Genomic DNA, 54,887 nt, shown 5'->3' on the forward strand with positions numbered 1-54,887 from the left:
TCGCGATGCCGCCGCCCATGGTGCCGGCGCCGAGGATGGCGACGCGGGCCACGTTGCGGCCCTTGGTGCCCTCGGGAATGCCGGAGATCTTGGCGGCCTCACGCTCGGCGAAGAACGCGTAGCGCTGCGCCTTGGACTGGTCGCCGTTCATCAGCTTGAGGAAACCCTCGCGCTCCTTCTTCAGGCCTTCCTCGAACGGCAGGTCGATCGCGGCGCCGACGGCATCGGCCGCGGCGAACGGCGCCTCGAGGCCGCGCGACTTCTTGGTCAGCGCGGCGACCGCATTGGTGAAGATCGAACGGTCGGCCTTGGCCGCGGCGAGCTTCGAGTCGTCATCGCGCAGCTTGCGCAGCGGACGTTTCTCGGCGACCACCTTGCGCGCAAATGCCTCACCGCCCGAGGCCGGACCTTCGACGATCTCCTCGATCAGGCCGGCCTTCAGCGCGGCATCGGCGCCGATCGGATCGCCGCCGACGATCATCTTGACCGCGAGCTCGGGACCGACCGCGCGCGGCAGGCGCTGGGTACCGCCGGCGCCCGGCAGCAGGCCGAGCTTCACCTCGGGCAGGCCGAGCTTGGCGTCCTTGGTGGCGACGCGATAGTGGCAGGCCAGCGCGACCTCGAGGCCGCCGCCGAGTGCGGTGCCGTGGATCGCAGCGACGATCGGCTTCGGCGAGTTCTCCATCAGGCTCAGCACCTCGGCGAGCCCGGGCGGCTTCGGCGGCTTGCCGAATTCGGTGATGTCGGCGCCGGCGATGAAGGTGCGGCCGGCGCAGGTCAGCACGATGCCCTGGACCTGCGCGTCATCGATCGCGCTCTTGATGCAATCGAAGATGCCGCCGCGCACGGCCGCGCTCAGCGCGTTCACTGGCGGACTGTTAACCGTGACGACGGCAATGTTGTCATGACGTTCGAGCTTGACGACTTCACTCACCGGGACTCTCCCTGGATGCTTGTTCTTGAACTTGCGTTGAGTAGCTGCACGACTTGCGTTGAGCCGCTACGATTAGACCAATTTCGCACTGCGAAATTTAATTCCACATCTTGACACGGAGGGTTATTTTGAAGCACGAGCCTTGTCAACGAGCATGACAAGGGTGGGCAAGGACAGGGATGAAGCGCGCCAGCAAGAAGGTAGCGACCGATCGCAATTTCGTCGTCGCGCTTTCCCGCGGACTGGACGTCCTGCGCGCATTTCAACCCAATGACGGGCTGCTCGGCAATCAGGAGATTGCAGCCCGCACCAAGTTACCGAAGCCAACCATTTCCCGGCTGACCTACACGCTGACCAAGCTGGGATACCTTACACCTGTACCGAAATTCGAAAAGTATCAGCTCGCGCCGTCGGCGATGGCGCTCGGCTATGCCGCGCTCGCCAATCTCGGCGTTCGGCATTTGTCCGAGCCGTATCGAGAAGAAGTAATGCGCGCGACCGGCGGCGCCGTCGCGGTCGGCGGCCGCGATCGTCACAGCATGATCTATTTCGGCCAGAGCCGGAACGGCCTGGCGCTCGGCGTGCAACTCGACGTCGGCTCGAGGGTGCCGATCGCAACCACTGCGATGGGACGTGCCTATATTTGGGCATTGCCACCCGAAGAGCGTGCGGCTTTATTACGCGAGCTGCGGGATCACTATGGCAGCCGCTGGGCCAAGATGCGTGACGGCATCGAACGTTCCGGCGAGACGGTGGCGAAGCACGGCTTCGCCATGTCGGCCGGCGACTGGCAGAACGACGTCGCCGCGGTTGGCGTCGCATTGAGATTGAATGACGGAACCGGTCCGTACGCGTTCAATTGCGGCGCGCCGGCATTCCGTTTCACGGAAGAGAGATTGCTCAACGACATTGGACCTCGCCTTGTGGCGATGGTAAGGAACATCGAGCAGGCGCTCGGTGGAATGGCGCCGCAATCCAAAAAAGAAACAAGCAAAAAGATCAAAGTAGGAGGGAAAGTTGCACGTTTGGCCGAGGGGATCAGATAGCCTCCATCACGTCCGGCGAAGCACATCGCAGGATCGCTCGCACCGCTCGACGACGGCGGGCGAGACGAGATGACGCAGGCACAGCTCGCGCAGGGGAATGATCCCTTGCTCGCGGTTCGCGACGTCAGCGTCGTGTTCGGCGGCATCATCGCGCTCAACGGCGTGTCGTTCGACATGCGCCACGGACAGATCCTCGGCCTGATCGGGCCGAACGGCGCCGGCAAGACCACGCTGTTCAATTGCCTGTCGCGGCTCTACCAGCCGTCGTCCGGCGACATCCTGATGGAAGGCAAGAGCATCCTGTCGCGGCCGCCGCACCGGATCGCCGAGATCGGCATCGGCCGCACCTTCCAGAACGTCGCATTGTTTCCCAACCTGTCCGTGATCGACAACGTCCGCGTCGGCGCGCATGCCCGCACCTCGAGCGACATCGTCAGCGACTCGCTGCGTCTCGCCTGGGTCCGCCGCGGCGAGAACGACATGAACAAGAAGGTGCACGACATCCTCGGCTATCTCGATCTCGAGGACGTCGCCCACACCGTGGTCTCGGGACTTCCGTTCGGCACCCAGAAGCGTGTCGAGCTGGCGCGCGCATTAGCCGCAGACCCGAAGATCCTGCTGCTCGACGAGCCGGCCGGCGGCCTCAATCACGAGGAAGTCTATGTGCTCGGCGATCTGATCCGCAAAATCCGCGACGACCGTAAAATTACGGTGCTGCTGGTCGAGCATCACATGGGTCTCGTGATGTCGATCGCCGACCACGTCGTCGCGCTCAATTTCGGCCGCAAGCTGGCCGAAGGCACGCCGGCCCAGGTCCAGGCCGACCCCGACGTCATCAAGGCTTATCTGGGGAGCAAGGACCAATGACCGCGATGCTCAACGTCAAGGACCTGCGCGCTTATTACGGCCAGGTCCAGGCCCTGCACGGCCTCAGCTTCTCGCTCAACGAGGGCTCGCTGACCACCCTGCTCGGCGCCAACGGCGCCGGCAAGACCACCACGCTGCGGGCGATCTGCAACATGGTGCGCTCGACCGGCGCGATCGAGTTCGAGGGCAAGCCGATCGGCACGCGCTCGACCGAGAACGTGGTCCGCCTCGGCATCGCCCATGTGCCGCAGGGCCGCGGCACCTTCACCAACATGACGGTGGAGGAGAATTTGCAGCTCGGCGCCATCAGCCGCTCCGACACCAAGGCGATCGGCTCCGACATCGAGCGGATGTACGACCATTTCCCGGTGCTGAAGCAGCGCTACACCCAGCAGGCCGGCACGCTGTCCGGCGGCGAGCAGCAGATGCTGGCGGTGGCGCGCGCGCTGATGCTGCGGCCGCGCCTGATGCTGCTCGACGAGCCGTCATTCGGCCTCGCGCCGCTGATCGTGCGCGACCTTTTCCGCATCCTCGGCAAGATCAATCGCGAGGAAAAGGTGACCATCCTGGTGGTCGAGCAGAACGCGCAGCTCGCGCTCGAGCTCGCCGACCAGGCCTATGTGATCGAAACCGGACGGATCGTGATGTCGGGCAATGCCAAGGACATCGCGAACAACGAAGACGTCCGCAAATCCTATCTCGGCTACTGAGGGAGCTGGCACAATGGAGCTTTTTGCCAACCAGGTCCTGGCCGGCATCGCCACCGGCGCGATCTATGCCTGCATGGCGCTCGCCGTGGTGATGATCTACCAGGCCATCGACCATCTGAATTTCGCCCAGGGCGAAATGGCGATGTTCTCGACCTTCGTGTCCTGGCAGCTGATGCAGTGGGGCGTGCCGTATTGGGGCGCCTTCGTGCTCACCGTCGCCTTCTCGTTCGTCGCGGGCATCGTCATCGAGCGGCTGCTGTTCAAGCCGCTCGCCAAGGCTCCGATCCTGACCAACGTCGCCGGCTTCATCGCGCTCTATGCGATCATCAACTCGGTCGCCGGCCTGATCTGGGACTTCACCATCAAGCAGTATCCGACGCCGTTCGGCTCCTCGCCGTTCCTCGGCAGCCAGCTGATCTCGACCCACCAGGCCGGGATGATCGGCATCACGCTGCTGATGCTGCTCCTGCTGTTCTTCTTCTTCCGCTTCACCCGGGTCGGTCTTGCGATGCGCGCCGCCGCCTCGCTGCCGGAATCGGCCCGCCTGGTCGGCATCAACACCTCGTGGATGATCGCGCTGGGCTGGGGCATGGCATCGGCGATCGGCTCGATCGCCGGCATGATGATCGCCCCGGTCGTGTTCCTCGAGCCCAACATGATGCTCGGCGTGCTGATCTACGGATTTGCCGCGGCCGTGCTCGGCGGCCTGTCGAGCCCGTTCGGCGCCGTGATGGGCGGCTTCCTGGTCGGCATATTCGAGAACCTGGTCGGCACCTACATCCCCGGCGTCGGCAATGAGCTGAAACTTCCGATCGCGCTTGCGCTGATCATCGTCGTCCTGGTCGTCAAACCGGCAGGCCTGTTCGGCCGCGCCATCGTGAAGCGAGTTTGATCATGAGCGCCGCTGAAGAAATCGTCACAGAAGCCCCTGCCGTCGAGGCCGTGCCCAAGCGCGCCATGACGCTCGGCTATGGCACCTCGCTCGTCGTGCTTGCCGCGCTGGTCCTGATCCCGCTGTTCGTGAAGAACTTCATCATCTTCCAGATGACGATGCTTCTGATCTACGCGCTGGCGGTGATGGCGCTCAACATCCTGACCGGCGGAAGCGGCCAGTTCTCGCTCGGCCAGAGCGCGTTCTACGCCGTCGGCGCCTATACCTCGGCGATCCTGATGGAGCATGCGGGCATGAACTATGCCCTCACGCTGCCGATCGCCGGCATCGTCTGCTTCGGCTTCGGCTTCCTGTTCGGCCAGCCGGCGCTACGGCTCAGCGGCGTCTATCTGGCGCTCGCGACCTTCGCGCTCGCCACCGCAATGCCGCAGCTGCTCAAGCTCGGCTATTTCGAGCATTGGACCGGCGGCGTGCAGGGCCTCGTCGTCACCAAGCCGGATGCGCCGTTCGGCCTGCCGCTGTCGCAGGATATGTGGCTCTACTACTTCACCCTGGCGGTCTCGATCGCGATCTACATCGCCTCGGTCAACCTGCTGCGCTCGCGTTCAGGGCGCGCCTTCATGGCGATCCGCGACAACGAGATCGCGGCCTCCGCGATGGGCGTCGACGTCGCGCTGTACAAGACGCTGGCGTTCGGCGTCTCGGCCGGCATCACCGGCGTCGCCGGCGGTCTCGGCGCCATCGCGGTGCAGTTCGTGGCACCCGACGGCTACACGATCCAGCTCGCGATCTCGCTGTTCCTCGGCATGGTGGTCGGCGGCGTCGGCTGGCTGCCCGGCTCGATCGTCGGAAGCGCCTTCATCATCTTCGTGCCCAACATCGCGGAAGGCATTTCCAAGGGCCTTTCCGGCGCGGTGTTCGGCGTGCTGCTGTTCCTCGTCATCTTCCTCGTGCCGCACGGCGCCAGGCAGGTTGCGATCGTTGCCCAGCAACTGGCCGCCAAGCTCAAGAAAAACTAAGTGCATGATCCGGAAAAGTGCGAAGCGGTTTTCCGAAAGAGATCATGCTCAAACAGCTAAGAATCTTTAGAACCAAACCAGGAGACACTATGCTTTCTACCGTTCGGATCGCCGCGATGTCCGCGGCGATCGTCGCTGTTGCCGCGACCTCCACTGCCGCATTCGCCCAGAAGAAATACGACACCGGCGCGAGCGATACCGAGATCAAGGTCGGCAACATCATTCCCTATTCGGGACCGGCCTCCGCCTACGGCGTGATTGGCAAGACCGAAGAAGCCTATTTCAAGATGATCAACGACCGCGGCGGCATCAACGGCCGCAAGGTCAATTTCGTCAGCTATGACGACGCCTATTCGCCGCCGAAGGCGGTCGAGCAGGTACGCAAGCTGGTCGAGAGCGACGAGGTGCTGCTGGTGTTCAACCCGCTCGGCACGCCGTCCAACACCGCGATCCAGAAGTACCTGAACTCCAAGAAGATCCCGCAGCTGTTCGTCGCCACCGGCGCGACCAAGTGGAACGATCCGAAGAACTTCCCGTGGACCATGGGCTGGCAGCCGAGCTACCAGAGCGAAGCGCAGATCTATGCCAAATGGCTGATGAAGGAGAAGCCCGACGCCAAGGTCGCGATCCTCTATCAGAACGACGATTTCGGCAAAGACTACCTCAAGGGCACCAAGGACGGCTTCGGCGCCAAGGCGGCCTCCAGCATCATCATGGAGGAGAGCTACGAGATCTCCGAGCCATCGATCGACGGCCATATCGTCAAGATCAAGGCCGCCAATCCGGACGTCCTGCTGATCTACACCACGCCGAAATTCGGCGCCCAGACCATCAAGAAGACCGCCGAACTCGGCTGGAAGCCGCTGCAGATCATCACCAACGTGTCGGCCTCGGTCGGCAGCGTGATGCAGCCGGCCGGCTTCGACAACGCCCAGGGCGTGCTGTCGGCCGCCTATGCCAAGGACGGCGCCGATCCGCAGTGGGCCAACGATCCGAACATGAAGAAGTGGGCCGAGTTTCTCGACAAGTACATGCCGGGCGCCGACAAGACCGACGGCGGCTACGTCTACGGCTATGGCGCCGCGCAGACGCTCGCCAAAGTGCTCGAGATGTGCGGCGACGATCTGACCCGCGCCAACGTCATGAAGCAGGCGGCGAGCTTGAAGGACTTTACGCCCGACACCCTGCTGCCCGGCGTCAAGATCAACACCTCCGCCACCGACTTCGCCCCGATCGCCCAGCTGCAGATGCAGCGCTTCAAGGGGCAGAAGTGGGAACTGTTCGGCGACATCATTTCCGGCGACGTTCCTTCCGAATGAACGTTGCACTGCGGAAATAAACAACGGGCCTCCGCGATAACCCTCGCGGGGGCTTTTTGTTGACGCCCCGTGCCGTTCGTATTGAATACGACCCAACAGAGAACCCGAGGTGGGGAAACATGACTGCCGCACGTCCGTCCCTGACGGCGCTGTTGTCCGCATTCGCTCTGATCCTGACGAGCTGCAATGTCGCGCTGGCGCAGAAGACATACGACACCGGGGCCAGCGACACCGAGATCAAGATCGGTAACACCGTGCCCTACAGCGGCCCCGCCTCGGCTTACGGGGTGATCGGCCGGACCGAGGCAGCCTACTTCAAGATGATCAACGAGGCCGGCGGCATCCACGGCCGCAAGATTACGTTTGTCTCCTATGACGACAGCTACTCGCCGGCCAAGACCGTGGAGCAGACCCGCAAGCTGGTCGAGGACGACGAGGTGCTGCTGGTGTTCGGCTCGGTCGGCACCGCAACCAACGCGTCGATCCGGAAGTACATGAACGAGAAGCAGGTGCCGCAGCTGTTCATCGCCTCCGGCGGCTCCAAGTGGAACGATCCCAAGAACTATCCGTGGACCATGGGCTGGCAGCCGTCCTACCAGGACGAGGCGCGGGTCTACGCAAAATACATCATGAAGCACAAGCCGGACGCCAAGGTTGCCGTGCTCTACCAGAATGACGATTTCGGCAAGGACTACCTCAAGGGCCTGAAGGACGCCTTCGGCGACAAGTCTTCGATGATCGTCGCCGAGGAAGCCTATGAGACCTCCGAGCCCACGATCGACAATCACATCGTCAAGCTGAAGGCCGCCGGCGCCGACACCTTCATCAGCATCACGTCACCGAAATTCGCGGCACAGGCGATCAAGAAGGCGGCAGAGATCGCCTGGACGCCGTTGCAGATCGTCGCCAATGTCTCGGCCTCGGTCGGCGGCGTGATGCAGCCGGCCGGCTTCGAGAATTCGCAGGGCATCCTGTCGGCATCCTATCTCAAGGACGGCGCCGATCCGCAATGGGACAAGGATCCCGGCATGGAGAAATTCCTCGCCTTCCTCAAGAAGGATTATCCCGAGGCCAACAAGCTCGACGGCGCCACCTCTTATGGTTACGCTGCCGCACAGACCATGGTGAAGGTGCTGGAGATGTGCGGGGACGATCTGACCCGCGCCAATGTCATGAAGCAGGCCGCGAGCCTGAAGGACTTTGTCCCCGACACGTTGCTGCCCGGCATCAGCATCAACACCTCGACCACCGACTTCGCACCGATCAAGCAACTGCGCTTGATGCGGTTCAAGGGCGAGAAGTGGGAGCTGTTCGGCGACATCATTTCAAGCAATCTGAGCAACTGATCGCCGCGCTCAACTCAACAGCGTTTCCTGAACGCATCGCAATCTCTGCGGATCGCGCGGCAAGACAATCAGCTCCTGATATTGTCGACTAAAGATGCAGCCCCTGCGGTCGCGCCGCGGGGGCTTTTCATTGAGACGCCCCCGGTAAGATGATAGTTTTCACTGATAACAACGAGCCCTCGAAACAGGGGGCCGCGACACATCATCTGCTATCAGGGAGAGAAACCGCATGTCTGCAACACGACATCTGGCGGCATTTGCCGTTGCGCTCGCGCTCGTCTCCGCATCCGGCAGCGCAGCACTTGCCCAGAAGAAATACGACACCGGCGCCAGCGACACCGAGATCAAGATCGGCAACATCATGCCCTATAGCGGAGCGGCGTCCGCCTATGGCGTGATCGGCAAGACCGAGGAGGCCTATTTCCGCAAGATCAACGCCGAGGGCGGCATCAACGGCCGCAAGATCACCTTCATCAGTTACGACGACGCCTACACGCCGCCGAAGACCGTCGAGCAGGCGCGCAAGCTGGTCGAGAGCGACGAGGTGCTGATGATCTTCAATTCGCTCGGCACGCCGCCGAACTCGGCGATCCAGAAATACATGAACCAGAAGAAGGTGCCGCAACTGTTCGTCGCCACCGGCGCCACCAAGTGGAACGACCCGAAGGAGTTTCCCTGGACGATGGGCTGGCAGCCCAACTACCAGAGCGAGTCCATCATCTATGCGAAGTACATCCTGAAGAACAAGCCGGACGCCAAGATCGCGGTGCTCTACCAGAACGACGATTACGGCAAGGACTATTTGAAGGGATTCAAGGACGGCCTCGGGGCCAAGGCCGCGTCCATGATCGTCGCCGAGGACAGCTACGAGGTGACGGAGCCGACCATCGATTCCCACATCGTCAGGCTCAAGGCTACGGGCGCCGACGTGTTCTTCAACATCACGACGCCGAAATTCGCGGCGCAGGCGATCAAGAAGAACGCCGAGCTCGAGTGGCATCCGCTGCACTTCCTCAACAACGTCTCGTCCTCGATCGGCAGCGTGATCAAGCCGGCGGGCTTCGAGGCCGCCCAGGGCATCATCTCATCGCAGTACCTCAAGGATCCGACCGATCCGCAGTGGAAGACCGACAAGGGAATGATCGCCTGGAACGCATTCCTGGATAAGTACTATCCCGACGCCAACCGCGCCGACGCCTCCGTGATGTACGCCTACACCGTCGCGCAGGGCCTCGAGCACGTGCTGCGGGCATGCGGCGACAATCTGACGCGCGAGAACGTCATGAAGCAGGCTGCCAGCCTGCGCGACCTCGAACTCGGCGGGCTGCTGCCGGGCATCAAGGTCAACACCTCGGCGACCGATTTTGCGCCGCTTTCGCAGCTGCAACTGATGCGATTCAAGGGCGAGACCTGGGACCGCTTTGGTGAAATCTTGAGCGGCGACGTCGGCGGTTGAGCCGGAATTGTCGACTAAAGACGCTGGCCCCTGCGGCGTTGTCGCAGGGGCTTTTCATTGAGGCGTCCCGCCTAAGCTGGTAATTTCACCCGATAACAACAGAGCCACTGAAACAGGCGGCCGCGACACATTCGTCTGACAACAGGGAGAGAGACATCAATGTCCGTTACCACCAGACTTGCGGTCCTCGGGGCCGCGCTCGCGCTCGTCGCGACATCCGGCAGCGCCGCGTTTGCCCAGAAGAAATACGACACCGGCGCCACCGACACCGAGATCAAGATCGGCAACATCATGCCCTACAGCGGCCCCGCCTCCGCCTATGGCATCATCGGCCGCACCGAGGCCGCCTATTTCAAGAAGATCAACGACGCCGGCGGCATCAACGGCCGCAAGATCAACTTCATCTCCTACGATGACGCCTATTCGCCGCCGAAGGCGGTGGAGCAGGCCCGCAAGCTCGTGGAAAGCGATGAAGTGCTGCTGGTCTTCAACTCGCTCGGCACGCCATCGAACTCGGCGATCCAGAAATACATGAACTCCAAGAAGGTGCCGCAGCTATTCGTCGCCACCGGCGCCACCAAGTGGAACGACCCGAAGGACTTTCCCTGGACCATGGGCTGGCAGCCCAACTACCAGAGCGAGACCCAAATCTACGCCAAGTACATCCTGAAGAACATGCCGAACGCCAAGATCGCCGTGCTCTACCAGAACGACGATTACGGCAAGGACTATCTGAAGGGCCTGAAGGACGGCCTCGGCCAGAAGGCCGCCAGCATGATCGTCGCGGAAGAAAGCTTCGAGACCTCCGAGCCGACCATCGACAGCCACATCGTCAAGTTGAAGGCCAGCAACGCCGACGTCTTCATCGACATCGCGACGCCGAAATTTGCGGCCCAGGCGATCAAGAAGGTCGCCGAGGTCGGCTGGAAGCCGACCCACTTCCTCAACAACGTATCGGCCTCGGTCGGCAGCGTGATCAAGCCGGCCGGCTTCGAGAACGCGCAGGACATCATCTCCGCCGCTTATCTGAAGGATGCGTCCGACAAGCAGTGGGACAATGATCCCGGCATGAAGGAATTCTACGCTTTCATGGCCAAGGACTTCCCTGAGGGCGACAAGCTCGACGGCGGCACCGTGGTCGGCTTCGGCGTGGCGCAGACGCTGGTCCAGGTGCTGAAGCAGTGCGGCGACAACCTCACTCGCGAGAACATCATGAAGCAGGCCGCGAACCTCAAGGACTTCCGCACCGAGGTGCTGCTGCCCGGCATCAAGATCAACACCGCTCCGAATGATTTCGCCCCGATCAGCCAGCTGCAGCTGATGAAGTTCAAGGGCGAAAAATGGGAACTGTTCGGCGACGTCATCAGCGCCGACGTCGGCGGTTGACTTTTCGCGAATTGCCGACCGAAAACGGCCCCCTGCGATACCATCGCAGGGGGCTTTTGATTCACCACGGGCCGGCCCGCCCGGGCGAAGCCCGCTTACACTTTGTCCGGCAATGCGCTAGGTAAACCGGCAAGACCCCGACAAAGAACCCGGCGCCCTCGTGCGCCGACAACAACAAGGAGATTTCGGGACATGCCGAAGCCGATCCGTCACCGTGTCGCAACCGCCCTGCTCGGCTTCGCCGTCGCCGCGGCGACGGGCCATGCCGCATGGGCGCAGAAGAAATACGACACCGGCGCGAGCGACACCGAGATCAAGATCGGCAATATCGTGCCCTATAGCGGCCCGGCCTCAGCTTATGGCGTGGTCGGCAAGGCGATGGCCGCGGTGTTCAAGAAGGTCAACGACGAGGGCGGCATCAACGGCCGCAAGATCAACTTCATCTCCTATGACGATGCCTATTCGCCGCCGAAGGCCGTGGAGCAGGCGCGCAAGCTGGTCGAGAGCGACGAGGTGCTGTTCCTGTTCGGCACGCTCGGCACCGCCTCCAACACCGCGATCCAGAAATATCTCAACGCCAAGAAGGTGCCGCAGCTGTTCGTCGCCACCGGCGCGACCAAGTGGAACGACCCCAAGACCTTCCCGTGGACCATGGGCTGGCTGCCGAGCTACCAGAGCGAGTCGCGGATCTACGCGAAATATCTGCTCAAGGAGAAGCCGGCCGCCAAGGTCGCGGTGCTCTATCAGAACGACGACATGGGCAAGGACTATCTGAAGGGCCTCGAAGACGGCTTCGCCAGCGATCCGGCGCGGATCGCCGCCAAGGAAAGCTACGAGGTCGCCGAGCCGACCATCGATTCCCATGTGGTGCGGCTGAAATCCTCCAACCCCGACGTCATCATCTTCTTCACCACGCCGAAATTCGGCGCCCAGGCGATCAAGAAGCTCGGCGAGATGAACTGGAAGCCGGTGACGATCGTCTCCAACGTCTCCGCCTCCACCGCGACCGTGATGCGCCCTGCGGGCCTCGACAATGCGCAGGGCGTGATCTCGGCGGCCTATGCCAAGGACGCCAGCGATCCGCAGTGGAAGGACGATGCCGGCATGAAGGCGTTCGACGAGCTGCTCGCCAAATACATGCCCGACACCAACCGCGTCGATGCCTCGGCGATGACCGGCTACAACATGGCGACCACCATGGTCGAGGTGCTGCGCCGCTGCGGCGACGACCTCACCCGCGCCAATGTGATGAAGCAGGCGGCGAACCTGAAGCAGTTTGCGCAGGGCGGCCTGCTGCCCGGCGTGACGCTGTCGACCGGACCTGCCGACTTCCAACCGATCGAGCAATTGCAGCTGATGCAGTTCAAGGGCGAGCGCTGGCAATTGTTCGGCGACGTCATCAGCGGCGAAATCGCCGGCAATTGACCGCGTAACGAAAGCACAGCCATGACCGACCGACGTCCTTTCCTGCGTTCGATCTTCGATGCTGCGGTGGCGGCTGCGCATCCCGATGTCGTGCTGGCATCGCGGCTGCGGCCGGTGCCGAAGGGCCGCGTGATCTGCCTCGCTGCCGGCAAGGGCGCTGGCGCCATGGCGGCTGCGGCCGAGCGGCACTATCTCGACACGCTCGGCCTCGCACCGTCGCGGCTGGTCGGCATCGCGACCACCCGGCACGGCCATGGCGTGCCGACCCGCCGCATCAAGGTGGTCGAGGCTGGCCACCCCGTGCCCGATGAAGCCGGCCTGCGCGCGGCGGACGATACGCTGCGGCTGGCCGCAGAGGCCACGCCGGACGATCTGCTGCTGGTGCTGTTGACCGGCGGCGGCTCGGCGAACTGGATCGCCCCCGTCGAGGGCGTCAGCTTTACCCAGAAGCAGCAGGTCAACCGCGCGCTGCTGCGCTCCGGCGCGCCGATCGGCGAAATGAACACCGTCCGCAAGCATCTGTCGCGGATCAAGGGCGGACGGCTGGCGCGCGCCGGCCAGCACGCCGCCGAGATCGTGACGTTGGCGATCTCGGACGTGCCGCATGACGATCCCTCGGCGATCGCCTCGGGGCCGACGGTGCCGGATCCGACCACGCTCGCGGATGCCCGCGCGCTGGTCGCCAAATACAACCTCTCGGTCGACGACGCGGTCCGCCGCGCACTCGACGATCCCGGCAACGAAAGCTGCAAGCCCGGCGATCCCGCCTTTGCGCGGGCGACGTTCGAGCTGCTGGCGAAGCCGAAGGCCTCGATCGACGCCGCGGTGAAGGTCGCGCAGGACGCCGGCTATGAGACCATCGCGCTCGGCGCCGATCTCGAAGGCGAGGCGCGCGAGGTCGCGGCCGCGCACGCGCGGCTGGCGCTGAAGGCGCGCAGCGAAGGCAAGCGAGTTGCGATCATCTCCGGCGGCGAGTTGACGGTGACCGTGCGCGGCAACGGCCGCGGCGGCCCCAACCAGGAATACGCGCTGGCGCTGGCCGACCTGCTCAACGACACGCCAGATATCGCCGCGCTCGCCGCCGACACCGACGGCGCCGATGGCGGCGCCGGCAGCGCGACCGACCCTGCCGGCGCCATGATCGACCAGACGACGTTCGCGAAGATGAAATCGCTCGGCCTCGATCCCAGGGCGTATCTGGAGAACAATGATGGCACCGGCTTCTTCGCGCAGACCGGGGATTTGCTGCTGACCGGGCCGACGCTGACCAACGTCAACGATGTCAGGGTGATTTTGGTGGATTAGCCGCGCGCCGCTCTCTCCCCGTCATTGCGAGCGCAGCGAAGCAATCCATCGTGCGGCACGTGCGGAAAGATGGATTGCTTCGTCGCTATCGCTCCTCGCGATGACGCAGAGGGGGTGAGCCCGGAATCCATTCAGCCACCAAGCTCGCGGCGCAATGGATTCCGGGCTCAGCCCTTCGGGCTGCCCCGGAATGACGGAGCCTCAAAACTCCTGCGCGAGCTTTGCCAGCATCTCCAGCAGCGCGGCGTGATTGGCCGGGCCGAGCACCTCGATCAGCCGCGCCTCGTGCTTGTTGGCGACGAGCTTCTTGGCGCGCGCCAGCACGGCGCGGCCCCGGTCGGTCAGCACCAGGATGTGCGAGCGGCGGTCGTTGGTCGAGCGCATCCGCGCGCAAAGGTCGCGGCTCTCCAGCGCATCGAGCATCGCGACGAAATTCGGCCTGAGGATGCCGAGCGTGTTGGCGATCTCGGTCTGGTTGCGGCCGGGATTCTTGTCGAGCAGCAGCAGCACCGAGAACTGCGCCGGCGTCAGCTGCAACGGCGCGACGCAGCGCAGGAAGTCCTCGAAGACCCTGAGCTGCGCACGCTTCAGCGAATAGCCGAGCAATCCGGACAGTTCGCCCAGTTGCAGCATGCTGTCGTCCCCGGCAGGATCGACCGGTTCCCTGCGCTGGTCGCGCGACGAACGGACGGCATCGGAGGCGGTCTTGGAAACAGTCATCGCGCCAGGCTCGCAATCCCGGTACAAAAACCCCGCGGGACGCTCGGGGACCTTGAGATTATATCTAATAATTGTTATTCGCTATATCTAATATCGGCTTCTATCAACAGCCGATATCGGCCGACCCCACCGGCACAGCCGGCTGCGGCGGCCCGACGCTTGAGGGGGAGCGCTCGGCCTTGAACACAACGATCATGCTGTTCCTGCTGCAGGACGGCATCACCAACGGGGCAATCTACGCACTGCTGGGGCTGGCCCTGGTGCTGGTGTTCGCGGTGACGCGGGTGATCCTGATCCCGCAGGGCGAATTCGTCACCTATGGCGCGCTGAGCTACGCCATGCTGGCGACCGGGCAGGTGCCCGGCACCGTGCGGCTTGCGGTCGCGATGGGCCTTGTCGCTTTCGCGCTCGACCTGTTCTTCGCGCGCAAGGCGCTGCATGCCCGGCTGATCATGCGCTCGGTCGCGCTCAACATCGCCTTCCCCTTCGCGCTGCTCGGCCTGGTCTATGCGCTGATCGGCCCCCATACGCCGATCGCCGTCAACATCGCGCTGGCGCTCCTGATCGTGGCGGCGATCGGGCTGTTCCTGTACCGCATCGCCTTCCAGCCGATCGCGCACACCTCGGTGCTGGTGCTGTTGATCGCCTCGGTCGGCTGCCATCTGGCGCTGCAGGGCCTCGGCCTGGTGTTCTTCGGCGCCGAAGGTCTGCGCGGCCCGGCGCTGTCGAGTGCCGCGGTGACCGCCGGTCCGCTGCGCTTCACCGGCCAGAGCCTTGCGGTCTACGGCCTGACGGTCGGCTTCATCGTCGCGCTGTGGCTGTTCTTCGGCTACACCCGGACCGGCAAGGCGCTGCGCGCCACCGCGGTCAATCGGCTCGGCGCCCGCCTGGTCGGCATCCGCACCACGCTGTCGGGCCAGATCGCCTTCCTGCTCGCCTCCGTGATCGGCGCGATCTCCGGCATCCTGATCGTGCCGATCACCACGCTCTATTACGACACCGGCTTCCTGATCGGCCTGAAGGGCTTCATCGCCGCCATCATCGGCGGCCTGGTCAGCTATCCCCTGACGGCGGTCGCCGCCATCCTGGTCGGCATCGTCGAGGCCTTCTCGTCGTTCTACGCCAGCAATTTCAAGGAAGTCATCGTGTTCACGCTGATCCTTCCCGTCCTGGTGCTGCGCTCGCTCGCAGCGCCCCAGGTCGAAGAAGAGAAGGATTGAGCGCGATGACGCAGCGGCTCCCTCTCATCATTTTCGCGCTCGTGATGGCGGTGACCCCGCTCATCCCGGGCATCCCGCCGTTCTGGATCGTGCTGCTCGACAATATCGGCCTCGCCGCGCTGGTCGCGATGGGGCTGGTGTTGCTCACCGGCGTCGGCGGCCTCACCTCGTTCGGACAGGCCGCGTTCTGCGGCTTCGGCGCCTACACCACCGCGGTGCTGACCACCGCCTACGGCGTCTCGCCGTGGCTGACGCTGCCGGCGTCACTCCTGGTCAGCGGCATTGCCGCCGTGCTGCTCGGCCTCGTCACGGTGCGGCTGTCGGGCCACTATCTGCCGCTCGGCACCATCGCCTGGGGCATCGGCCTGTTCTATCTGTTCAGCAAGCTCGAATTCCTCGGCCGCAACGACGGCATCTCGGGAATTCCGCCGCTCTCGATCGGCTCGTTCAAGATGCTGAACCCGGATGCGATCTATTACGCGATCTGGGTCGCGGTGCTGCTCGCGGCGCTCTTGACCATGAACCTGCTGGATTCCCGCACCGGACGCGCGATCCGCGCGCTGCGGCGTGGCCATATCGCGGCCGAAGCATTCGGCGTGCAGACGCCGCGCGCCAAGCTCCTGGTGTTCATCTATGCCGCGGTGCTGGCCGGCCTGTCCGGCTGGCTCTACGCGCATTTCCAGCGCGCCGCCAACCCGACCCCGTTCGGCGCGCAGGCCGGCATCGAATATCTGTTCATCGCCGTCGTCGGTGGCGCCGGTTACGTCTGGGGCGGCGTGCTGGGCGCCGGGATCGTCGTGATCCTGAAGGAAGTGTTGCAGAGCTATTTGCCCTACATCTTCGGCGGGCAGAGCCAGCTCGAGACCATCGTGTTCGGCATCATGCTGGTGCTGCTGTTGCAGCTCGCGCCGCAGGGCGTCTGGCCCTGGCTGATGTCGAAGCTGCCGTTCAAGCCTGCCCGCAAGACCCCGGACACCTCGGTGAAGCTCGAGCACCGCGAGCGCGCGCCGGGAACATCCCCGGTGCTGCTGCACATCGAGAAAGCGCGCAAACAGTTCGGCGGCGTGCTCGCCGTGAACGACGTCTCGTTCGACGTCAACGCCCGCGAGATCGTCGCGCTGATCGGCCCGAACGGGGCCGGCAAGAGCACGACCTTCAACCTGATCACCGGCGTGCTGTCCGCAACCAGCGGCAAGATCGCGGTGCTCGGCAACGAGGTCGCGAACGCGCCGCCGCAGGACGTGGTCAAGCTCGGCGTCAGCAGGACCTTCCAGCACGTCAAGCTGGTGCCCGACATGACCGTGCTGGAGAACGTCGCGATCGGCGCGCATCTGCGCGGCAATTCCGGCGCGATCTCCAGCATGCTGCGGCTCGACCGCGCTGACGAGGCGAAGCTGCTGGCCGAAGCCGCACGGCAGATCGAACGCGTCGGCCTGTCCGACCAGATCGACCAGCTCGCGGGCTCCCTGTCGCTCGGCCAGCAGCGCATCGTCGAGATCGCGCGCGCGCTGTGCGTCGACCCGATGCTGCTGCTGCTCGACGAACCGGCTGCCGGGCTGCGCCACATGGAGAAGCAGCGGCTGGCCGCGCTGCTCCGGCAATTGCGCGACGGCGGCATGTCGGTGCTGTTGGTCGAACACGACATGGGATTCGTGATGGATCTCGCCGACCGCATCGTGGTGCTCGATTTCGGCACCAAGATCGCGGAGGGCACGCCGGCCGCGATCAAGCGCAACCCCGACGTCATCAAGGCCTATCTCGGAGCCGCCGCATGAGCGCGCTATTGACGGTCACCGACGTCCACATCTCCTACGGCAAGGTCGAGGCCGTGCGCGGCGTCTCGCTCGACGTCGGCGAGAACGAGATCGTCACCATCATCGGCGCCAACGGCGCCGGCAAGACCACGCTTCTGAACGCCATCATGGGCGTGCTGCCGCTGAAGGGCCGCACCAGCTTCGCCGGGATCGACTTGGCGCCGCTCGATATCGAGGACCGCGTCGCAACGGGTCTCAGCCTGGTGCCCGAGCATCGCGAATTGTTCGGCACCATGAATGTCGAGGACAATCTCGAGCTCGGTGCGTTCCGGATCGCCAAGGCGGTCGCGGCAACCTCGCTGGAGCGAGTCTACACGCTGTTTCCGCGGCTCAAGGAGCGGCGCAAGCAGCTCGCCGGCACGCTGTCCGGCGGCGAGCAGCAGATGCTGGCGATGGGCCGCGCGCTGATGGGCGCGCCGAAGCTGCTGATGCTCGACGAGCCGAGCCTCGGCCTCGCCCCGATCATCGTCGCCGACATCTTCCGCATCGTCGGCGAGCTCCGCGCCGCCGGCGTCTCGGTGCTGCTGGTCGAACAGAACGCGCAAGCCGCGCTGCAGATCGCCGACCGCGCCTATGTCATGGAGCTCGGCGAATTCGTGCTGTCGGGCCCCGCGAACGAGATCGCCGCCAACAAGGGCGTCGCCGCCAGCTATCTCGGCTTCCAGCACGAAGGCGAGAGCGCGATTTGAGGCGCTGGGAAATGCCCCATCCCAGAGACAACAAAAGAGCCGGTCCGTAGACCGGCTTTTCGTTTCGCAGATCGCGCCCAGCTCACATCGCCGGGACGTATTTGCCGTCCTTGACCGTCAGCAGGATGCGCGAGCGGTCGTCGAGGCCGTAGCGGTCCTTTTCGGTCCAGTTGTAGACGCCCTGAGACGCGACGATCTCCTTTTCGGAGATCAGCGCCTGGCGGATCGCCTCGCGGAATTCCACCGTGCCGGGCTTGGCGGTCTTCAGCGCCACCGGGATGATGCGGTTCAGCACCTGGAACGCGTCGTAGGAGTGGCCGGCGAACTGGCTGCGGCTGTTGGCGCCGTATTTGGCTTCGTAGGCCGCATTCAGCGCGAGGCCCGGTTTCTTGGTCAGCGCGCTGTCGGCCTGGGTTTCCGGCGACATGATCGGGCCGGCCGACATGATGACGCCTTCCGCCGAGGCGCCGGCGATGCGGATGAAGTCCATGGTGGCGGCACCGTGGGTCTGGTAGATCAGGCCCTTGTAGCCACGCTCGCGCAGCGCGGTCTGCGGCAGCGCCGCGGCGGTGCCGGAGGCGCCGACCAGGATGGCGTCGGGATTGGCGGCAACGAGCTTCAGCACCTGGCCGGCGACCGACGTATCCGGACGCGCGAAGCGCTCCTCATCGGTCATGGTCAGGCCCATCGGCACGGCCTGCGCCTTGAAGTCGTTGACCCAGAGATCGCCGTAGGAATCCGAATAGCCGATATAGCCGACGGTCTTGATATTGTGCGCCTTCATGTGCTCGTAGAGCACCTTGCCCATGATCGGAATCGACTGCGGCAGGTCGACCGACCATTTCGCGCGGGCGTCGTTGATCGGGAACGGCGCAAGGCCGAGATGCGGGATGCCGGCCTCGTTGGCAACCGTCGACACCGCGATCGTCGTCGGCGTGATGCAGGAGCCCATGATGATGTCGGCCTTGGACTCGGTGACGAAGCGCCGCGCATTGGTGGTCGCAGCGGTCGGATCGCCGGCGTCGTCGAGCACGATCAGCTTCAGCGGCACGCCGGCGATCTCCTTCGGCACGAAATCAAGCGCGTTGCGCTCGGGGATGCCGAGCGCCGCGGCGGGGCCCGTGGTCGAGAGCGAGATGCCGATGGTGATCTCATTGGTCTGCGCCAGCGCGGGTGCGCCCGGCAGCGCGATGACAGCCGCGAGCACTGCTGCGGCGAGAGTGGCCTTCCTCATTCATTCCTCCCTGCGGATATGTTTTTTGGGTTTAAACCGGTTTTGCGGGCCAATTCAGCCCCTTCTTTAGGTCATGGAGGACGGCAAGTCAGCCCTTCATGAAGCGGTCGATGACCTCCTGCGGAAACGGCGCCGATTTCAGCTTGGTGGGATCGTCCGGGTGACGGCCGACCAGCACCCTGGTCTCAAAGGCCTCGATCGCCAATGCCTCGCCCTTGAACACGCGGTGCACCACCTCGAAGCTCGAGCGCTTGATGCTCTCGATCCGGCTCTCGATGGTGATCCAGTCGCCATGAGTCGATGGGATGTGGAATTTCGCCCGCGTGTCGACCATGGGAATGCCGACCAGGCCGTGTTTGTGAACGAGGTCCTGCTTCGAGCAACCGGCGGCTTCGAACATGATCGAGGTCGAGTCGTCGAACATCGCGAAGTAGCGCGGGTAATACACGATGTTGGCGGGGTCGCAATCGCCCCACTGGATCTGCACGTCGCGCCGATTGACGAACATGGTTTGTCCTCGATTGAGCATGGGCGATCCGGAAGAGCGTTGGTGCTCTTCCGGATCATGCGTCAGCGCGGCGCCATCCGGAGCGCGGCATCGAGCCGCACCACTTCGCCGTTCAGATAGGGATTGTCGATCATGTGCAGCGCCAGCGAGGCAAACTCGTCGGCCTGGCCGAGCCGGCGCGGGAACGGGATCGCGGCGGCGAGCGAATCCTGCGCTTCCTGCGGCAGGCCGGCCAGCAGCGGTGTCATGAACAGGCCGGGCGCGATGGTCAGCACGCGGATGCCGAACTGCGCGAGCTCACGCGCGATCGGCAAGGTCATCGCAACGATGCCGCCCTTGGAGGCCGAATAGGCCGCCTGCCCGATCTGGCCGTCATAGGCCGCGACCGAGGCCGTCGAGATCACGACGCCGCGCTCGCCGGTCGCAAGCGGCTCGAGCTTCGCCATCTCGGCAGTCGCAAGCCGCAGCATGTTGAAGGAGCCGAGCAGATTGACCTTGATCACCTTGTCGAAATCGGCGAGCGCCATCGGCCCCTCGCGGCCGATCACGCGTTTTGCCACCCCGATGCCGGCACAATTCACCAGCACCCGCGCCGGGCCATGCGCCTTGGCGGCGGCAGCGACCGCGGCTTCGGCGGCCGCCGCATCCGCGACGTCGCAGACCACGGCAATGCCGCCGATCTCGGCCGCGACGCTCTCGGCGAGCTTGGCGTTGAGGTCGCAGACCGCGACCTTGGCGCCCTGCGCCGCCAGCCGGCGCGCGGTCGCAGCTCCCAATCCCGATGCGCCGCCGGTGACGATGGCGGCTTGATCATTCAACTGCATGGCTTTCTCCTCTTCGAGAGTCAGATGAGCGTGATCACCGATGCCGGCGGCACCGGCGCGTAGAGCGCTTCGATGATGTCGGTGCGATGCTCCAGCACGGCGCGCTGGTTGATCGAGCCCTTGTCGGTGACCTCGCCGCGATCGATCGACAGCGGCGTGTCGAGCAGGATCGCCCGCGCGATCCGGGTCGACGAGCCGGTGGCGCCGGCAAGGACCCGCGCGAAACGTTCGCGGAAGGCGGCACGCACCAGCGGATCATTGGCCGCGGCCGCGATGTCTCCCGAAGCAAGCCCCGGATTGATCAGGCGGCAGCCATCGAGATCGAGGATCACGATCGCAGCCAGCTCGTCGCGGTTGAGGCCTGCGATCACGACGTCGCGCACCAGCGGCGCGCAGGTCCCGACGAAGCGGGCCCGCAACGGCCCGACGCTGACCCAGGTGCCGCTCGCCAGCTTGAAGTCCTCGGCGATGCGGCCGTCGAAATCGAAGCCGGCATCGAGGTCGCCGGGATTGGCCGGCTTCAGCGCGTCGCCGAACTTGTAGAAGCCCTCCTCGTCGAACGCCTTGGCAGTCAGCTCGGGCTGCCGCCAATAACCCGGCGTCACGTTCGGACCTTTGGCGCGTACCTCGAGCTTGCCGTTGTTCGGCACGAGCTTCGCCTCGTTGCCCGACACCGGCAGCCCGACATGGCCGGACCGGCTGGTGTCGGGCCGCACCGACATGAAGAACGGCGAGGTCTCGGTGGCGCCGAGCCCGGTCAGCATCGGTACGCGATAGCCCTTCTCCTGCACGGCGAGCGCATCGAGGCTGTTCCAGACGAACGGCGACAGCGCGGCGCCGGAGAAGAACATCGCATGCAGCCGGTGGAAAAACCTTCCCCGCAGGGCCGCGTCGTCGCGCAGATAGGGCAGCAGGGATTCATAGCCCTTGGGGACGTTGAAATAGACCGTCGGCGAGATCTCGCGCAGGTTTCGCACGGTCTCCTCGATGCCGCCGGGCATCGGCTTGCCCTCGTCGAGATACATCGAGCCGCCGTTATAGAGCGTCAGCCCGACATTGTGGTTGCCGCCGAAGGTGTGATTCCACGGCAGCCAGTCGACGATCACAGGCGGCTCGTCCTTCAGGAACGCCAGCGTCTCGCGCAGCATCACCTGGTTGGCGCAGATCATGCGCTGGGTATTGATCACGGCCTTGGGATTGCCGGTCGACCCCGAGGTCAGCAGGAACTTCGCAATTGTGTCCGGGCCGATCGCCGCGTTGATCGCATCGAGGCGCGAATCTTCCGGCGTTGCCATCAGGCCGGCCAGCCGCGTGACGTCGCGGCCGGCGACAGCGCCGCGGCTTGCCGCAATCTCGACGTCGGGTCCGACATTGGCGAGCAAGGCGTCGGAAAACTTGTCGGCATCGTCGACGAAGACGAGGCCGGGCGTCAAAAGCTTGATGACAAAGCCGAGCTTGCCGTAGTCGCGCGACACCAGCGAATAGGCCGGCGACACCGGGCAGAACGGAACGCCGGCATAGAGCGCACCGAGCGCGACCAGCGCGTGATCGATCGAATTGCCCGACAGGATCACGATCGGTCGCTCGGCCGACAATCCGCGCGCGATCAGCGCGGAGGCGATGCTCCTGGCGGCCTCAAGCAATTGCGCGTAGGTGATCTGTCGCCAGCCGCCGCCGGCAGCACGCTCGGCCATGAACACGCGGTTCGGCTCAGCCTTCGCCCAGTGGTGCAGGCGATCGGTCAGGCGAACGGGAAAATCGGCGAGCTTGAGTTTTGGGCGAAGATAGATCGTGCCGTCGTCGCGGCGCTCGACGGCGACGTCGGGATTGCCGAACGAGATCGGGCGCAGTGGATGCGCGCTCGCAGTGGACGCAGGCGACGTGGCATTCATGTCGGCTTCACCTTGGCGGTCTTGCGATCCAGAAACGCGCGGATCCGCTGCTTGGCTTCCTTGTCGCTCTGCGCCACCGTCGCCATCAGCGATTCCATCAGGAGGCCGGTCTGCGGATTGGCCTCGGCGATCATCGGCAGCGCCTGCAACACGGCGAAATTGGTCAGCGGCGCGTTGGCGGCGACGCGCTCGGCAAGCTCCAGCGCCTTCGGCAGCGCGCCGCCCGCCTCGGTGAGATATTGCGAGAAGCCGTAGGCGGCGCCCTCGGTCGCCGAATAGACCCGGCCGGTCAGCATCATGTCCGCCATCCGGGGCACGCCGATCAGGCGCGGCAGCCGCACCGATCCGCCGCCGCCGACGAAGATGCCGCGCTGGCCCTCGGGCAGCGCGAAATAGGCCGACGGCTCGGCGACCCGGATATGCGCGGCGCAGGCCAGCTCCAGCCCGCCGCCGATCACCGCGCCCTTCAGCGCCGCGATGACAGGCACGCGGCAATACTGGATGCGGTCGAACACGCGGTGCCACATCTGGGAGTGCACCAGCCCCTCGGTGGCGTCACGCTCGGTCAATTCGGAGAGATCGAGGCCGGACGAGAAATGATCGCCGATGCCATGGATGACGACGGCGCCGATGTCGTCCGATATCGCGGAAAAGCAGTCCCGCAGCGCCAGGATGATGCCGTCGTTCAGCGCATTGCGCTTGGCGGGCCGGTTGAGCCCGACCGTGAGCACCGCCCCTCGCGTCTCGATCCTGAGCAGCGAGGCGTCCCCCGCGTCGGCAGCGTTTCCCATGGCGTTATTGTTTCCTGGTTAGAATAGTTATGTTTTATAACGATTGGCGGGAGAGTCAATACGGGCACGAAGCGGGCCTCGAAGGATGCACGGCCCGGCTGGTGGCCGTCGACCCTTCGAGACGCCGCTTCGCGGCTCCTCAGGGTGACGGTGACAGAGTGGATACGCACGACTCCCTCCACAGGTCGTGCCGGCGAAGGCCGGCACCCATACGCCGCGGCGGATGTTGTGAATGGGACTCGTCGTTCCACCATCGTTCATCAATGAACATTGGTGGTTATGGGTCCCTGCTTTCGCAGGGACGACACTGAGTGAGTTGAGCGGCCTGTGAGTCATACATCCGCATTCTCGCGACATGACTGCCCGAGCTTTGCTGTTCGTTTCGCCGCTCCGAGAGCAGAGGGCGCAGGGAAAGCCGGGTGCCGATCGCACCCATGGGTCCCGCGTAATGAAAACGCGGGCGGTAGGACCACAGGTGTAACCGGAAACATCCCGGCTTTCCCTGCGCGATGGTTTTACGGCTTATACGTGCTCGCCCCGGTGAGACTGGGCTTGTTTGTCACCGTCACTGCGAAACGCTTTGCATCTCGCGGGAGACACCTGCCGCTAGGGCGTCAGGTCTGCACGACTTCGCCGTCCGCTACATTGTGCACGTCGTCAGTGCGCAAGCAGCGTCCACCGCATCCCACCGCGCGTTCGTGACGTGCGCAACGCCCCTCGATCGGGTGAGACGGATATATTGAACATCTGAGTTGGGTGAAACGCGAAGCGGAATTTTGCCCGTCGGGTTAATTTGTCGCACCACCGCTCAAAGCAACTGATGCACGTCGATCACGACGCGGTCGGCGTGGCGGGCGGCGGAGGCGACGAAGATGTGCTGCATCAGCCAGCGGTATCTTTCCGCGCCGGTCTCGAATTTCGGCACGGTGCGGAAGTAGATCAGCTTCGGGTCGACCGGCTCGCCGCGCTTGAGCTTCTGCAACAGTTCGACCGGCCCGAACCGGATGCCCTTGTTCTCGACGTAGACGACGGCGCCGTCGTCGGTCTCGAAGGCATATTTTGCCTCCAGCTCGATCAGCTCGTTGGGCCGGATGATCTGGAAGTCGGCACCGAAGGGCAGCACCTTGCCGTTGATCCCCTCGCCCGTCACCTCGCCGCCGATGATCGGAATGATGCGGCGGATGCCGGTGCCGATGTCGCCGGCGGACGTCACGTCCGCGATCCGGGCTGTGATGGTGAAGACGTATCTGGTCTGAAGCGTCGGTATCATGAATTTAACCTATCATGCGCTGCGGCAGCCAGGTCGCGAGCAGCGGGAACAGGATCAGGATCACCAGCCGGATCAGATCGGTGATCACGAACGGCAGCACGCCGACGAAGATGGTCGACATGTTGACGTCCTTGATCACGCTCTTGATCACGAACACGTTCATGCCGACGGGCGGATGGATCAGGCCGAGTTCGACCGTCATGACGATGATGATGCCGAACCAGATCGGGTCGAAGCCGAGCGCGGTCACCACCGGAAACACGATCGGCACGGTGAGGATCACCATCGCCATCGCGTCCATCAGGCAGCCGAGCACCAGATACATCAGGAGGATCAGCGCCAGCACGCCATAGGGCCCGATGCCGAGCCCGGTGAGGAATTCGGTGACGTGCTGCGGCGTCTGGGTGATGGTGAGGAAATAGCCCAAGCAGAGCGCGCCGATCAGCACGGTGAATACGGCGGCCGCGGTGCGCGTCGCCTGCAGCAGCGATTGCAGGATGCCGTCCTTGCTCAGCTTGCCTCTGATGATGCCGATGATGAAGGCGCCGACCGCGCCGACCGCGCCGGCCTCGGTCGGGACGAAGAAGCCGCCATAGAGCCCGCCGATCACGAACAGGAACAGCAGCAGCGGCGACCAGACGTCGCGCATCGCCATTGCGCGCTCGCCCCACGATGCCTTCTTGCCCGCCGGCAGGAAGCCCGGCCGAGTCACGCCGATGATGCCGATCGTGATCATGTGCATCAGGATCGCGAGCAGGCCCGGCACCACGCCGGCGATGAACAGCTTGCCGATGTCCTGCTGGGTGATGATGCCGTAGACCGCAAGCACGGTGGACGGCGGCAGCATCGCGCCCAGCGTGCCGCCGACCGCGATCACGCCGGTCGAGAAGGATTGCGGATAGCCGAAGCGGCGCATCTCGGGATAGGCCACCGCCGAGAAGGTCGCGGCGGTGGCGACCGAGGAACCCGAGATCGCGGCGAAGCCGCCGCAGGCGGCGATCGTCGCGATGCCGAGCCCGCCCTTCCAGTGGCCGACAAAGGTATTGGCGGCGCGGAACAGCTCGCGGCTGATGCCCGAGACGGACACGAAGGCGCCCATCAGCAGGAACATCGGGATCACGCCGAAGGAATAGTCCGTCACGGTGCGCATCGTGGTCTGGCCGACCAGCTTCAGCGCCGGCGCAAAGCCGGTGAGGTAGCCAAAGCCGGTGATGCCGACGAGGCCCATCGCCATGCCGACGGGGACACGCAGCAGCATCAGCACGAACAGGCTGACGAAGCCGATGACGGCGACGGCCTCGGGACTGAGGTCGAGACTCATGGCCGTCTACTCCGCGGTCTTGATCTTGGCATCGTGGATATCTTCCGGATGGAAGATCAGGCGCCAGGTGCGGATCGCGATCAGCAGCACGGCCGAAACGTCGCCGATCCAAGACACCAGGAAGAAAGGCCACACCGGCACGCCGAGATCCATGGTGACGATGTGGCTGTTTTTGGTGTCGATCACCTTGTCGACCAGCGTGTAGGTCTGCACCGACACGACAAACAGCAGCACCAGCGTCGCGAAGATGTCGATCCAGCGCTGATAACGCGGCGAGGCGTTGGCCCAGACCAGGTCCACCGTGATGTGGGTGCCGCGATAGCTGGTCGCCGCGATGCCCCAGAAGATCAGGATGCCGAGCAGGAACTGGCCGACATTATAGTAGTCGGGGATCGTCACCGCGAAGAACTTGCGCATGAACACCGCGGTGAAGGTGTTGAGCGCGACGACGCCGACGAAGAAGGCCGCCACCCATTCGATCGAATCGATGAAGCGGTCCATGACATTCTTGCGCACCGGTTCGGGAGGCCCGGTGATCGCGCCGTCTTGGGTGACTTCGGAAGATTGCGTCATGCGCGGCTTCGATTGGCTCCCTCGCCCCCGCTCTTGCGGGGAGAGGGTTGGGGTGAGGGGCTGCTTCCACGAATAGTGAATGCGGTGAGATCTGTACCCCTCACCCGGATCGCATCTGGCGATGCGATCCGACCTCTCCCCGCAAGCGGGGAGAGGTGAAGGGGAGCGAGATCAAATTCCCGCCTCGTATTTCTTCAGCGTGGCCTGCAGATCGGCATCGATCTTCTCGGCGTCGCCGCCGGCTTTCTTCACAGCCTCGGCCCAGCTGTCGTGCAGCGGCTTGACCGCCTTCTTCCACTCGGCGAGCTGATCCGCCGTCAGCGGATAGACTTCATGGCCTTGCAGCGCCTTCATCTTGGTGCGGCCGTTGGCTTCGAAATCGGTCCAGGGATCGGTGACCTTGGAGGCCCATTCCGGCGAGCAGTGATCGTCGATCACCTTCTTCTGGGCGTCCGACATCGCATTGTATTTGGCGAGGTTCATGTTGTAGGTGAACACGGTCGTATAGAGCGGCACGTCCATGTGGTACTTCACCACCTTGTCGATGCCGAACAGGAAGATCGAACCCCAGGGGAAGGTGATCTCGTCGGCGACGCCGCGCTCGATCGCGTCGCGCGATTCCGGCGCGGAGGCCTGCACGTTGGTGCCGCCGAACATCTTGACCATCTCGCCGATCGTGCTCTGCGCGGGCCGCACCTTGACGCCGGAGAGGTCGCTCGGCAGCACGATCTTCTTCTTGCCGTGCAGCGCGCCCGGATCGTGGATGAAGGCGAAGCACAGCTTGGTGTCCTTCATCTCGGTCGGCGCATATTTGTGATACCACTCGTTCAGCGCCAGCGTGCCCTTCTTGCCGTCGGAGAAGGTGAACGGAAGCTGGCCGGCGGCGGCGATCGGGAAGCGGCCGGGCTGATAGCCGGGATTGACGTAGGTGACGTCGGCGATGCCGTCGCGCGCCATGTCGTAATGGTCGAACGCCTTGCCGAGCTGCTCGGAGGGAAACACGGTGACCTTGATGGTGCCGCCCGACGCCTTCTCGATGTCGGCGGCCCAGGCCTGCGTTGCCGGCACCAGCGGATGCGCCGGCGGCACCCACAGCGACACTTTGAGATTGACGGTCTTGTCCTGCGCCAAGGCAGGTCCAATGGCAGGGCCCGCGGCCGGCACGATGGCGGCTGCCATCAGCAGCGCCAGCAAACTCTTCCTCATCACGTCTCCTCCTCTCCAGGACCGCGGGCTTCCTGCCCGGTCTCATTACTTAACATGTTATCTAATTCGCGGACGTTTTCAAGACGAAATCCGCGTGGTGGACGCTGCGTCGCACCCGCCCCTGCTCCATCTTGCGCTGCGGCGAAGGACCTTTGCCGCGCAAATCCGCCTTGCCAAAACTGTTATATGATATAGTTGCCTTGGCAAGTTGACGGCGCTCGCCCCTGAGCGGGCGCCCGGATAAAGCCTATCCGATCGGGAGGACGAGGTATTGCGGACAAAAGTAGCAATCATAGGCGCAGGTCCGGCCGGACTGTTGCTTGGGCAACTACTTCATACTTTCGGCGTAGACAACGTCATTCTGGAACGGCAGACCCCGAACTACGTGCTGGGGCGGATTCGTGCCGGGCTGCTCGAGGAAGGCACGGTGTCGCTGCTCGAGAGCGTCGGCGCCGCAGCGCGGCTGCACCAGGAGGGCCTGGTCCATCATGGCCTGGAGCTGGCATTCGGCGGCGCACGGCACCGCATCGACCTGCATGGCTCGACCGGCAAGACGGTGACCATCTACGGTCAAACCGAGGTCACGCTCGACCTGATGAACGCCCGCAAGGCCGCCGGCCTGACCACGATCTACTCGGCCGCCGACGTCAAGCCGCATGATTTCGACACCGATCATCCGCGGGTCAGCTACGGCAAGGACGGCGTCAGCCACGACATCGCCTGCGATTTCATCGCCGGCTGTGACGGTTTCCACGGCGTCAGCCGTGCCAGCGTGCCGGCCTCGGCGATCACCAGCTACGAGCGGGTGTATCCGTTCGGCTGGCTCGGCATCCTCTCGGAGACGCCGCCGGTCTCGCCGGAACTGATCTACAACAACCACGAGCGCGGCTTTGCGCTGTGCACGATGCGCTCGAGCCACCGCAGCCGCTACTATGTGCAGTGCCCGCTCGACGATCAGGTCGACCAATGGTCGGACGAGCGGTTCTGGGACGAGTTGAAGCGGCGCCTCGACCAGAAGGCGGCCGACGAGATCGTCACCGGCCCCTCGATCGAAAAGAGCATCGCGCCGCTGCGCAGCTTCGTCGCCGAACCGATGCGGTTCGGCCGCATGTTCCTGGCCGGCGACGCCTCGCACATCGTGCCGCCGACCGGCGCCAAGGGCCTCAACCTCGCCGCCAGCGACGTGCATTACCTGTCGCAGGCGCTGCGCGAATATTACGACGAGAAATCCTCGGCCGGCATCGACGGCTACTCGGCCAAGGCGCTGGCGCGGGTCTGGAAGGCGGTGCGCTTCTCGTGGTGGATGACCTCGATGCTGCACAAATTCCCCAACGAGGGCGACTTCGCCGCGCGCATCCAGATCGCCGAGCTCGACTACCTCGTCAGCTCCAAGGCGGCGTCGACCTCGCTGTCGGAGAACTATGTGGGGCTGCCGTTCTAGGCGGGCTCGCGGATGCTTTTGTCGGGCAGCATTCTCTCCGCAATCTCGGTCGTCATACCCCGCGTAGGCGGGGTATCCAGTACGCTGCGGCTTCTCGATTCATGCCGCGCGGTCTCTGGAATACTGGATCGCCCGATTTCGCGGGCGATGACAGCTGAAGACATGGTGACGGGCCAGGGCGCATTCAAACAGCCGCGCAAATCCCGTTTAAAACTTTGTAGGCGGTGAAACCGTCGTCGACATCGCGTTCAATGGTATCAACCCGACGCCATATGCGAGATTCAGATGACCACCGAGACGCAAGTCGCCCCCGACATTCCCCAGGACGTCCCGCAAGGCTTCGAGCCGCTGTTCCGCAAGAGCCCGCTGACCGAACCCTGGGAGCCGCTGTACCAGAAGACGACCGAGCGGTCCGTCGTCATCGGTTTGCGCCTGGCAAGGCCGCACACCAACGGCCGCGGCCTGATCCATGGCGGGCTGATCGCAGCGCTCGCCGACAACGCGATGGGCTATAGCTGCGGCCAGGCCACCGGCTGGACCACCTCGTATGTGACGATCTCGCTGACGGTCGACTTCGTCGGCTCCGCCAATGTCGGGCAGTGGCTTTCAATCGAGAGCGACGTGATCAAGACCGGCAGCACGATCTGCTTCGCCCAAAGCCTGATCAAGGCCGACGGCGTGACGATCGCGCGCGCCAGCGGCACCTTCCGCGTAGTGCCGAAGACGCCGACGGTAAGCCAAGCGCTTTCGCAGGAAGCTATCTGAAATGCCAGTCGGTGATCTCGGTGACGAGATCGATGAAGGTCCGCACCTTGGCCGACAGCAGCCGGGACGTCGGGTAGACGACATGGATCGGCACCGGCGGCTGCTCGAACGCGGCCAGCACGATTCGGACCCGCTTGGCTTTCAGCGATTCGGCGGCCTGATAGGCCATCACCCGGGTCAGCCCGCCGTCCTGCTCGGCGAACTGGATGGCGGCATCGGAGCTGTTGCTGGTGAAGCGCGGCGTCGGCGTAATCCGGATCTCCTGGCCATCTTCCACGAAGCGCCAATCCGGCACGGCCGTCATGGCGCCGAACTGGATGGTGTCATGGTTGGCGAGGTCCGACGGCCGTTTCGGCTCGCCACGGAGCTTGAGATAGCCGGCCGAGGCCACCACGATCCGGCGCATCTGGCCGACATGCCGCGCCACCAGCGTCGAGTCAGGCAGGTGCCCCAACCTGACCGCGAGGTCGACGCCGTCCTCGACGAGGTTGATCCGGCGATCCGATAGCCGCAGATCGACGCCGACATCGGGGTAGCGTTTCAGATAGGCGGACACGACCGGGCTGACATGCAGCCGCCCGAAGCCGAACGGCGCCGAGATCACCAGGCGACCTTCGGGGCGGGTGCGCTCGCTCTCGACCGCGTCCTCGGCCTCCTCGACGTCGGCGAGGATCCGCCGTGCCCGCTCCAGATAGCGCGAGCCGGCATCGGTCAGGGTGACCTGCCGCGTGGTCCGTTGCAGCAGCCGCGCGCCAAGCCGCTCCTCCAACGCCGCGATCAGCCGCGTGATCGCAGAGGGCGACAGGCCGAGCTTGCGCGCGGCGGGGGCAAACCCCTCGAGGTCCGCCACCGCGACGAAGGCCTGCATGGCGTCGATCCGGTCCATGGCACTATTGCATAATCGGCAACAGTGAAGTGTCAATTCACAAGATTGCTTGCGATCCGGAAATACCCATCTTGGGTTTGAGGACGGCCGCTTTGCCGCCCGTCGCGGGAGGCTCAGATGTCAGAGGTTCGCAGCTCTTCGAGCGATGTCGGGTTCACCCCGGCAGTGAAGGATGTCCAGGCCCGCAAGGGCTCGCGCGCAACCTATGCCGAGGTCGAGGCCCGTGGCGGCTGGCAGACCGAGATCGACGAGAACCTCGCAGCCTTCCTCGCCAACACCAACAGCTTCTATCTCGCCACCGCCTCGGCGGAAGGACAGCCCTACATCCAGCATCGCGGCGGGCCGAAGGGCTTCATCAAGGTGCTGGACAAGCACACCATCGCGTTCGCCGATTACAGCGGCAACCGGCAGTTCATCACCCAGGGCAATCTCTCGGAGAACCCGAAGGCCTATATCTTCGTGATGAACTACGCGTACCGGCAACGCGTGAAGATCTGGGGCGAGGCGCGCGTCGTCGAGGACGATCCGGCGCTGACGCGTTCGCTGATGCCGCAAGACTATCGCGCGCGGCCCGAGCAGGTGATCCTGTTCACGGTCGCGGCGTGGGACACGAATTGTCCGCAGCATATTCCGCAGAAGTTCGACGCCGCCGACGTCGCGCAAGCCCTCGCCTCGCGCGACCAGCGCATCGCCGAGCTCGAGGCGGAGCTCGCCGCAATGAAGGGCGCGCCCGCTACGCCGGTCTAAGCGGCCTGTTGCTGCAACGGTGCCCAGGCGAACTCCGGATAATATTGCTGCATCATCCGCCCGACATAGGCGGTGAGATTGTCGAACTTCTCGGTGCGCTCGCGCAGCGGCGAATCGAAGAACGGCGTCAGGATTCCCGCCAGCGCGCCGAACGCGGTGGCGTCGGTGCCGCAAGGAGCATTGCCCATCAGATAGGGCTTGTCGCCGAGCTGCACCGACAGCGCAAACAGCGAGCGAAGCGCGAGATCGACATCCTCGTCGGGGCCGTGGCGGCCAAGCCCGCTCAAGAGATAATTCTCGGCAACGCGAAACTGGGCGTCCTCGCGCATCTTGTCGCGCAGATGATCGGGCGCGCCGTCGAAGAAATGCGCCGGCCCCTTGGCGAAATTGGTGTCGTCGACCCAGCGCGCGCCGACCAGCGCCCAGTAGACGTGATGCTCGATCATGCGCTCGAACGCCCAGGCCTGGGCGCGCGCCTGCAGGCTCAGCGGCGCATCGAAATCGAAGCCGTATTTGCCCTCGATATGGGCGCGGATGAAGGTCGAATCGGCGATCGTCTCGCCGTCATCGGTGATGAACGGCAGCTGGCCCTTGGGAGAGGCCGGCGGCATCGCCTTTTCCTTGGTGTAGGCAAGGCCGGCCATCTTGAGCTGGACCTCGGTCTTGGTCACGAAGGGGCTGATTTCCGGCAGACCGAAGCCCGTGCCAAAGCCAAAAAGCGCAATCATATGAAGCTCCCGATCGCCTGTGGACGTGAATTGAAGCTAGCCGCCCCCTGCTGCCAGCATGGTGTCAGCAGCAGTGGCATTCACTGTCGAGCGGGCCGACCGGTGCGAGGCGGCGAACCGCCTCGCGAACCCGCTTGACCAGCCGTGCCCGCCCGTAGGACCAGGCGGTGCCGATCGACTGTGCGATCAGCGCGACCAGGGCCCAGCGCAGGTCGCCGGAGGTGGAGTAGACCGTGACCATTTGTTCCAGCGCGAAGCTCTGCGCCTGCCGGAAACCGAGTTCATCAAGATTCGTCATGGACAAATTCCCTTCACTTGAGGTGTTGTCCTGATATAGCCCCCACCTGCTGCCAACATGCTGTCAGCAGCAGTGACAGGGGACGCGAAAAAGGCGACAGGTCGAGACACCCCAAGATCCGTCAAGACACTCGTCAAGAGAGCGATCCAGAGAGTTGCCGAGAGAACTGCCGAGAGAATTGCCATGCGACGCGCCGACCGGCTGTTTCAGATCATCCAGGTGCTCCGCCGCACCCGTAAACCATTGACCGCGGATGCGATCGCAGCCGAGCTCGAGACCTCGAAGCGGACCATCTATCGCGACATCGCCAGCCTGATCGAACAGCGGGTGCCGATCCGCGGCGAGGCCGGCATGGGCTACATCCTGGAGAAGGGTTTTGACCTGCCGCCCTTGATGCTGACACCGGACGAGATCGAGGCCTGCGTGCTCGGCGCGCAATGGGTGGTCGGCCACGCCGATCCCGCGCTGGCGCGGGCGGCCGAGGATTTGATGGCCAAGATCGCCGAGACCGTGCCGGACCGCCTGCGGCCGTTCGTGCTGGAGCCCGCAAGCCGCGCCCGCTCCGCCTGGAACCGGGAGCCCGACCGCATCGACATGGTCCGGACCCGCAGCCAGATCCACGAGGGCAAGAAAATCACGCTGAACTATCGCGACGAGCATGGCCGCGATAGCGAGCGCACCATCTGGCCGATCGCGGTCGGCTATCACGAGGCGGTGCGGCTGCTCGCCGCCTGGTGCGAGCTGCGCAAGGATTTCCGCAGCTTCCGCACCGACCGCGTGGTCACCGCGGTGTATCACGACGAGAAATATCCGGAGCGGCGCGACCTGCTCAGGGCACGCTGGCGGCGCAGCCTGGTGTGGGAAGCACCCAAAGATACCTGATAAGGACACCTGATGGCCGGCGACGCAATCGATGCGGCGGGCGATAGCCCGTGCCAGTCCTGCGGCGCCTGCTGCAGCTATTCGGAGAACTGGCCGCGCTTCACGATCGAGGACGATGCGCAGCTCGACCTGATCCCGGCGCAATACGTCAATGCACGACAATCGGGGATGCGCTGCGACGGCGACCGCTGTTCGGCGCTGTCGGGGAAGATCGGAGAGGCAACGCGCTGCGTGGTCTATGCGGTGCGGCCGGAGGTGTGCCGGACCTGCCAGCCGGGCGACGCCGAATGCGCGATGGCGCGGCGCCGGCACGGGCTGCCGCTCATCCCGAGCGCGCAGCCGATTTGATCGCGCGCTTTAGGCTGTCACCCTGTCGGTGACGTCTTCGTCGTCGAGCTCGTCATCGACAACGGGCGCGAAGCTCGACAGCGGCTTGGTCGACAGCGTGATCGGCTTGCGGCCGCCATGCGACACGGTCGCTGCGCGAGCCGGCTCGCGCGACAGCGCGTACAGCGTCGACCCGACACGGCCGCCGGAATTGACCAGCTCCCATTCGCTGCAGCTCGACGCGATCGCGAGTGCGAGTGCGTGCAGGTGGCTGCGGCGATAGCAGAACAGCGCCAGCCTCGCCCTGACGTCGGGCGCGACATTGGCAACCAGCAGCGAAAGCCCGTTCGGATTGGCGCGGTACATTTGGCCGAGCAGGTCGTCCGCAACCGGGCAGGCATCGTTCTCAAAGGCGTCGCGGCTTGAAAACATTTGCAAATCCCCCTCGATCGGGAAGATGCCGCGCAATGCTCTAACGAAAGGTTAACCACGGCTCCCGGTCGTCTCTGGAGCGGCTTGCCCGTTGCACGCGAATCACATCCGCCCGCCGCAGGCGGATGGTCGATTGCTCGAAATGAAGGAAAGGCCGTCCGTCAGCCGCTCAGTTCGCCGCCATGTAGATCGACAGTGCGAAGCCGGTGAGATGGTGCAGCGCCTGGTCGACCCCGATCAGGGTCCAGAACCAGGGATGGCCGGACTCCAGCGTCACGCCGAAATGCGAGGCGCAGTATCCCTTGCAGCGATCGACGATGATGTGGATGACGAAGTCGACGAACGCGACGTACCAGAACCGCGGCGCCACCACCAGGATCAGCGCCAGCGCGACCGCGAGATGGACCAGGCAATGCGCCAGCAGCGGCATGGCCCAGCCGGTCTTCTGGTCCTTGCCGATCGCCATCCAGGCGTTCTGCAGCATGAAGTCGGCGATGATGTGCTTCGCGGTGAGAAGCAACATCCATCCCACCAGGGCACCAACCGACACCGACGATGACATGGCAGGAAACAACAAGCTGACGCCCTTTACCTTCGATGAATGTGATTGCAGGAAATCCGGGTCAGGCCGTCAGCACAATTGCGCAAACCGATGCGTGTCTCATTTATGACATCTCCGGCGACGGAATGCACCTGCGGCTGGCGCGAAAATCACATCCGCCTTCAGCCATCGATAGTGGCGATGGTCATGTCGCATCGCGGCGCAGATCGGCCGCAGTCAAGGTTACGGAAGCCGGCCGGTTTGCATTCCTGCCGGGGAGGTATATCGTCGACCATGCAGGAAATTTTCGTTCTTTTATAGTCATTTACCGATTCACCGGGCAGCGCCGATCCGGTTGCGGGTGGCCCGGACGGGTGATGAGCCAGGTAATCAGCCATGAGTACCGAAGCCCCCTCGCCTGCGCCAACGCCGACACGCCCGCCGGCCGCCAAGAGCAACCGCGCGCAGATCATCGTCTTCACCCTGCTGACGCTGCTGTTGAGCGCGGTTACCGTGGTCGGCGGCCGGCTCTGGCTGCGCAATTCGGAAACGCTGGTGGTCGCGGTCGGCGACGCCGGCGGTCCGGAGGCCAGGTTCGCCGCCAAGCTCGCGACCGTGCTGAAGACCAACTCGTCGCGGCTGCGGCTGAAGATCGCGCCAAATCCCGACAACGCCAAGGCGCTGGCGCAATTCGATCGCCGCGACGCCGCGCTTGCCGTGCTGCGCACCGATGCAAGGGTGCCGCCGCGCGCCCGTGCCATCGCGATCCTCGAACATGACGTGGTGCTGGTGCTGAGCCCCGGCGGCAAGAAGATCAAGTCACTGTCCGAGCTCAAGAAGAAGCGGGTCGCGGTGGTCGGCGACGGCGAGAACAGCGTGAATTTCGTCCGCAGCGCGCTCGAGATTTCCGACAGCCCGGAAGCGGCGCAGCGGGTCCAGCAGGCGCCGCCGAACACGCCGTTCGACAAGCTGTTCGCTTCGGGCTTTGGCGCCGTCGTCGCGATCGAGCATGCCTCGAAGATCGTGAAGGACAAGACCTACGAGCAATATGCCAAGCGCTCCGGCAGCTTTACGCTGAACGCGATCGATTCCGCCAAGGCGCTGGCACGCAAATATCCGGCAATATCGGAGGAAACCGTCTCGACCGGCATGCTGTCGTCCTCGCCGGCGATCCCCGATGACGACGTCGACACCATCGGGCTGGAATGGCTGCTGGTGGCGCAATCCTCGATGTCCACGACGACGGCCGCCGAGCTCGCCCGCATCGTCTACGAGAACAAGTCCGAACTCGCGCTCGACGACGGCTTCGCCTCCAAGATCGAGCCGGCGGCGACCGACAAGGACGCCTTCATCGTCGCCCATCAGGGCGCCGCCGAATACATCAACGACGACACCAAATCATTCATGGATCGCTACAGCGACGTGATGTATCTCGGCGCCGCCGCGCTCAGCATCATCGGTTCGATCTTCGCCGCGGTCTACACCAAGATCACCCGCGTCGCGCCGGAGAAGGCCAGCGAGCTGGCGACCCGGATCCTCGACATCGGTGAGCGCGTCGAGCACACCACCTGTGCCGAGGATCTCGACCAATTGCAGGACGAACTCGAGGCGATCCTGCGCGGCGCGGTGATCGGCCTGCGCGACGGCACCGTTTCCGGCGACGGGATGGACACGTTCAAGCTCGGCTACGAGCTGGTCCGCGACGAGATCGCGCTGCGCCGCGATCACCTCAAGCGCCACCCGGCGACGGCGGACGACAATCTCGTGGTGGTGAAGACCGCGAACGGGTGAGGCGCGGCCCCTGGTTGCGCCGCGTATAGAGCTGTCGTCCCTGCGAAAGCAGGGACCCATACGCCGCGGCGGAAGTTGTGAACGTGACTCGTCGTTCCAGCGTCGCGCAGTAATCAGCGTTGGTGGTTATGGGTCCCCTGAGTTCACAAACGAAGTGCAACACTTCCTTGAGGAGGTGTTGCGATGGGGCGGAGTTACGAGCAGCTATCCCTGGACGAGCGATGCGAGATTGCCCGGCTTTCAGCCAATGGCAGCTCGGTGCGGCAAATCGCGGCAGCTCTGGATCGCTCGCCATCAACGATCTCTCGGGAGCTGAACCGCAATTCTGGCGCCCAGGTCGGCTACAAACCCAGCTATGCCCAGCAACAGATGCGAGCGCGGCGCTGGACGGGCGTACGCCTCGAACGGGAGCCCGGCCTGCGCCGCGCGGTCTTGGAGCGCCTTGGTCGGGGCTGGTCGCCCGAGCAGGTCGCGGGCCGGCTGGCCCGCGAACACGGCCGCAAGGTGATCTCCCACGAGACCATCTACCGCTTCATATACGCCCAGATCCGGCGCACCTCGGACTTCAGCTGGCGGCGTTATCTGCCACGCGGCAAGAGCAAACGCGGCTACCGCGGCAAGAAGGGCGGCAGTCCCGCAAGCTTCATAGAAGGCCGTGTTTCCTTGGACAAACGGCCTATCGAGGCCGCCGATCGCAATGCCCCCGGTCATTGGGAAGCCGACCTGATGATGTTCTCCAAATACGGTCAGGCGATCCTGACCGTGCACGAGCGCACCTCGCGCCTGCTGCTCGGCATCCGCATCGCCAGCAAGCTCGCGCGCGGTATCGCCCGTCATCTCGTCCGCTTGTTTGCTGCCTTGCCGGAAGGCCTGTGCCAGACCGTTACCTTCGACAATGGGACCGAGTTCGCCTGTCACCTGGAGCTGCACCGCCTCGCGATCGAGACCTTCTTCTGCGATCCGCACGCGCCCTGGCAGAAGGGCGGCATCGAGAATGCGATCGGTCGGATGCGCCGCTTCATTCCACGCAAAACCGATCTCGCGACCTTCCCGACGCGCCGCCTCCGCCAGTCGATCAACGCCTACAACAACACCCCGCGCAAATGCCTTGACTTCCAAACCCCTCTCGAGGCCTTCTCTCAAGTGTTGCACTTCGAGTGTGAATCCACCTCCCTGCTTTCGCAGGGACGACATCGCATGTGTGGCGCGGCCAGTGTACATCCGCGCTCTCGCGACGCGGCGCGTCAGCCCGCCGCCGCATCCGGCGGCGTCACGCCGGCGTCGAGCTGCCGTCCCTCGTGATCCATATGCAGGTAGTTCGGATTGAACAGGCCGGCGCGCATCAACCGGTCGAGATTGGGGACGGCGAGCGTCTTTCCCTTGAGCACGATCAAGCCGCCGGCGCGCAGCTCCTGCAGCGTGCGGTTGACGTGGACCTTGGAGAGGCCGGTCGCATCGGCGAGATCGCTCTGGGTCAGCGGGAAGTCGCAGCTGTCGCCCTGGGTCAGGCCGGCGAGGCGCAGACGAAGCCAGATCTCGCAGAGCAGATGGGCCATCCGCTCCAGCGCCGTGCGCTGGCCAAGGCTCATGGTCCATTCGCGCTGGATCGCCGCGTTGACCAGGGTCTCCCACCAGAATGCGGTGACGATACGCGGATGGCCGGCCGCGACCTTATCGAAGAATTCGCGCGAGAGATCCGCGATCGACACCGCGGTGATGGTCCCGATCGAATGATCCATCTCGCGCAGGATGAAGATGTTCACATCGCAGATATCACCGGGCAGGAAGAACGATACCACTTGGCGCCTGCCGTCCTCGAGCTGCTTGTAGCGGTAGGCCCAGCCCGACAGGATCAAATGAACATCCTTCGGCTTCTCGCCTTCGCGGACGATATCGACGCGCGGACCAAAATGCCGCACACGCTCGGTCGACGCGCGATTGAGAATGACATGGTCTACCGGCGAAAGCCGTACAAAGTGCTCCAATTTCCGGACTAGCGACGCCAACGACATTGATCTCCCCGCATGCTTAATCGGGTAACTGCCGGGCCGCTTTCAATAACGTATGTTACATTGCACAGCTATTGACGTGTGTTCACTAGTGTACAGACGCTTAACGACGTAACGGTTACGTCTTCAAGCGGCGTACAACTCGGCTAATTCGGCAGAAGCGCAGTGCCTTCGGGGTATCGCCGTTCAGACAAACGGCACGCCGTAATAGTCATTTACGGCGCGTGTGGTGCCGATATCGGCCCAATTCCAGTCCCGCTCGCTGCCGTATTTCGGCGCGCCGCGCAGCTGACTCTCGGTCACGCCGGTGACATAGCCGCCCAGCCTGGTGTCATATTTGAGCGCTTGCCAGGGCAGCGGATAATGGTCGTTGCCGAGCCCGAGGATGCCACCGAAACCGAGCACCGCATAGGATACCCGACCGCTCTTCTTGTCGATCATCACGCGCTCGATCGAACCGATCTTGCGCTCGTCCGATCCATAGACTGCGGTACCCTCGACCTTGTCGCTGCCGATCAGGTTTCCGAGCTCCCTCTCGTCCGTCACCATATCAGTTCTCCATCGACCACCGAAAGATCCCTCGGGGCCAACGATGGCGCAGGGATCATCGTTCCTGTCGCATTGCCGCGGCTGCTGCACAGCGAAAGCCATTCAGCCCGTCGGTGGCTCGCCGCCATCGTCTGATGACATGCCCGAGCCCGGCGTCTTGTCGGCGTCGTTCAATTTCGGATCCCGCGTCGCTTCGCGCGTCTGCGGCTTTCGCTTGTCGGTCTTCTGCGCGGTTTGTGCGCGCGGCTTGTCGGCAGGCTGTTCCTGGCCTTTGTCGTCCTTGATGATGCCGTGATTGGAATGCGCCACGTCTGACCTCCCTGAAGGTATGCGGGCCCCGGCGACGAAATTCGCCGAGGCCCGTCACCAGAGTGGTCCACCGCCTTTCGGGGAGCAAAGCAGCGAACACGTGGGCCTTACGCATGGCGCACGAGATCGTTCCTGCGGTCCTGACGTCGATTTCGCATGGGCCGATGTCATGGGTTAACGACGGCCTCCGGGAACATGCCTAGTATCACTGGTTCCGGCTCGGAGGCGGCATGATCAAGAAGAAGCGCAACAGGTCACGGCCTCCCGGATCGTTCGAAGACCGCCTGCAGAAATTCACCGAGGATTCGCGCATTGCAGCACGCAAGCTGCCGCCGGGGCGGGAACGCGAAGCGCTGATGAAGAAGGTCCGACAGACCGAGGCGACAATGGAGGTCAGCGATTCGCTGACGCTCCGCAAATAGCCGCGAGTCGAAAGAGCCGCGAAGGGAGAGCTGCGATGATCGAGGAACGATTTGATTCACGTACGCTCGCTGCGATGAACTTCGCGCTCGACCAGGTCTGCGCCGGCGCGCTGCACGGCGAGGAACATGGCACCCGCCGGCGCGTTGCCCGATACATCATCAAGTGTGCCAAGAGCGGCAGGACGACGCTCTCCGAGCTCATCGAAGCCGGACAGCAGGCGTTGACCAAGGTCACCGCTGCGGCGGGATAAGCGCAACCTGCCCTGCTGCAACCTGCCCTTCTCCTGGCCCCTAGCAAAGGCAGCTTTGCATGCGCATTGCAATCAGCATCGGCCTGCTGGTGCTTCTCGCCGCCGTCGGCGCCTACGCCTATGAAGGACTCACGGTAGACGCTCCGATCCCCACCTATGGCGTCGTCCTGTTCACGATCGGAGTTGCGGTTCTGGCCGCGGTCTGCATCGGCCTGATGGGCCTGCTGTTCTATTCCAGCCGCCACGGCTACGACGAGCCGCCGCACATGAAGCGGTAGGCCGAGTTCGAAAAGCAGCGCGTAACGTCGCCAGACCCGTCATCCTGAGGAGCGCGTAGCGCGTCTCGAAGGATGAATCGGCCACCAGTCGGGCCGTCGACCCTTCGAGACGGCCGCTGCGCGGCCTCCTCAGGGTGACGGTGATGAATTTTTCACCGTCATTGCGAGCGAAGCAACCCATGGCGCCGCAAGTCGCGGCATGGATTGCTTCGTCGCTTCGCTTCTCGCAATGACGTGGATGGGCTGACGCTAGGGTGACGGTGATGGATTTGCCGGCACCCGGGCGCGGATCTCGGCGATCTTGCGCTTCAGCGCGGCCTGCCGCGGATCCGGCATGATGGCGGCCCGGGCTTCGGTGATGGCGGCGGCGAGATCGGGCAGCGCCAGCACGCCGTCGAAGGTCGGCTTGACCAGCCCGTCGATGATCACGTGCCAGTCCGCGATGCCCTGACGATAGGGATCGCCGTAGCCCCGGATCATGGTTGCGGTCTCTGCGACGGCCGAAGCTGCGCTCGGCTGCTTGGTCAGGCTGCGGTCGATCATGTGCAGCCAGCGCTCCACCCAGACCCGCTCCTTGGCGTAGCGGCCCGAGAACAGCCGCCAGCGCTTCAGCCCCGCCTCGATCCTGAGCCGGCGAATGCTGAAGCGGTTGTTGGCGCTGAAGCGGATCGAGACCCGGCGGCGGCGCCAGCCGAACTGATCGAGCACGGCAAGAATCGGATCGGCGACCATTGCCGGCAAGGCGTCGATCAACTCGTCGAGGCGCAGCTTCTTGACGTCGTCGGCCGAGCGCGCCACAGGACCGCCCGCCGCTTGGACTTCGCCGAGCTTGAGCTGCGCGATGCGGATCGCGTCCTCATAGGCCATCCGCTCGGCCATCAGCCGCGCGATGTCGGCCAACAGCGCATCGTCGACGCCGCGGCGGCCGACGAAGCGCTTGAGCCGGTCGATATAGAGCTGGGCGTAGCTCGTGCTCTGATAGGCGATCAACTGGTGGATGGCCTCGGTGACCGCGGGCCCGAGGTGGTCCGGGCAGGCTTCGGGCAGCACCGGCGGCCCCTCGTCCTCGTCGCCGATGATATCGGCGAACAGGTAACGAAGCGAAGCCAGCAGGCTGTCGTCATCCGGCACTGCGGCGCCTCCAGAACTCGTCACCGGGCTCATGCAGGTTTGGGCTCCGCGACCTGTGGGCTGGCGTGCTGCGCTAGCCGCTGCTCGAGCGTCGCGATATTCTCGAACAGGCGGGCGCTGGCCAGACGCAGGAAGTAGAAGCCGAACGCCGGGTTCTGGACGTAGAGCTGCTCGACCTGGTCATAGGTCACCGACAGTATCATGCCGGTCTCGACGCACTCCAGCGTCTGGGTTCGGGTGTTCGACGGCGACAGCATGCCGAACTCGCCGACCAGGGCGCCGACCGGCAGCTCGATGCCGGACTCGACCAGGCGGAAGCGGCCGCTGACGATGTAGAACATGCTGTCGGCCTTCTCGTCCTTGTAGAACAGGACTTCGCCCGCCGCGACTTTGCGTTCCGTCGTGAACGGCCTCAGCCAATCCATCGACAGATCGCTGTTGACCGATTTCTTCACATTGCGGACCAGCTGCAGCATCTGGTGCAGACGATAGGTGTTCACCGGCAGCAGCACGGCATGCAGGATCAGCGTCGCGTAATTGTGGGTCGGGACCGCGGTCGCGATCAGGATGATGTTGGTCAGGATGGCGAACACGCGCAACGGGATCATGGTGCGCATCGACAGCGTGGCGACCACGAAGATCGATGCGAAAAAACTGCCGGCGGCGCCGGCGTGCTGCGCGAGATGTGAGGTATCCATCGGAAACCAGCCAATTCTCAAGAAGTGAATAAGATCGTCTTATTAGTCGCTTCATTCCTGCTCAGGTTGCCTGCTCAGGCTGCCTTGCTCGGGGTTGCCCGCCCGGGTCGCATAGCTATCGCGTTCGTCAGCATCCCTGATATACGGGGAAAAAGCGACGATTTGTCTGATTTCTCACATTCGCGGACGCAAAATCGAGCCAACATGGTTAGGCCATTTAGGCCATTCGTCCAATGAACGGACCGGCCGCTGAATGGGTGCCGCCACAGCCTGCGCGTTGACGGCCTCGGCCGGGAGAGGCAGTTTGTGACTGCGGCTCCGCCACGCGCAGAGCCTCCATTCCAGCAGTTCATCGACAGGCAAGCCCCGTATTGATGTCCAAGCCGCTCGTCCTTCCGGCCTTGACGCGCTTCGTTTCCGCCACCGCCGGCCGCAACATGACCAGGGCGGCCTATGTCGCGGTCACGGTCGGCGTCGCCATGATGACGCTGCTGACGGTCGCGCCGGCCTATGACGCGGTCCCGCACTGGGTCGATGCGCTGCTGTGGACTTGCCTTGCCTATTTCGTGTTCGAGTGGCTGGTGCGGCTGCGCCACATGCGGCGGCAGGACAAGCTCTGGTTCTATCAGCTGTCCAGCGCCGGCATCGTCGATGCGATCGGCGCGCTGGCGGTACCGCTGGCGCTGCTCGCCGGCCTCGAACCGAAAACCGCATGGCTGCTCGGGGTGCTCTGGGTGCTGAAGGTGGTGCCGGGCATTCCCGGCCTGCGCCAGCTCCGGCGGGTGCTGGTGGTGGAGTCCGGGCCGCTGCTCAGCGTGCTGGTGATCTTCCTGATGGTGGTGTTCCTGGCCTCCGTCGCCGAGTACTATCTGGAGCGGGACGTGCAGCCGCAGACTTTCGGCAGCGTGCCGGCGGCGCTGTGGTGGGCGGTGGTGACGTTGACCACGACCGGCTATGGCGACGTGGTGCCGATCACCCCGCTTGGCCGCGTGATCGCCGCCATGGTGATGATCTCGGGCCTCGGCGTGTTCGGGCTGTGGACCGGTATCCTGGCGACCGGCTTTGCCAACGAGACCCGCCGCGACAATTTCCTGAAAACCTGGGAGACGGTCAGCAAGGTGCCGTTCTTCGCGCATCTCGGCCCGGCCGCGATCGCCGACGTCACCCAGATGCTGCGGACCATGGACCTGCCGCCGCGCACCATGATCATCCGCAAGGACACCAATGGCGACTGCATGTACTTCGTCGCCGCCGGCGAGGTCGAGGTCGACCTGCCCGGGCGCAAGGTGAAGCTCGGCGAAGGCGCGTTCTTCGGCGAGATGGCACTGCTCGGCAACGCCAAGCGCGGCGCCAGCGTCTCGACCAGCAAGGTGACCCGGCTGCTGGTCCTTGACCTGGTCGATTTCCGCCTGTTGATGGCAAGACACCCCGATCTCGCCGAGACCATCGACGCCGAGGCGAAGCGGCGGGAACGCGAGAATCAATGATGGAGACCAAGATGGCTGACGCGGCCGACACCGCCAGCGGACCCGTGCTCGAAATATCAGGCGCGCGCGCCACGATCCGCCTCAACCGGCCGAAGCACCTCAACCGCCTGCAGGCAGAGGATCTCGGCGAGCTGTTGAAACTGTTCGACGCGATCGAGGCCGATCCCGCGATCCGCGTGCTGGTATTGACCGGAACCGGCCGCGCGTTCTCAGCCGGCTACGACCTCAACTCGGTGGCCGAGCGCGCGGTGAGCGCGAACGAGCAGCAGAGCGCGGGCTCGGCGTTCGAGGTCGTGGTCAACCGCCTCGAGGATTTGAGCGTGCCGACGATCTGCCGGCTCAATGGCGGCGTCTATGGCGGCTCGACCGATTTGGCGCTGGCCTGCGACTTCCGCGTCGGCGTCGATACCGCCGAGATGTTCATGCCGGCGGCGCGGCTCGGGCTGCACTATTACAAGAGCGGCGTCCAGCGCTATGTCACGCGACTCGGCGTCGACAACGCCAAGATGCTGTTCCTGACCGCGCAGAAGATCTCGGCGCCGGAGATGCTGCGGATCGGCTATCTCACCGCGATGGTGCCCCCCGACGTGCTCGACGAAGAGGTCGACAGGCTGGCGACGATCCTGGCCGGCAATGCGCCGAAGGCGATGGCCGGCATGAAGCGCGCGATCAACGAATTCGCCCGCGGCGAACTCGACGCCGCCGCCGCCGACCAGCGCCACCGCGACAGCATGCGCGGCGACGAGATCAAGGAAGGCATCAAGGCGTTCGCCGAAAAGCGGCCGCCGCGGTTTTAGGTTGGCCGCGCTCCAACTACCGTCACCCTGAGGAGCCGCGGAGCGGCGTCTCGAAGGGTCGACGGCCCCACTGTGGCCGTGCATCCTTCGAGACGCGCTACGCGCTCCTCAGGATGACGGGGCTGGCGGTGTGCTATTCGGCACGATCGCTCGCTGAATCCCCTCACACCCGCTTGCTCCGCATTGCGCGGGTCTGCGCGATGTCGGGGTCCGCGGCGAGCGCCTGGTAGCGCTTGCTGTCGACGGCGACGATGGCGATGCGGCCTTCGGCGTCGGCGTGAACGCCCCAGCCGAAGCGTTTGCCGAGCGGCGAGGCGCGCATGCAGGCCTGGCCTTTCGAGAAGAACGCCTCGCGGGCCGCGCTGCGTTCTTTCTTCGTCGCCTTCGCACCGAGCGCGCGGCCGGCCGCCGACGTCGCGAACACCACATCGTCGGAGGTGTATTTGTAGGGCGCGCCGGCAAGCATGGCGTATTGCAGCGTGCCCACTGTCGGCTTGCCGCCATGGGGCCGCGGCTCCTCGCCGACGCGCGCGGGGCAATCCTCCGCGACACGGACGAAGGTGTTGACGACGTTGGTGGTGTGGAGTTCCTTGACCATAGCCGATCGTATCATAGGCCGGCCGCCGCGGCATGCGCCGCCGCCATGTCCTGGTCGGCGGCCGTGATGCGCTGGAACGCCGGGCGCGCGGTGATGCGCTCGACGTAGCGGACGAAGACATCCCGTTTGGGCACGATGCCGAACGTCATGGTCCAGGAGAGCGCGATGCCCCAGAGGATGTCGGCCGCCGTGATCTGATCGCCAAGCAGATAGGGTCCCTTGGCGAGCTGCGCCTCCAGCGCGCCGAGCATGGTGTCGTAATCGGCATAGGGCGACTGGGTGATCGGCGCCGGCTCGCGCTTCATGAAATGGTCGATCACGGCCGGCTCGAACGATGAGCCGTAATAGGCGATCCAGCGCAGATAGGGGCCGCGGCGCGGGTCGTGCAGCGCCGGCGTCAGGCCGGCCTGCGGAAACAGATCGGCGAGATAGATGAAGATCGCGACCTGCTCGGTGACCAGCGCGTCGCCATGGCGGATCGCCGGCACCTTGCCGAGCGGATTGACGGCGAGATAGGCGGCCTTGCGCTGCTCGGCCGCCTTCATGTTGAGGATGTGCAGATCGTAGGGCGCGCCGAGCTCCTCGAGCAGCACGCGGGTGCCGGTGGCGCGGCTCTGCGGCGAGTAATACAGCGTGACGCGGTCGATGGGGGCAGCGGTGGTCATGGGCGATCTCCTTGCGCCGTCAGGGCATGGTCCCCTTATGTCCGCCTATACCTGACATCCTGTGTCAGGTATGATCCGGCCATGCGTGCAAGCCGGCTGTTTTCCATCCTCACCACCCTGCAGGCGCGGGGACAGGTCACCGCGCCCGAGTTGGCGGAGGCTAACGAGGTCTCGGTGCGCACCATCTATCGCGACATCGACGCGCTCGCCGCCGCGGGCGTCCCCGTCTACGCCGACCGCGGCGCCGAGGGCGGCTATCGGCTGCTCGACGGCTATCGGGTGCGGCTGAACGGGCTATCGCAGGGCGAAGCCGAGGCGCTGTTCATGGCCGGCCTGCCCGGTCCCGCCGCCGCGCTCGGCCTCGATGCGGCGATGTCGGCGGCGCAGAGCAAATTGATGGCGGCGCTGCCGGAGAATTTGCGACCCAACGCACGGGGCATGCAGCAGCGCTTCCATCTCGACGCGCCCGGCTGGTTCGGCGAGACCGAGGAGCCGAAGCACCTGCGCGCCATCGCCGGCGCCGTGCTGCGCGAAAATCTGATCGAGATTCGCTACCAGAGCTGGAAGGCCGAGAAGCGGCGACGCGTGGCGCCGCTCGGCCTCGTGCTGAAGGGCGGCAGCTGGTACCTCGCCGGCCTCGTCGACAGCAGCGTGCGCAGCTATCGTGTCGCACGGGTGCTGGACTGCACGGTGCTGGAGACGCCGTTCGCGCGGCCGGCGGATTTCGACCTCGCCGGCTATTGGCGCGCCTCGATCGAGCGGCTCGAGGCCGAGCTGCATCCGAACCAGGCCACGGTGCGGCTGTCGCCGCTCGGGCTCAAGCTGTTCGATGCGCTGGCGCATCCTTACGTCAAGGCGCGGATGCGGCTCACCGATGGCACCGATGCCGACGGCTGGCGCGTCGCCACCATGCCGGTCGGCAAGACGGTGTGGCATGCCGCGACCGAATTGCTGCGGCTCGGCGCCGAGGCCGAGGTGATCGCGCCTGACGGGCTGCGCGAGAAGATGGCCGAGCTGACCGGCGCGATGGCCGCGCGCTATGTGGATGCACCGCCGCGCCGGGCCATGGCGGGACGCAAGCGCTGATCCGTTGTTTGAGCATAATTTTTCTCGGAAAACCGCTTCGCACTTTTCCGGATCATGCTTAGTACCGGCTGTCCGAACTGATCACGAAGCGGTCGAGAAAATTGACCGGCAGAATCTCGAACTTGTCCAGCGTCAGCGTAATCCCGGTCACGAAATCGACGCCCTTGATCGTCCCCTCGAGGTCGATCCGCCGGCCGCGGCGCAGGCCGCGCGTTTCCGGATGTTGCTCGATGTCGATATAGGCATAGATCGGATTGTCGAGCCGGGAATGACGGTGCCAGCCGCGCTGCAGGAAACTGAATTGCAGCACCGAGCCCGCGCCCCAATCGATCGCGTCGAAGAAACGGGTCTTCCAGGCAACGGGCTGTCCGAGATAATGCGCGGCGACGTAGGCGTCGCGCTCGAGCGCGGGCAGACGGTGCAGTTGCCAGCTGATCTCCGCCGGCGCCAGGGAGGCGTTATTCGCCATTGTTGTTCTTGTCGTTCTTCTTGTCGCGTCTTCTTGTCCTCGGCGGGAGGAAGCGCCCCGCCTTGGGGAAAATTATACATCCACAAATGTGACAGTATCCGCCACGGTCGCGCGCGAGGTGCGGTAGCTGTTCACCTTGTGCGCATGATCCGCATAGCCGAACGAGATGCCGCAGACAACCCGGCGGTCATCGGCCAGGTTGAAATGGCGGCGGATCAGGCCGGAATGGCGCGCGATCGCGGCCTGCGGAATGGTGCCAAGCCCGAGCGCCTGCGCGGCCAGCATGAAGTTCGAGACATAGCCGCCGCAGTCGACCGCGCCATAGATGCCGAGCGGCTCATTGGTATGGATCACGGCAATGTGCGGCGCGCCGAAGAAATTGTAGTTCTCCAGCGCCTGCTTGGCATACGCCGCTCTGTCGCCGCGCGCGATGCCCAGCGTGTTGTAGAGCTGGAAGCCGCTTTCGCGGCGGCGCTCCAGATACACCCCGACATATTCGCGCGGCGGCGTGAAATCATAATCATCGCCAAGGCCGCGCGAGGCCTCGGCGTAGATCGCCTTGCGGAACCGCTCCTTGGCTTCGCCGGAGACGATCAGCACCTGCCAGGGCTGGCTGTTGCACCAGGACGCGGTGCGCTGCGCGGTCGCGAGCACATGTTCGATCGTCTCGCGCGGTACCTCGCGCGGCTGGAACGCGCGCACCGAGTAGCGCTCGTTGAGCAACTCCTCGAGCGCGCCGATGCGGTCTTCGGTCGCGTAACGCGCGCCGGGTGTTTTCGCGTCCATGCTGTTCTCCTTTTTTCGTCATTCCGGGGCGATGCGAAGCATCGAACCCGGAATCTCGAGATTCCGGGTTCACGCTTCGCGTGCCCCGGAATGACGACTAGCCCCGCCCCTTGGTCGGGATCTTGTTGTAGGGCACGTCCTTGTCGACCCGAATGTCGCCGGGCAGACCCAGCACGCGCTCGGCGATGATGTTGCGCAGGATCTCGTCGGTGCCGCCGGCGATGCGCATCGAGGGCGACGACAAGAGCATCTGCTGGAACTGGCCGTTGGCCTGCTCCTCATCGGTGCCGGTGAGGCTGCCCGCCGCGCCTTCCAGATCCATCGCGTAGGTCGCGATGTCCTGCAGCATCAGGCCGGAGACCAGCTTGCCGATGGAGTTTTCCGGACCCGGACGCTCGCCCTTCGAGAGCGCCGAGATCGCGCGGTAGCTGGTATATTTCAGCCCGCTCGCCTTCACCGCCCAGCTCGCGAGCTTGGATCGCACCGCCGGATCGTCGATCGCAAGGCCGTCTTCCAGCATCAGATTGGAGCAGAACTCGAACATCTCGGGCACGCCGGTGGCGAGCCGCGCGCCGATCGACATGCGCTCGTTCATCAGCGTCGTCAGCGACACGCTCCAGCCCTCGCCGACCGCGCCGAGGCGCTGGCTGTCCGGGATCACGACGTCGGTGAAATAGACCTCGTTGAACTCCTGCATGCCGTTGGCCTGCTTGATCGGGCGCACCTCGACGCCGGGGCTCTTCATGTCGAGGAAGAACATCGTGAGGCCCTTGTGCTTGGGCACATTGGGATCGGTGCGCGCGATCAACAGGCCGTAGTCGGAGTAATGCGCGCCCGAGGTCCAGATCTTCTGGCCGTTGACGACCCAATTGTCGCCCTTCTTCTCGGCGCGGGTGCGCAGACCCGCGACGTCGGAGCCGGCCGACGGCTCCGAGAACAGCTGGCACCAGATCTCCTCGCCGGAGGCGAGCTTCGGCAGATAGCGCCGCTTGGCCTCCTCAGAGCCCCAGGCCATCACGGTCGGGCCGCACATGCCCTCGCCGATCTGGAACGGCTGGGTCAATTTGCCGTAGACGCCTTCTTCCTGCTGCCAGATCACGCGCTCGATCGGGGTGGCGCCGCGGCCGCCATATTCCTTCGGCCAGTGCAGGCAGGCCCAGCCGCCCTCGGCCTTCTTCTTCTGCCAGGCCTTGCCGACCTCAACCATGTCGTGCTTGGCGAGCCGGATGCGGCCGAGCGAGGATTTTGACAGCTCCTCCTCGAACTCCTTCGGCGCATTGGCGGCGATCCATTTGCGGGCGATGGCGCGGAATTCGGCTTCCTGCGGCGTGTCATCGAAATTCATGGCGAACCTCTTTTTCTTGTCATTCCGGGGCACGCGAAGCGTGAACCCGGAATCTCGATCCACAATCTCCGGATTCCGGGTTCGGCGCTGCGCGCCGCCCCGGAATGACGGCTAGTTTCTTCCCTTGGTCGGGATCTTGTTGAAGGGAACGTCCTTGTCGACCCGGATGTCGCCGGGCAGACCGAGCACGCGCTCGGCGATGATGTTGCGCATGATCTCGTCGGTGCCGCCTTCGACGCGGGTGCCGGGCGCACGCAGCAGCATCGCCTGGAATTTGCCGGTGACCTCGGCATCCTCGGATCCGCTCAAGGCGCCGGCGGCGCCCTGCAGGTCGAGCGCGTAGGTCGCGACGTCCTGGATCATCGAGCCGGCGACCAGCTTGCCGATCGAGTTCTCCGGTCCCGGGCGTTCGCCGCGCGAGAGTGCGGAGATCGCCCGCATGCTGGTGTATTTCAGCCCGCTCGCCTTCACCGCCCAGTTGGCGAGCTTGGAGCGCACCGCGCGGTTCTCGATCGCGGGGCCATCCTCCAGCATCAGGCTGTTGCAGAAGTCGAACAGCTCGGGGAAGCCGGTCGAGACGCCGGCGCCGATCGACATGCGCTCGTTCATCAGCGTGGTCAGCGACACGTTCCAGCCGTCATTGACATTGCCGAGCCGCTGCGCGTCCGGAATCCGCACGTCGGTGAAATAGACCTCGTTGAAGTCCGACGCTCCGCTCGCCTGCTTGATTGGCCTGACCTCGACGCCCGGGCTCTTCATGTCCAGGAAGAACATGGTGAGGCCCTTGTGCTTCGGCACGGTCGGATCGGTGCGGGTCAGCAAAATGCCGTAGTCGGAGTAGTGCGCGCCCGAGGTCCAGATCTTCTGGCCGTTGATCACCCATTCGTCGCCGTGCTTCTCGGCGCGGGTGCGCAGGCCGGCGACGTCGGAGCCGCCGGCGGGCTCCGAGAACAGCTGGCACCAGATCTTCTCGCCGGAGGCGAGCGGCGGCAGATATCTGCGCTTCTGCTCCTCGCCGGCAAACGCCATCATGGTCGGGCCGCACATGCCGTGGCCGATGATGAACATCGAGCTCAGGCGGCCGAACGGACCCTCCTCCTGCTGCCAGATCACGCGCTCGATCGGCGAGGCGCCGCGGCCGCCATACTCCTTCGGCCAGTGCAGGCAGGCCCAGCCGGCGTCGGCCTTCTTCTTCTGCCAGGCTTTTGCCACTTCGAGAATGTTGGCGCCCGTGAGCGCAACGCGGCCGAGCGAGGCCTTGCGCAGTTCGTCCTCATATTGCCTGGGCGCATTGGCCGCGATCCAGGCTTTCGCCTCGGCGCGGAATGCGGCCTCCTGCGGGGTGTCGTCGAAATTCATGGTCTGTCTCTTCTGTCATTCCGGGGCGATGCGGAGCATCGAACCCGGAATCTAGAGGTTACTTACTCATCTCGAGATTCCGGGTTCGCGAGCGCTGCTCGCGCCCCGGAATGACGACTCGTGGGACTACGCCGCGTTCTTCTTGCGCATGCGATCGATCAGCGCGTCTTCCCAATAGGACAGGCTGCCGAGGCCGAGCGCCACCGCATTGGCGCGGCGGTAGTACATGTGGCAGTCGAACTCCCAGGTGAAGCCCATGCCGCCATGGACCTGGATGTTGTTCTTGGCGCAGTGCTGGAACGCCTGCGTCGCGCTGATGCGCGCGGCGGCTGCCGCTTCCGGCAATTCGCCGGCATTGGTCGAGAGCGCCCAGGCGCCGTAGTAGCAGTTCGAGCGCGCAAGCGTCGCCGACACATACATGTCGGCCAGCATGTGCTTGACCGCCTGGAACGAGCCGATCGGACGGCCGAACGCGATACGATCGAGCGCGTAGTCGCGGCCCATCTCCAGCGCGCGGTCGGCACCGCCGACCTGCTCGAACGCCATCAACACGGCGGCACGATCCAGCACCTGGGTGATGACGCTCCAGCCCTCGCCGGCCGCGCCGAGCGGCTCGGCCTTGGCGTCCTTGAAGGTGATCTCGGCCTGGCCACGGGTGAGATCGATGTTGGTCAGCGACCTGACCTCGACGCCGCCGGCCTTGAGATCGACGATGAACAGCGAGATATCGGACTCGCGTCCGGCTGAGCCGGTGCGCGCAGCGACAACAGCGAAATCGGCGATCGCGCCATCCGGCACGGGCTTCTTGACGCCGTTGAGCACGCCGCCATTGGCCGTGAGCTTGATCGCCTTCGGCGACGGATTGCCCTTGCCCTCGAACAGCGCCAGCGTGCCGATCGCGTCGCCCGAGGCGATCTTCGGCAGCCACTTCTGCTTCTGCGCGTCACTGCCCGCGATCAGGATCGCTTCGGCGGCGAGATAGACCGTGGACGAAAACGGCACCGGCGCCAGCGCGCGGCCCATTTCCTCGGCGATCACGCAGAGCTCGAGATGGCCGGCGCCGGCGCCGCCGAACTGTTCGGGGATCGCAACCCCGAGGAAGCCCATCTCGGCGAGGCCCTTCCACAGCGACTTGTCGTAGGGCGCCTTGCCGTCGAGCACCTCGCGCACGGCCTTCGGCGGGCACTGCTCGCTGAGGAACTTCCGCGCCTCGTCGCGCATCTGCTTCTGTTCGTCGGAGAAATCGAAATTCATGGCGTTACCTTCTCGGTCCTTGTCGTTTCAATTGGCCGTCATTCCGGGGCGCGCGAAGCGCGAGCCCGGAATCCATCGGGCCGCAGATCATGCGGCTTAATGGATTCCGGGCCTGCGCCTTCGGCGCATCCCGGAATGACGTGTTGAGAGAGCTTCATCACAACACGATCACGTCGTCGCCGGGCTTGCCGGCATACAGCCTCTCCACCAGTGCGGCGCGACGCTCGAGGCCGGCGCGCTGGTTGATGTAGCCCTTGTCGGTGAGCTCGTTGCCGTCGATCGAGGGCGGCTCGGCCATCAGCATCGCCCGCGCGATCCGCATGCTGCTGCCGGTGGTGGAGGCGTTGTGCGCCCGCAAGCCCTTTTCGAGACAGGCGATCACGGCCGGATGCCGGACCACGTCCTCGTAGCTCGCGTCCGCATTGCCGACGAGCTGGCGACAGGCGTGCAGGTTCGGCCAGCACAACAGGCCGATGAACTCACGATCCTGCCCCGCAACCAGCGCGTCGTGCACGACCGGCGTCGCGGCTGCGATCGCATCGGTGCGCAGCGATCCGACATGCACGAAGGTGCCGGTGGTCAGCTTGAAGTCCTCGACCACGCGGCCGGCAAAGATGATGCCCTGCAGCGGATCGTCGAGATCGACGAACACGCCGGCATCGCCGATGCAGTAGAAGCCTTCCTCGTCGAACATCTTCGCGGTGAGATCGGGCTGGCCGAAATAGCCGGGCGTGACGTTGACGCCGCGCAGCCGCAATTCGTATTTGGCGCCGCACGGCACCATCTTCAGCTCGACGCCTGGGAACGGCAGGCCGATCAGGCCGACGCGCTCGGTGTCCCAATAGGTGCCGGTCGAGGTCGGTGCGGTCTCGGTCGACCCCCAGCCGGTGTAGAACACGATGCGCTCGCCTGTCGTCTTCACCGCCAGCGCCTGCATGCGGTCGTAGAGATCGTCGGGCAGCCGCGCGCCGCCATAGGCCATGATCGAGAGGTTCTTGAAGAAGCTCGCGCACAGCGCCTCGTCCTTCTCCATCGCGGAAGCGAGCGCGGCATAGCCGGCCGGCACGTTGGCGTAATAGGTCGGCGAAACCTCGCGCAGATTCCTGATGGTCTCCTCGAGCTGGCCCGGCATCGGCCGGCCGTCGTCGATATAGAGCGTGCCGCCATCGACCAGCACCGGATTGAATGCGGCGTTGCCGCCCATGGTGTGATTCCACGGCATCCAGTCGAGCACGGTCGGGATCGGGCCATTGGATTCGCGCGGCCGCACCTGCATCATCATCGCCGCGTTGGCGCACATCATCTGCTGGGTGTTGATGACGGCCTTGGGCATGCCGGTAGAGCCCGACGTGAACAGCAACTTGCCGACGGTGTCGGGCCTGATCTTCGCGATCGACGCCTCGACCTCGGCCGTCACCGTCGTAGCCGCGAGATCGGCAAACGCCACGCTCTTGATGCCCTCGCAGGGACGCAGCACGTGAACCACCGTGATGCCGGTGAGATCGAGCGCCCTGAGCGCCTTCTCGAAGGCCGGGCCATCCTGCACCATCACGACGGCGGGCTTGATCAGGTTGAACAGGTATTTGAGCTTGAGATGATCCTGGCTCATCAGCGAATAGGCCGGCGACACCGGCGCGGCCGGCAGCCGCGCTTGCATCGCAGCCTGCGTCATCAGCGCGTGCTCGATCGAATTGCCGGACAGGATCGCGACGGGCCGGCCGTCACCAACGCCGAGATCGAGCAGGCCTTGCGTCAGCGCATCGACGGTGCGCTTGGCTTCGCCATAGGAGACCTTGCGCCACTGCCGATCAGGACCGCCGCGTTGCGCGAGCCAGATCCGCTCCGGCGCCTGCGTCGCCCATTTGGCGAGATAGGCCGGGATGTGCGTCTCGTAGGCTTGCAGCGGAATCCGCGACTTCAGGATGACGGTGCCGTCGGCACGCCGCTCGACCGCGATGTCACGTGCGAGCCAATCCACCTTGCGAAAGCCAGGTTTCGTCAGCATCGCCGCGTCTCCATCCATTTTGCGTCTCCCGGAATTTCTTGTCCTTTGCGGACTTTTTATCAGCACCTGATATAGACAGGCTTTCGTTTCTCAAGGAAGGCCCTGATGCCTTCCTGAAAATCTTCCGAGCGGCTGCACAGCACCTGGTTGCGATCCTCCATCGCAATCACGGCCTCGATCGAGCCGGCATCGACGCTCATGTTGATGCATTCCTTCGACAGACGAAGACCGACCGGCGAGGCCGTCATCATCGCCTCGACATAAGGATTGGCCGCGGCATCGAGATCGGCGGCCTCGACCACCTCGGACACCAGGCCGACGGCAAGCGCGCGATCGGCATGGATGAAGCGTCCGGTGAGGATCAGCTCCGATGCCACCGACACACCGACGAGGCGCGGCAGAAAATAGCTGGTGCCGATGTCGCAGCCGCCGAGGCCGAGCTTGATGAAGGCGCAATTCATCCGCGCGTTTGTCGCCGCGATGCGGATGTCGGCGGCGAGCGCCAGCGCAAAACCGCCGCCGGCCGCCGCGCCCTGCACCAGCGCGATGATCGGCTGCGGACAGCGCCGCATCAGCATCACGATGTCGGCAATGCGGCGCTGCGAGTCCAGCGACTCGGTGACGCCGGGCGGCTCGGTCTGCCCACCGCGACGGGCCATCGCGTGCTTGAGGTCGAGCCCGGCGCAGAAATTCGGACCGGCGCCCTTCAGCACCACGACGCGGGTGTCACGATTGCGCTGCAGGCCCTGGAAGTAGCTATTGAGCGCATCGATCAGCGCGGGAT

At 64.6% G+C, this 54,887-nt stretch carries 56 protein-coding genes and 1 pseudogene (2 of these 57 only partly in view); 27 read left to right on the top strand and 30 right to left on the bottom strand.

Going from position 1 to position 54,887, the window contains the following annotated elements; all coding sequences use genetic code 11:
• Positions 1–934, bottom strand: partial view of a 3-hydroxyacyl-CoA dehydrogenase NAD-binding domain-containing protein gene (locus ACVMB0_RS04705; RefSeq protein WP_456751938.1) — the beginning only. It extends 1,163 nt beyond the left edge of the window; the window shows 934 of its 2,097 coding nt (coding positions 1–934); it begins with the start codon at positions 932–934; its stop codon lies off the left edge, out of view.
• Between the two features lie 179 nt (positions 935–1,113).
• Here ACVMB0_RS04705 and ACVMB0_RS04710 point away from each other — a divergent pair, with 179 nt between their 5' ends.
• The 11 genes from ACVMB0_RS04710 (at position 1,114) to ACVMB0_RS04760 (ending at position 13,705) form a co-directional block, all read left to right on the top strand.
• Positions 1,114–1,980, top strand: coding sequence for an IclR family transcriptional regulator (locus ACVMB0_RS04710; protein WP_456751937.1), 867 nt, complete (start codon positions 1,114–1,116; stop codon positions 1,978–1,980).
• A 69-nt stretch (positions 1,981–2,049) separates the two neighbouring features.
• The gene (locus tag ACVMB0_RS04715) at positions 2,050–2,847 is read left to right on the top strand and encodes an ABC transporter ATP-binding protein (protein ID WP_095731499.1); all 798 of its coding nucleotides are present in this window, start codon (positions 2,050–2,052) and stop codon (positions 2,845–2,847) included.
• Positions 2,844–3,557, top strand: a complete 714-nt coding sequence (locus tag ACVMB0_RS04720) for an ABC transporter ATP-binding protein (RefSeq protein ID WP_456750665.1) — start codon at positions 2,844–2,846, stop codon at positions 3,555–3,557. Before ACVMB0_RS04715 ends, ACVMB0_RS04720 begins: the two co-directional genes overlap by 4 nt.
• 13 nt (positions 3,558–3,570) lie before the next feature.
• Complete coding sequence (locus ACVMB0_RS04725) at positions 3,571–4,449, top strand: branched-chain amino acid ABC transporter permease (protein WP_456750664.1); 879 nt, start codon at positions 3,571–3,573, stop codon at positions 4,447–4,449.
• Between the two features lie 2 nt (positions 4,450–4,451).
• Positions 4,452–5,468 (top strand): branched-chain amino acid ABC transporter permease, encoded by a 1,017-nt coding sequence (locus tag ACVMB0_RS04730; RefSeq protein WP_456751936.1) that lies wholly within the window; start codon positions 4,452–4,454, stop codon positions 5,466–5,468.
• Positions 5,469–5,557: 89 nt separating this feature from the next.
• Entirely contained in the window at positions 5,558–6,787 is a 1,230-nt protein-coding gene (locus ACVMB0_RS04735; RefSeq protein WP_456751935.1) for an ABC transporter substrate-binding protein, read from the top strand.
• A gap of 119 nt (positions 6,788–6,906) precedes the next feature.
• Positions 6,907–8,133 carry an ABC transporter substrate-binding protein gene (locus tag ACVMB0_RS04740; protein WP_461345463.1) on the top strand — a complete coding sequence of 409 codons (1,227 nt, stop codon included), beginning with the start codon at positions 6,907–6,909 and terminating at the stop codon, positions 8,131–8,133.
• Between the two features lie 229 nt (positions 8,134–8,362).
• Positions 8,363–9,589 carry an ABC transporter substrate-binding protein gene (locus ACVMB0_RS04745; RefSeq protein WP_456751933.1) on the top strand — a complete coding sequence of 409 codons (1,227 nt, stop codon included), beginning with the start codon at positions 8,363–8,365 and terminating at the stop codon, positions 9,587–9,589.
• A 159-nt stretch (positions 9,590–9,748) separates the two neighbouring features.
• Positions 9,749–10,975 carry an ABC transporter substrate-binding protein gene (locus ACVMB0_RS04750; RefSeq protein WP_461345464.1) on the top strand — a complete coding sequence of 409 codons (1,227 nt, stop codon included), beginning with the start codon at positions 9,749–9,751 and terminating at the stop codon, positions 10,973–10,975.
• A 192-nt stretch (positions 10,976–11,167) separates the two neighbouring features.
• Positions 11,168–12,400, top strand: coding sequence for an ABC transporter substrate-binding protein (locus tag ACVMB0_RS04755; RefSeq protein WP_461345465.1), 1,233 nt, complete (start codon positions 11,168–11,170; stop codon positions 12,398–12,400).
• 21 nt (positions 12,401–12,421) lie between these two features.
• On the top strand, positions 12,422–13,705 hold the full coding sequence (locus ACVMB0_RS04760) for a glycerate kinase type-2 family protein (RefSeq protein WP_461345466.1): 1,284 nt from the start codon (positions 12,422–12,424) through the stop codon (positions 13,703–13,705).
• A gap of 201 nt (positions 13,706–13,906) precedes the next feature.
• On the opposite strand, the gene ACVMB0_RS04765 is transcribed toward ACVMB0_RS04760, so the two are convergent.
• Positions 13,907–14,425, bottom strand: a complete 519-nt coding sequence (locus ACVMB0_RS04765; protein ID WP_456751929.1) for a MarR family winged helix-turn-helix transcriptional regulator — start codon at positions 14,423–14,425, stop codon at positions 13,907–13,909.
• 179 nt (positions 14,426–14,604) lie between these two features.
• On the opposite strand from ACVMB0_RS04765, the gene ACVMB0_RS04770 reads away from it, so the two are divergent.
• The 3 genes from ACVMB0_RS04770 to ACVMB0_RS04780 are packed head-to-tail and all read left to right on the top strand — an operon-like array spanning position 14,605 to position 18,148.
• A complete protein-coding gene (locus ACVMB0_RS04770) occupies positions 14,605–15,645 on the top strand; it encodes a branched-chain amino acid ABC transporter permease (RefSeq protein WP_461345467.1) in 1,041 nt (346 codons plus the stop codon).
• Positions 15,646–15,650: 5 nt separating this feature from the next.
• A complete protein-coding gene (locus ACVMB0_RS04775; RefSeq protein ID WP_461345468.1) occupies positions 15,651–17,420 on the top strand; it encodes a branched-chain amino acid ABC transporter ATP-binding protein/permease in 1,770 nt (589 codons plus the stop codon).
• A complete protein-coding gene (locus ACVMB0_RS04780; protein ID WP_461345469.1) occupies positions 17,417–18,148 on the top strand; it encodes an ABC transporter ATP-binding protein in 732 nt (243 codons plus the stop codon). The genes ACVMB0_RS04775 and ACVMB0_RS04780 overlap by 4 nt, the downstream gene beginning before the upstream one ends.
• 82 nt (positions 18,149–18,230) lie before the next feature.
• On the opposite strand, the gene ACVMB0_RS04785 is transcribed toward ACVMB0_RS04780, so the two are convergent.
• From ACVMB0_RS04785 to ACVMB0_RS04825, 9 genes are all read right to left on the bottom strand, one after another.
• Positions 18,231–19,382 carry an ABC transporter substrate-binding protein gene (locus tag ACVMB0_RS04785; RefSeq protein WP_461345470.1) on the bottom strand — a complete coding sequence of 384 codons (1,152 nt, stop codon included), beginning with the start codon at positions 19,380–19,382 and terminating at the stop codon, positions 18,231–18,233.
• Between the two features lie 88 nt (positions 19,383–19,470).
• The gene (locus ACVMB0_RS04790) at positions 19,471–19,890 is read right to left on the bottom strand and encodes an acyl-CoA thioesterase (RefSeq protein ID WP_461345471.1); all 420 of its coding nucleotides are present in this window, start codon (positions 19,888–19,890) and stop codon (positions 19,471–19,473) included.
• 62 nt (positions 19,891–19,952) lie between these two features.
• Entirely contained in the window at positions 19,953–20,714 is a 762-nt protein-coding gene (locus ACVMB0_RS04795; RefSeq protein ID WP_461345472.1) for an SDR family NAD(P)-dependent oxidoreductase, read from the bottom strand.
• Positions 20,715–20,734: 20 nt separating this feature from the next.
• Positions 20,735–22,606 (bottom strand): feruloyl-CoA synthase, encoded by a 1,872-nt coding sequence (locus ACVMB0_RS04800; RefSeq protein WP_461345473.1) that lies wholly within the window; start codon positions 22,604–22,606, stop codon positions 20,735–20,737.
• Positions 22,603–23,397 (bottom strand): crotonase/enoyl-CoA hydratase family protein, encoded by a 795-nt coding sequence (locus ACVMB0_RS04805; protein ID WP_461345474.1) that lies wholly within the window; start codon positions 23,395–23,397, stop codon positions 22,603–22,605. Before ACVMB0_RS04805 ends, ACVMB0_RS04800 begins: the two co-directional genes overlap by 4 nt.
• Positions 23,398–24,205: 808 nt before the next feature.
• On the bottom strand, positions 24,206–24,667 hold the full coding sequence (locus ACVMB0_RS04810; RefSeq protein WP_461345475.1) for a DUF3237 domain-containing protein: 462 nt from the start codon (positions 24,665–24,667) through the stop codon (positions 24,206–24,208).
• 4 nt (positions 24,668–24,671) lie between these two features.
• On the bottom strand, positions 24,672–25,988 hold the full coding sequence (locus ACVMB0_RS04815; protein WP_461345476.1) for a TRAP transporter large permease: 1,317 nt from the start codon (positions 25,986–25,988) through the stop codon (positions 24,672–24,674).
• Between the two features lie 6 nt (positions 25,989–25,994).
• Complete coding sequence (locus ACVMB0_RS04820) at positions 25,995–26,504, bottom strand: TRAP transporter small permease (RefSeq protein ID WP_461349592.1); 510 nt, start codon at positions 26,502–26,504, stop codon at positions 25,995–25,997.
• A gap of 228 nt (positions 26,505–26,732) precedes the next feature.
• Positions 26,733–27,767, bottom strand: a complete 1,035-nt coding sequence (locus ACVMB0_RS04825; protein ID WP_456751918.1) for a TRAP transporter substrate-binding protein — start codon at positions 27,765–27,767, stop codon at positions 26,733–26,735.
• A 271-nt stretch (positions 27,768–28,038) separates the two neighbouring features.
• On the opposite strand from ACVMB0_RS04825, the gene pobA reads away from it, so the two are divergent.
• Together pobA and ACVMB0_RS04835 are read left to right on the top strand one after the other, a co-directional pair.
• On the top strand, positions 28,039–29,208 hold the full coding sequence (gene pobA / locus ACVMB0_RS04830) for a 4-hydroxybenzoate 3-monooxygenase (RefSeq protein ID WP_461345477.1): 1,170 nt from the start codon (positions 28,039–28,041) through the stop codon (positions 29,206–29,208).
• Positions 29,209–29,493: 285 nt separating this feature from the next.
• Complete coding sequence (locus ACVMB0_RS04835; protein ID WP_461345478.1) at positions 29,494–29,973, top strand: PaaI family thioesterase; 480 nt, start codon at positions 29,494–29,496, stop codon at positions 29,971–29,973.
• On the opposite strand, the gene ACVMB0_RS04840 is transcribed toward ACVMB0_RS04835, so the two are convergent.
• On the bottom strand, positions 29,966–30,859 hold the full coding sequence (locus tag ACVMB0_RS04840) for a LysR family transcriptional regulator (RefSeq protein ID WP_461345479.1): 894 nt from the start codon (positions 30,857–30,859) through the stop codon (positions 29,966–29,968). The genes ACVMB0_RS04835 and ACVMB0_RS04840 overlap by 8 nt on opposite strands.
• A gap of 117 nt (positions 30,860–30,976) precedes the next feature.
• Here ACVMB0_RS04840 and ACVMB0_RS04845 point away from each other — a divergent pair, with 117 nt between their 5' ends.
• Positions 30,977–31,606: a pyridoxamine 5'-phosphate oxidase family protein gene (locus ACVMB0_RS04845; protein ID WP_461345480.1), complete on the top strand. Its 630-nt coding sequence runs from the start codon at positions 30,977–30,979 to the stop codon at positions 31,604–31,606.
• Here ACVMB0_RS04845 and ACVMB0_RS04850 read toward each other — a convergent pair.
• Both ACVMB0_RS04850 and ACVMB0_RS04855 read right to left on the bottom strand, forming a co-directional pair.
• Positions 31,603–32,334: a glutathione S-transferase family protein gene (locus tag ACVMB0_RS04850; RefSeq protein ID WP_456751915.1), complete on the bottom strand. Its 732-nt coding sequence runs from the start codon at positions 32,332–32,334 to the stop codon at positions 31,603–31,605. The two genes, ACVMB0_RS04845 and ACVMB0_RS04850, sit on opposite strands and share 4 nt — an antisense overlap.
• A gap of 64 nt (positions 32,335–32,398) precedes the next feature.
• Positions 32,399–32,632, bottom strand: a complete 234-nt coding sequence (locus ACVMB0_RS04855) for a hypothetical protein (protein ID WP_456751914.1) — start codon at positions 32,630–32,632, stop codon at positions 32,399–32,401.
• A 183-nt stretch (positions 32,633–32,815) separates the two neighbouring features.
• Here ACVMB0_RS04855 and ACVMB0_RS04860 point away from each other — a divergent pair, with 183 nt between their 5' ends.
• Together ACVMB0_RS04860 and ACVMB0_RS04865 are read left to right on the top strand one after the other, a co-directional pair.
• On the top strand, positions 32,816–33,514 hold the full coding sequence (locus tag ACVMB0_RS04860) for a helix-turn-helix transcriptional regulator (protein WP_456751913.1): 699 nt from the start codon (positions 32,816–32,818) through the stop codon (positions 33,512–33,514).
• A gap of 12 nt (positions 33,515–33,526) precedes the next feature.
• A complete protein-coding gene (locus ACVMB0_RS04865) occupies positions 33,527–33,862 on the top strand; it encodes a YkgJ family cysteine cluster protein (protein ID WP_456751912.1) in 336 nt (111 codons plus the stop codon).
• Between the two features lie 9 nt (positions 33,863–33,871).
• Here ACVMB0_RS04865 and ACVMB0_RS04870 read toward each other — a convergent pair whose 3' ends face one another.
• Entirely contained in the window at positions 33,872–34,273 is a 402-nt protein-coding gene (locus ACVMB0_RS04870; RefSeq protein ID WP_456751911.1) for a hypothetical protein, read from the bottom strand.
• A gap of 169 nt (positions 34,274–34,442) precedes the next feature.
• The gene (locus ACVMB0_RS04875) at positions 34,443–34,796 is read right to left on the bottom strand and encodes a DUF3307 domain-containing protein (RefSeq protein WP_208764108.1); all 354 of its coding nucleotides are present in this window, start codon (positions 34,794–34,796) and stop codon (positions 34,443–34,445) included.
• A gap of 414 nt (positions 34,797–35,210) precedes the next feature.
• Here ACVMB0_RS04875 and ACVMB0_RS04880 point away from each other — a divergent pair, with 414 nt between their 5' ends.
• Positions 35,211–36,605 (top strand): TAXI family TRAP transporter solute-binding subunit, encoded by a 1,395-nt coding sequence (locus ACVMB0_RS04880; protein ID WP_461345481.1) that lies wholly within the window; start codon positions 35,211–35,213, stop codon positions 36,603–36,605.
• A gap of 183 nt (positions 36,606–36,788) precedes the next feature.
• Positions 36,789–37,775 (top strand): annotated as a pseudogene (locus ACVMB0_RS04885) (IS30 family transposase); the annotation flags it as partial.
• Positions 37,776–37,849: 74 nt separating this feature from the next.
• On the opposite strand, the gene ACVMB0_RS04890 reads toward ACVMB0_RS04885, so the two are convergent.
• The 3 genes from ACVMB0_RS04890 to ACVMB0_RS04900 all read right to left on the bottom strand — a co-directional run bounded on the left by ACVMB0_RS04890 (position 37,850) and on the right by ACVMB0_RS04900 (position 39,472).
• Positions 37,850–38,611 carry a Crp/Fnr family transcriptional regulator gene (locus ACVMB0_RS04890; RefSeq protein ID WP_456751909.1) on the bottom strand — a complete coding sequence of 254 codons (762 nt, stop codon included), beginning with the start codon at positions 38,609–38,611 and terminating at the stop codon, positions 37,850–37,852.
• A gap of 189 nt (positions 38,612–38,800) precedes the next feature.
• A complete protein-coding gene (locus tag ACVMB0_RS04895) occupies positions 38,801–39,163 on the bottom strand; it encodes a PRC-barrel domain-containing protein (protein ID WP_456751908.1) in 363 nt (120 codons plus the stop codon).
• Positions 39,164–39,265: 102 nt separating this feature from the next.
• Positions 39,266–39,472 (bottom strand): hypothetical protein, encoded by a 207-nt coding sequence (locus tag ACVMB0_RS04900; RefSeq protein WP_456751907.1) that lies wholly within the window; start codon positions 39,470–39,472, stop codon positions 39,266–39,268.
• Between the two features lie 230 nt (positions 39,473–39,702).
• On the opposite strand from ACVMB0_RS04900, the gene ACVMB0_RS04905 reads away from it, so the two are divergent.
• From ACVMB0_RS04905 to ACVMB0_RS04915, 3 genes are read left to right on the top strand one after another with little or no spacing between them, the layout of a single operon-like run.
• Positions 39,703–39,894 (top strand): hypothetical protein, encoded by a 192-nt coding sequence (locus ACVMB0_RS04905; RefSeq protein ID WP_461345482.1) that lies wholly within the window; start codon positions 39,703–39,705, stop codon positions 39,892–39,894.
• A gap of 35 nt (positions 39,895–39,929) precedes the next feature.
• A complete protein-coding gene (locus ACVMB0_RS04910) occupies positions 39,930–40,145 on the top strand; it encodes a hypothetical protein (RefSeq protein WP_456751905.1) in 216 nt (71 codons plus the stop codon).
• A gap of 59 nt (positions 40,146–40,204) precedes the next feature.
• A complete protein-coding gene (locus ACVMB0_RS04915) occupies positions 40,205–40,423 on the top strand; it encodes a hypothetical protein (RefSeq protein ID WP_456751904.1) in 219 nt (72 codons plus the stop codon).
• Between the two features lie 249 nt (positions 40,424–40,672).
• Here the strand turns inward: ACVMB0_RS04915 and ACVMB0_RS04920 are convergent, their stop codons facing one another.
• The gene (locus tag ACVMB0_RS04920; RefSeq protein WP_461345483.1) at positions 40,673–41,554 is read right to left on the bottom strand and encodes a DUF6537 domain-containing protein; all 882 of its coding nucleotides are present in this window, start codon (positions 41,552–41,554) and stop codon (positions 40,673–40,675) included.
• 29 nt (positions 41,555–41,583) lie between these two features.
• The gene (locus ACVMB0_RS04925) at positions 41,584–42,252 is read right to left on the bottom strand and encodes a Crp/Fnr family transcriptional regulator (RefSeq protein WP_456751902.1); all 669 of its coding nucleotides are present in this window, start codon (positions 42,250–42,252) and stop codon (positions 41,584–41,586) included.
• Between the two features lie 374 nt (positions 42,253–42,626).
• On the opposite strand from ACVMB0_RS04925, the gene ACVMB0_RS04930 reads away from it, so the two are divergent.
• A complete protein-coding gene (locus ACVMB0_RS04930) occupies positions 42,627–43,739 on the top strand; it encodes a cyclic nucleotide-gated ion channel (RefSeq protein ID WP_461345484.1) in 1,113 nt (370 codons plus the stop codon).
• Positions 43,740–43,750: 11 nt separating this feature from the next.
• Positions 43,751–44,536 (top strand): enoyl-CoA hydratase/isomerase family protein, encoded by a 786-nt coding sequence (locus ACVMB0_RS04935; protein ID WP_461345485.1) that lies wholly within the window; start codon positions 43,751–43,753, stop codon positions 44,534–44,536.
• Positions 44,537–44,699: 163 nt separating this feature from the next.
• Here the strand turns inward: ACVMB0_RS04935 and ACVMB0_RS04940 are convergent, their stop codons facing one another.
• Both ACVMB0_RS04940 and ACVMB0_RS04945 read right to left on the bottom strand, forming a co-directional pair.
• The gene (locus ACVMB0_RS04940) at positions 44,700–45,134 is read right to left on the bottom strand and encodes a DUF6157 family protein (RefSeq protein ID WP_456751899.1); all 435 of its coding nucleotides are present in this window, start codon (positions 45,132–45,134) and stop codon (positions 44,700–44,702) included.
• 11 nt (positions 45,135–45,145) lie between these two features.
• A complete protein-coding gene (locus tag ACVMB0_RS04945; RefSeq protein ID WP_461345486.1) occupies positions 45,146–45,799 on the bottom strand; it encodes a glutathione S-transferase family protein in 654 nt (217 codons plus the stop codon).
• Positions 45,800–45,880: 81 nt separating this feature from the next.
• On the opposite strand from ACVMB0_RS04945, the gene ACVMB0_RS04950 reads away from it, so the two are divergent.
• Positions 45,881–46,885 (top strand): helix-turn-helix transcriptional regulator, encoded by a 1,005-nt coding sequence (locus ACVMB0_RS04950; RefSeq protein ID WP_461345487.1) that lies wholly within the window; start codon positions 45,881–45,883, stop codon positions 46,883–46,885.
• Between the two features lie 58 nt (positions 46,886–46,943).
• On the opposite strand, the gene ACVMB0_RS04955 is transcribed toward ACVMB0_RS04950, so the two are convergent.
• From ACVMB0_RS04955 to ACVMB0_RS04985, 7 genes are all read right to left on the bottom strand, one after another.
• Entirely contained in the window at positions 46,944–47,354 is a 411-nt protein-coding gene (locus ACVMB0_RS04955; RefSeq protein ID WP_456797107.1) for a hypothetical protein, read from the bottom strand.
• Between the two features lie 72 nt (positions 47,355–47,426).
• Complete coding sequence (locus ACVMB0_RS04960) at positions 47,427–48,140, bottom strand: nitroreductase (RefSeq protein WP_456797106.1); 714 nt, start codon at positions 48,138–48,140, stop codon at positions 47,427–47,429.
• Between the two features lie 97 nt (positions 48,141–48,237).
• The gene (locus ACVMB0_RS04965; RefSeq protein ID WP_461345488.1) at positions 48,238–49,485 is read right to left on the bottom strand and encodes an acyl-CoA dehydrogenase; all 1,248 of its coding nucleotides are present in this window, start codon (positions 49,483–49,485) and stop codon (positions 48,238–48,240) included.
• A 111-nt stretch (positions 49,486–49,596) separates the two neighbouring features.
• The gene (locus ACVMB0_RS04970; protein ID WP_461345489.1) at positions 49,597–50,844 is read right to left on the bottom strand and encodes an acyl-CoA dehydrogenase; all 1,248 of its coding nucleotides are present in this window, start codon (positions 50,842–50,844) and stop codon (positions 49,597–49,599) included.
• Positions 50,845–50,970: 126 nt separating this feature from the next.
• Positions 50,971–52,098: an acyl-CoA dehydrogenase family protein gene (locus tag ACVMB0_RS04975; protein ID WP_461345490.1), complete on the bottom strand. Its 1,128-nt coding sequence runs from the start codon at positions 52,096–52,098 to the stop codon at positions 50,971–50,973.
• A gap of 157 nt (positions 52,099–52,255) precedes the next feature.
• Positions 52,256–54,121, bottom strand: coding sequence for an AMP-binding protein (locus tag ACVMB0_RS04980; protein WP_461345491.1), 1,866 nt, complete (start codon positions 54,119–54,121; stop codon positions 52,256–52,258).
• 41 nt (positions 54,122–54,162) lie between these two features.
• Positions 54,163–54,887, bottom strand: partial view of an enoyl-CoA hydratase/isomerase family protein gene (locus tag ACVMB0_RS04985; RefSeq protein WP_461345492.1) — the 3' portion only. The gene runs 82 nt beyond the window's last position; only the last 725 of its 807 coding nucleotides appear in the window; the start codon falls outside the window, past its right edge — the gene reads right to left on this strand; it ends in the stop codon at positions 54,163–54,165.

The organism is Bradyrhizobium sp. USDA 4451, assembly GCF_054822585.1.

What these genes read in the sequence shown, in the direction of transcription:
- ACVMB0_RS04895 (WP_456751908.1), bottom strand. Translation starts at nt 39,163, where the DNA reads ATGGTGACGGACGAGAGGGAGCTCGGAAACCTGATCGGCAGCGACAAG.
- ACVMB0_RS04935 (WP_461345485.1), top strand. Translation starts at nt 43,751, where the DNA reads ATGGCTGACGCGGCCGACACCGCCAGCGGACCCGTGCTCGAAATATCA.
- ACVMB0_RS04850 (WP_456751915.1), bottom strand. Translation starts at nt 32,334, where the DNA reads ATGATTGCGCTTTTTGGCTTTGGCACGGGCTTCGGTCTGCCGGAAATC.
- ACVMB0_RS04765 (WP_456751929.1), bottom strand. Translation starts at nt 14,425, where the DNA reads ATGACTGTTTCCAAGACCGCCTCCGATGCCGTCCGTTCGTCGCGCGAC.
- ACVMB0_RS04950 (WP_461345487.1), top strand. Translation starts at nt 45,881, where the DNA reads ATGCGTGCAAGCCGGCTGTTTTCCATCCTCACCACCCTGCAGGCGCGG.
- ACVMB0_RS04720 (WP_456750665.1), top strand. Translation starts at nt 2,844, where the DNA reads ATGACCGCGATGCTCAACGTCAAGGACCTGCGCGCTTATTACGGCCAG.
- ACVMB0_RS04945 (WP_461345486.1), bottom strand. Translation starts at nt 45,799, where the DNA reads ATGACCACCGCTGCCCCCATCGACCGCGTCACGCTGTATTACTCGCCG.
- ACVMB0_RS04835 (WP_461345478.1), top strand. Translation starts at nt 29,494, where the DNA reads ATGACCACCGAGACGCAAGTCGCCCCCGACATTCCCCAGGACGTCCCG.
- ACVMB0_RS04955 (WP_456797107.1), bottom strand. Translation starts at nt 47,354, where the DNA reads ATGGCGAATAACGCCTCCCTGGCGCCGGCGGAGATCAGCTGGCAACTG.
- ACVMB0_RS04930 (WP_461345484.1), top strand. Translation starts at nt 42,627, where the DNA reads ATGTCCAAGCCGCTCGTCCTTCCGGCCTTGACGCGCTTCGTTTCCGCC.
- ACVMB0_RS04870 (WP_456751911.1), bottom strand. Translation starts at nt 34,273, where the DNA reads ATGTTTTCAAGCCGCGACGCCTTTGAGAACGATGCCTGCCCGGTTGCG.
- ACVMB0_RS04980 (WP_461345491.1), bottom strand. Translation starts at nt 54,121, where the DNA reads ATGGATGGAGACGCGGCGATGCTGACGAAACCTGGCTTTCGCAAGGTG.
- ACVMB0_RS04790 (WP_461345471.1), bottom strand. Translation starts at nt 19,890, where the DNA reads ATGTTCGTCAATCGGCGCGACGTGCAGATCCAGTGGGGCGATTGCGAC.
- ACVMB0_RS04780 (WP_461345469.1), top strand. Translation starts at nt 17,417, where the DNA reads ATGAGCGCGCTATTGACGGTCACCGACGTCCACATCTCCTACGGCAAG.
- ACVMB0_RS04865 (WP_456751912.1), top strand. Translation starts at nt 33,527, where the DNA reads ATGGCCGGCGACGCAATCGATGCGGCGGGCGATAGCCCGTGCCAGTCC.
- ACVMB0_RS04970 (WP_461345489.1), bottom strand. Translation starts at nt 50,844, where the DNA reads ATGAATTTCGACGACACCCCGCAGGAGGCCGCATTCCGCGCCGAGGCG.
- ACVMB0_RS04735 (WP_456751935.1), top strand. Translation starts at nt 5,558, where the DNA reads ATGCTTTCTACCGTTCGGATCGCCGCGATGTCCGCGGCGATCGTCGCT.
- ACVMB0_RS04800 (WP_461345473.1), bottom strand. Translation starts at nt 22,606, where the DNA reads ATGAATGCCACGTCGCCTGCGTCCACTGCGAGCGCGCATCCACTGCGC.
- ACVMB0_RS04910 (WP_456751905.1), top strand. Translation starts at nt 39,930, where the DNA reads ATGATCGAGGAACGATTTGATTCACGTACGCTCGCTGCGATGAACTTC.
- ACVMB0_RS04750 (WP_461345464.1), top strand. Translation starts at nt 9,749, where the DNA reads ATGTCCGTTACCACCAGACTTGCGGTCCTCGGGGCCGCGCTCGCGCTC.
- ACVMB0_RS04715 (WP_095731499.1), top strand. Translation starts at nt 2,050, where the DNA reads ATGACGCAGGCACAGCTCGCGCAGGGGAATGATCCCTTGCTCGCGGTT.
- ACVMB0_RS04965 (WP_461345488.1), bottom strand. Translation starts at nt 49,485, where the DNA reads ATGAATTTCGATGACACGCCGCAGGAAGCCGAATTCCGCGCCATCGCC.
- ACVMB0_RS04840 (WP_461345479.1), bottom strand. Translation starts at nt 30,859, where the DNA reads ATGGACCGGATCGACGCCATGCAGGCCTTCGTCGCGGTGGCGGACCTC.
- ACVMB0_RS04940 (WP_456751899.1), bottom strand. Translation starts at nt 45,134, where the DNA reads ATGGTCAAGGAACTCCACACCACCAACGTCGTCAACACCTTCGTCCGT.
- ACVMB0_RS04960 (WP_456797106.1), bottom strand. Translation starts at nt 48,140, where the DNA reads ATGGACGCGAAAACACCCGGCGCGCGTTACGCGACCGAAGACCGCATC.
- ACVMB0_RS04755 (WP_461345465.1), top strand. Translation starts at nt 11,168, where the DNA reads ATGCCGAAGCCGATCCGTCACCGTGTCGCAACCGCCCTGCTCGGCTTC.
- ACVMB0_RS04775 (WP_461345468.1), top strand. Translation starts at nt 15,651, where the DNA reads ATGACGCAGCGGCTCCCTCTCATCATTTTCGCGCTCGTGATGGCGGTG.
- ACVMB0_RS04730 (WP_456751936.1), top strand. Translation starts at nt 4,452, where the DNA reads ATGAGCGCCGCTGAAGAAATCGTCACAGAAGCCCCTGCCGTCGAGGCC.
- ACVMB0_RS04810 (WP_461345475.1), bottom strand. Translation starts at nt 24,667, where the DNA reads ATGATACCGACGCTTCAGACCAGATACGTCTTCACCATCACAGCCCGG.
- ACVMB0_RS04915 (WP_456751904.1), top strand. Translation starts at nt 40,205, where the DNA reads ATGCGCATTGCAATCAGCATCGGCCTGCTGGTGCTTCTCGCCGCCGTC.
- ACVMB0_RS04855 (WP_456751914.1), bottom strand. Translation starts at nt 32,632, where the DNA reads ATGACGAATCTTGATGAACTCGGTTTCCGGCAGGCGCAGAGCTTCGCG.
- ACVMB0_RS04745 (WP_456751933.1), top strand. Translation starts at nt 8,363, where the DNA reads ATGTCTGCAACACGACATCTGGCGGCATTTGCCGTTGCGCTCGCGCTC.
- ACVMB0_RS04725 (WP_456750664.1), top strand. Translation starts at nt 3,571, where the DNA reads ATGGAGCTTTTTGCCAACCAGGTCCTGGCCGGCATCGCCACCGGCGCG.
- ACVMB0_RS04710 (WP_456751937.1), top strand. Translation starts at nt 1,114, where the DNA reads ATGAAGCGCGCCAGCAAGAAGGTAGCGACCGATCGCAATTTCGTCGTC.
- ACVMB0_RS04825 (WP_456751918.1), bottom strand. Translation starts at nt 27,767, where the DNA reads ATGAGGAAGAGTTTGCTGGCGCTGCTGATGGCAGCCGCCATCGTGCCG.
- ACVMB0_RS04880 (WP_461345481.1), top strand. Translation starts at nt 35,211, where the DNA reads ATGAGTACCGAAGCCCCCTCGCCTGCGCCAACGCCGACACGCCCGCCG.
- ACVMB0_RS04875 (WP_208764108.1), bottom strand. Translation starts at nt 34,796, where the DNA reads ATGTTGCTTCTCACCGCGAAGCACATCATCGCCGACTTCATGCTGCAG.
- ACVMB0_RS04845 (WP_461345480.1), top strand. Translation starts at nt 30,977, where the DNA reads ATGTCAGAGGTTCGCAGCTCTTCGAGCGATGTCGGGTTCACCCCGGCA.
- ACVMB0_RS04860 (WP_456751913.1), top strand. Translation starts at nt 32,816, where the DNA reads ATGCGACGCGCCGACCGGCTGTTTCAGATCATCCAGGTGCTCCGCCGC.
- ACVMB0_RS04815 (WP_461345476.1), bottom strand. Translation starts at nt 25,988, where the DNA reads ATGAGTCTCGACCTCAGTCCCGAGGCCGTCGCCGTCATCGGCTTCGTC.
- ACVMB0_RS04760 (WP_461345466.1), top strand. Translation starts at nt 12,422, where the DNA reads ATGACCGACCGACGTCCTTTCCTGCGTTCGATCTTCGATGCTGCGGTG.
- ACVMB0_RS04905 (WP_461345482.1), top strand. Translation starts at nt 39,703, where the DNA reads ATGATCAAGAAGAAGCGCAACAGGTCACGGCCTCCCGGATCGTTCGAA.
- ACVMB0_RS04795 (WP_461345472.1), bottom strand. Translation starts at nt 20,714, where the DNA reads ATGCAGTTGAATGATCAAGCCGCCATCGTCACCGGCGGCGCATCGGGA.
- ACVMB0_RS04925 (WP_456751902.1), bottom strand. Translation starts at nt 42,252, where the DNA reads ATGGATACCTCACATCTCGCGCAGCACGCCGGCGCCGCCGGCAGTTTT.
- ACVMB0_RS04740 (WP_461345463.1), top strand. Translation starts at nt 6,907, where the DNA reads ATGACTGCCGCACGTCCGTCCCTGACGGCGCTGTTGTCCGCATTCGCT.
- ACVMB0_RS04975 (WP_461345490.1), bottom strand. Translation starts at nt 52,098, where the DNA reads ATGAATTTCGATTTCTCCGACGAACAGAAGCAGATGCGCGACGAGGCG.
- ACVMB0_RS04805 (WP_461345474.1), bottom strand. Translation starts at nt 23,397, where the DNA reads ATGGGAAACGCTGCCGACGCGGGGGACGCCTCGCTGCTCAGGATCGAG.
- ACVMB0_RS04785 (WP_461345470.1), bottom strand. Translation starts at nt 19,382, where the DNA reads ATGAGGAAGGCCACTCTCGCCGCAGCAGTGCTCGCGGCTGTCATCGCG.